This is a genomic window from Dietzia sp. NPDC055877, assembly GCF_053615975.1.
The window spans coordinates 1-56,226 of the sequence record NZ_JBSHCV010000015.1 but is presented as its reverse complement, the minus strand read 5'-3'; the positions used below and the strand labels follow the sequence as shown (position 1 = coordinate 56,226).

General features: G+C 70.5%; 55 protein-coding genes and 1 pseudogene (1 of these 56 only partly in view). 29 read left to right on the top strand and 27 right to left on the bottom strand.

Annotation, left to right across the window (positions count from 1 at the left end; translation table 11 throughout):
- On the bottom strand, nt 1-496 hold the 5' portion of the coding sequence (locus ACWGLC_RS14015) for an NYN domain-containing protein (protein ID WP_452100465.1). The gene continues 809 nt to the left of window position 1, outside the view; only the first 496 of its 1,305 coding nucleotides appear in the window; its start codon is at nt 494-496; the stop codon falls past the left edge of the window.
- Between the two features lie 102 nt (nt 497-598).
- Here ACWGLC_RS14015 and ACWGLC_RS14010 point away from each other — a divergent pair, with 102 nt between their 5' ends.
- Complete coding sequence (locus ACWGLC_RS14010; protein ID WP_452100464.1) at nt 599-1,459, top strand: mycofactocin-coupled SDR family oxidoreductase; 861 nt, start codon at nt 599-601, stop codon at nt 1,457-1,459.
- 105 nt (nt 1,460-1,564) lie between these two features.
- Here the strand turns inward: ACWGLC_RS14010 and ACWGLC_RS14005 are convergent, their stop codons facing one another.
- On the bottom strand, nt 1,565-1,690 hold the full coding sequence (locus tag ACWGLC_RS14005) for a hypothetical protein (protein ID WP_269075136.1): 126 nt from the start codon (nt 1,688-1,690) through the stop codon (nt 1,565-1,567).
- Between the two features lie 234 nt (nt 1,691-1,924).
- Between ACWGLC_RS14005 and ACWGLC_RS14000 the strand changes: the two genes are divergently transcribed.
- From ACWGLC_RS14000 to ACWGLC_RS13980, 5 genes are all read left to right on the top strand, one after another.
- Nucleotides 1,925-3,169 carry a fatty acid desaturase family protein gene (locus tag ACWGLC_RS14000; RefSeq protein WP_452100463.1) on the top strand — a complete coding sequence of 415 codons (1,245 nt, stop codon included), beginning with the start codon at nt 1,925-1,927 and terminating at the stop codon, nt 3,167-3,169.
- Between the two features lie 152 nt (nt 3,170-3,321).
- Nucleotides 3,322-3,921: a TetR/AcrR family transcriptional regulator gene (locus ACWGLC_RS13995; RefSeq protein ID WP_452100462.1), complete on the top strand. Its 600-nt coding sequence runs from the start codon at nt 3,322-3,324 to the stop codon at nt 3,919-3,921.
- Between the two features lie 135 nt (nt 3,922-4,056).
- Nucleotides 4,057-4,692 (top strand): GntR family transcriptional regulator, encoded by a 636-nt coding sequence (locus ACWGLC_RS13990; RefSeq protein ID WP_452100461.1) that lies wholly within the window; start codon nt 4,057-4,059, stop codon nt 4,690-4,692.
- A complete protein-coding gene (locus ACWGLC_RS13985; protein WP_452100460.1) occupies nt 4,689-6,008 on the top strand; it encodes an ankyrin repeat domain-containing protein in 1,320 nt (439 codons plus the stop codon). The genes ACWGLC_RS13990 and ACWGLC_RS13985 overlap by 4 nt, the downstream gene beginning before the upstream one ends.
- The gene (locus tag ACWGLC_RS13980) at nt 6,005-6,508 is read left to right on the top strand and encodes a nucleoside deaminase (RefSeq protein ID WP_452100459.1); all 504 of its coding nucleotides are present in this window, start codon (nt 6,005-6,007) and stop codon (nt 6,506-6,508) included. Before ACWGLC_RS13985 ends, ACWGLC_RS13980 begins: the two co-directional genes overlap by 4 nt.
- On the opposite strand, the gene ACWGLC_RS13975 is transcribed toward ACWGLC_RS13980, so the two are convergent.
- The 3 genes from ACWGLC_RS13975 to ACWGLC_RS13965 are packed head-to-tail and all read right to left on the bottom strand — an operon-like array spanning nt 6,498 to nt 10,896.
- The gene (locus ACWGLC_RS13975; protein ID WP_452100458.1) at nt 6,498-9,089 is read right to left on the bottom strand and encodes an ABC transporter permease; all 2,592 of its coding nucleotides are present in this window, start codon (nt 9,087-9,089) and stop codon (nt 6,498-6,500) included. The two genes, ACWGLC_RS13980 and ACWGLC_RS13975, sit on opposite strands and share 11 nt — an antisense overlap.
- The gene (locus tag ACWGLC_RS13970) at nt 9,089-9,859 is read right to left on the bottom strand and encodes an ABC transporter ATP-binding protein (protein ID WP_230930575.1); all 771 of its coding nucleotides are present in this window, start codon (nt 9,857-9,859) and stop codon (nt 9,089-9,091) included. Before ACWGLC_RS13970 ends, ACWGLC_RS13975 begins: the two co-directional genes overlap by 1 nt.
- Before the next feature lie 59 nt (nt 9,860-9,918).
- A complete protein-coding gene (locus ACWGLC_RS13965; RefSeq protein ID WP_452100456.1) occupies nt 9,919-10,896 on the bottom strand; it encodes a pseudouridine synthase in 978 nt (325 codons plus the stop codon).
- A 252-nt stretch (nt 10,897-11,148) separates the two neighbouring features.
- Between ACWGLC_RS13965 and ACWGLC_RS13960 the strand changes: the two genes are divergently transcribed.
- From ACWGLC_RS13960 to ACWGLC_RS13940, 5 genes are all read left to right on the top strand, one after another.
- Entirely contained in the window at nt 11,149-12,045 is an 897-nt protein-coding gene (locus ACWGLC_RS13960; protein ID WP_452100455.1) for a universal stress protein, read from the top strand.
- Nucleotides 12,042-12,359, top strand: a complete 318-nt coding sequence (locus tag ACWGLC_RS13955; protein WP_452100454.1) for a GNAT family N-acetyltransferase — start codon at nt 12,042-12,044, stop codon at nt 12,357-12,359. The genes ACWGLC_RS13960 and ACWGLC_RS13955 overlap by 4 nt, the downstream gene beginning before the upstream one ends.
- 157 nt (nt 12,360-12,516) lie before the next feature.
- Entirely contained in the window at nt 12,517-12,795 is a 279-nt protein-coding gene (locus ACWGLC_RS13950; RefSeq protein WP_230930571.1) for a GlsB/YeaQ/YmgE family stress response membrane protein, read from the top strand.
- Nucleotides 12,796-12,896: 101 nt separating this feature from the next.
- Complete coding sequence (locus tag ACWGLC_RS13945; RefSeq protein WP_452100453.1) at nt 12,897-13,163, top strand: antitoxin; 267 nt, start codon at nt 12,897-12,899, stop codon at nt 13,161-13,163.
- Between the two features lie 114 nt (nt 13,164-13,277).
- On the top strand, nt 13,278-13,880 hold the full coding sequence (locus ACWGLC_RS13940) for a TetR/AcrR family transcriptional regulator (RefSeq protein WP_452100452.1): 603 nt from the start codon (nt 13,278-13,280) through the stop codon (nt 13,878-13,880).
- Between the two features lie 10 nt (nt 13,881-13,890).
- Here ACWGLC_RS13940 and ACWGLC_RS13935 read toward each other — a convergent pair whose 3' ends face one another.
- Entirely contained in the window at nt 13,891-14,436 is a 546-nt protein-coding gene (locus ACWGLC_RS13935; RefSeq protein ID WP_452100451.1) for a DUF2020 domain-containing protein, read from the bottom strand.
- A gap of 78 nt (nt 14,437-14,514) precedes the next feature.
- Between ACWGLC_RS13935 and ACWGLC_RS13930 the strand changes: the two genes are divergently transcribed.
- Nucleotides 14,515-15,129, top strand: coding sequence for a TetR family transcriptional regulator (locus ACWGLC_RS13930; RefSeq protein ID WP_452100450.1), 615 nt, complete (start codon nt 14,515-14,517; stop codon nt 15,127-15,129).
- Here ACWGLC_RS13930 and ACWGLC_RS13925 read toward each other — a convergent pair.
- Nucleotides 15,109-15,687, bottom strand: coding sequence for a DUF1990 family protein (locus ACWGLC_RS13925; protein ID WP_452100449.1), 579 nt, complete (start codon nt 15,685-15,687; stop codon nt 15,109-15,111). The genes ACWGLC_RS13930 and ACWGLC_RS13925 overlap by 21 nt on opposite strands.
- 153 nt (nt 15,688-15,840) lie before the next feature.
- Here ACWGLC_RS13925 and ACWGLC_RS13920 point away from each other — a divergent pair, with 153 nt between their 5' ends.
- The 3 genes from ACWGLC_RS13920 (at nt 15,841) to ACWGLC_RS13910 (ending at nt 19,077) form a co-directional block, all read left to right on the top strand.
- Nucleotides 15,841-16,743, top strand: coding sequence for a hypothetical protein (locus tag ACWGLC_RS13920; RefSeq protein WP_452100448.1), 903 nt, complete (start codon nt 15,841-15,843; stop codon nt 16,741-16,743).
- A 52-nt stretch (nt 16,744-16,795) separates the two neighbouring features.
- Nucleotides 16,796-17,563 carry a TSUP family transporter gene (locus ACWGLC_RS13915; RefSeq protein ID WP_452100447.1) on the top strand — a complete coding sequence of 256 codons (768 nt, stop codon included), beginning with the start codon at nt 16,796-16,798 and terminating at the stop codon, nt 17,561-17,563.
- Nucleotides 17,564-18,156: 593 nt separating this feature from the next.
- A complete protein-coding gene (locus ACWGLC_RS13910; protein WP_452100446.1) occupies nt 18,157-19,077 on the top strand; it encodes a L,D-transpeptidase in 921 nt (306 codons plus the stop codon).
- 17 nt (nt 19,078-19,094) lie between these two features.
- Here the strand turns inward: ACWGLC_RS13910 and ACWGLC_RS13905 are convergent, their stop codons facing one another.
- The 5 genes from ACWGLC_RS13905 to ctaD are packed head-to-tail and all read right to left on the bottom strand — an operon-like array spanning nt 19,095 to nt 24,960.
- Nucleotides 19,095-20,060 (bottom strand): esterase/lipase family protein, encoded by a 966-nt coding sequence (locus ACWGLC_RS13905; protein WP_452100445.1) that lies wholly within the window; start codon nt 20,058-20,060, stop codon nt 19,095-19,097.
- Nucleotides 20,057-21,052 (bottom strand): esterase/lipase family protein, encoded by a 996-nt coding sequence (locus ACWGLC_RS13900; RefSeq protein ID WP_452100444.1) that lies wholly within the window; start codon nt 21,050-21,052, stop codon nt 20,057-20,059. The genes ACWGLC_RS13905 and ACWGLC_RS13900 overlap by 4 nt, the downstream gene beginning before the upstream one ends.
- A gap of 52 nt (nt 21,053-21,104) precedes the next feature.
- A complete protein-coding gene (locus tag ACWGLC_RS13895; protein ID WP_452100443.1) occupies nt 21,105-22,091 on the bottom strand; it encodes an esterase/lipase family protein in 987 nt (328 codons plus the stop codon).
- A complete protein-coding gene (locus ACWGLC_RS13890; RefSeq protein ID WP_452100442.1) occupies nt 22,088-23,164 on the bottom strand; it encodes an NAD(P)H-dependent amine dehydrogenase family protein in 1,077 nt (358 codons plus the stop codon). The genes ACWGLC_RS13895 and ACWGLC_RS13890 overlap by 4 nt, the downstream gene beginning before the upstream one ends.
- A 41-nt stretch (nt 23,165-23,205) precedes the next feature.
- Nucleotides 23,206-24,960: an aa3-type cytochrome oxidase subunit I gene (gene ctaD, locus ACWGLC_RS13885; protein WP_452100441.1), complete on the bottom strand. Its 1,755-nt coding sequence runs from the start codon at nt 24,958-24,960 to the stop codon at nt 23,206-23,208.
- A gap of 117 nt (nt 24,961-25,077) precedes the next feature.
- Between ctaD and ACWGLC_RS13880 the strand changes: the two genes are divergently transcribed.
- A complete protein-coding gene (locus tag ACWGLC_RS13880; protein WP_452100440.1) occupies nt 25,078-25,755 on the top strand; it encodes a Crp/Fnr family transcriptional regulator in 678 nt (225 codons plus the stop codon).
- 44 nt (nt 25,756-25,799) lie between these two features.
- On the opposite strand, the gene ACWGLC_RS13875 is transcribed toward ACWGLC_RS13880, so the two are convergent.
- From ACWGLC_RS13875 to ACWGLC_RS13860, 4 genes are all read right to left on the bottom strand, one after another.
- Nucleotides 25,800-27,806 (bottom strand): M13 family metallopeptidase, encoded by a 2,007-nt coding sequence (locus tag ACWGLC_RS13875; RefSeq protein WP_452100439.1) that lies wholly within the window; start codon nt 27,804-27,806, stop codon nt 25,800-25,802.
- Nucleotides 27,807-27,875: 69 nt separating this feature from the next.
- Nucleotides 27,876-28,484: a hypothetical protein gene (locus tag ACWGLC_RS13870; protein ID WP_452100438.1), complete on the bottom strand. Its 609-nt coding sequence runs from the start codon at nt 28,482-28,484 to the stop codon at nt 27,876-27,878.
- 88 nt (nt 28,485-28,572) lie between these two features.
- Nucleotides 28,573-28,926, bottom strand: a complete 354-nt coding sequence (locus tag ACWGLC_RS13865) for a hypothetical protein (protein ID WP_452100437.1) — start codon at nt 28,924-28,926, stop codon at nt 28,573-28,575.
- 25 nt (nt 28,927-28,951) lie between these two features.
- Complete coding sequence (locus ACWGLC_RS13860; protein ID WP_452100436.1) at nt 28,952-29,464, bottom strand: DUF4395 domain-containing protein; 513 nt, start codon at nt 29,462-29,464, stop codon at nt 28,952-28,954.
- Between the two features lie 169 nt (nt 29,465-29,633).
- Between ACWGLC_RS13860 and ACWGLC_RS13855 the strand changes: the two genes are divergently transcribed.
- Nucleotides 29,634-30,323 (top strand): pentapeptide repeat-containing protein, encoded by a 690-nt coding sequence (locus ACWGLC_RS13855; RefSeq protein WP_452100435.1) that lies wholly within the window; start codon nt 29,634-29,636, stop codon nt 30,321-30,323.
- Nucleotides 30,324-30,359: 36 nt separating this feature from the next.
- Here ACWGLC_RS13855 and ACWGLC_RS13850 read toward each other — a convergent pair whose 3' ends face one another.
- Nucleotides 30,360-30,632, bottom strand: a complete 273-nt coding sequence (locus tag ACWGLC_RS13850; protein WP_452100434.1) for a hypothetical protein — start codon at nt 30,630-30,632, stop codon at nt 30,360-30,362.
- Nucleotides 30,633-30,852: 220 nt separating this feature from the next.
- Between ACWGLC_RS13850 and ACWGLC_RS13845 the strand changes: the two genes are divergently transcribed.
- Entirely contained in the window at nt 30,853-31,833 is a 981-nt protein-coding gene (locus ACWGLC_RS13845) for a glycoside hydrolase family 25 protein (protein WP_452100433.1), read from the top strand.
- Between the two features lie 48 nt (nt 31,834-31,881).
- Here the strand turns inward: ACWGLC_RS13845 and ACWGLC_RS13840 are convergent, their stop codons facing one another.
- The 5 genes from ACWGLC_RS13840 to trmB all read right to left on the bottom strand — a co-directional run bounded on the left by ACWGLC_RS13840 (nt 31,882) and on the right by trmB (nt 37,706).
- Nucleotides 31,882-32,277, bottom strand: a complete 396-nt coding sequence (locus tag ACWGLC_RS13840) for a DUF3054 domain-containing protein (RefSeq protein ID WP_452100432.1) — start codon at nt 32,275-32,277, stop codon at nt 31,882-31,884.
- On the bottom strand, nt 32,274-33,611 hold the full coding sequence (locus ACWGLC_RS13835) for a lysylphosphatidylglycerol synthase transmembrane domain-containing protein (protein WP_452100431.1): 1,338 nt from the start codon (nt 33,609-33,611) through the stop codon (nt 32,274-32,276). Before ACWGLC_RS13835 ends, ACWGLC_RS13840 begins: the two co-directional genes overlap by 4 nt.
- A 64-nt stretch (nt 33,612-33,675) precedes the next feature.
- Nucleotides 33,676-36,201, bottom strand: a complete 2,526-nt coding sequence (locus ACWGLC_RS13830; RefSeq protein ID WP_452100430.1) for an MMPL family transporter — start codon at nt 36,199-36,201, stop codon at nt 33,676-33,678.
- 12 nt (nt 36,202-36,213) lie between these two features.
- Nucleotides 36,214-36,888: an NYN domain-containing protein gene (locus ACWGLC_RS13825; protein ID WP_452100429.1), complete on the bottom strand. Its 675-nt coding sequence runs from the start codon at nt 36,886-36,888 to the stop codon at nt 36,214-36,216.
- Between the two features lie 59 nt (nt 36,889-36,947).
- Nucleotides 36,948-37,706, bottom strand: a complete 759-nt coding sequence (trmB, locus tag ACWGLC_RS13820) for a tRNA (guanosine(46)-N7)-methyltransferase TrmB (RefSeq protein ID WP_295654052.1) — start codon at nt 37,704-37,706, stop codon at nt 36,948-36,950.
- A 146-nt stretch (nt 37,707-37,852) separates the two neighbouring features.
- Between trmB and ACWGLC_RS13815 the strand changes: the two genes are divergently transcribed.
- The 9 genes from ACWGLC_RS13815 (at nt 37,853) to ACWGLC_RS13775 (ending at nt 48,644) form a co-directional block, all read left to right on the top strand.
- Complete coding sequence (locus tag ACWGLC_RS13815) at nt 37,853-38,563, top strand: hypothetical protein (protein WP_452100427.1); 711 nt, start codon at nt 37,853-37,855, stop codon at nt 38,561-38,563.
- The gene (locus ACWGLC_RS13810) at nt 38,545-39,963 is read left to right on the top strand and encodes a hypothetical protein (RefSeq protein WP_452100426.1); all 1,419 of its coding nucleotides are present in this window, start codon (nt 38,545-38,547) and stop codon (nt 39,961-39,963) included. The genes ACWGLC_RS13815 and ACWGLC_RS13810 overlap by 19 nt, the downstream gene beginning before the upstream one ends.
- Nucleotides 39,960-40,373, top strand: coding sequence for a DUF6802 family protein (locus ACWGLC_RS13805; RefSeq protein ID WP_452100425.1), 414 nt, complete (start codon nt 39,960-39,962; stop codon nt 40,371-40,373). Before ACWGLC_RS13810 ends, ACWGLC_RS13805 begins: the two co-directional genes overlap by 4 nt.
- Before the next feature lie 112 nt (nt 40,374-40,485).
- Nucleotides 40,486-42,312: a phosphoenolpyruvate carboxykinase (GTP) gene (locus ACWGLC_RS13800; RefSeq protein ID WP_452100423.1), complete on the top strand. Its 1,827-nt coding sequence runs from the start codon at nt 40,486-40,488 to the stop codon at nt 42,310-42,312.
- Between the two features lie 268 nt (nt 42,313-42,580).
- Nucleotides 42,581-43,381, top strand: coding sequence for a hypothetical protein (locus tag ACWGLC_RS13795; protein ID WP_452100422.1), 801 nt, complete (start codon nt 42,581-42,583; stop codon nt 43,379-43,381).
- Entirely contained in the window at nt 43,378-44,943 is a 1,566-nt protein-coding gene (locus ACWGLC_RS13790; RefSeq protein ID WP_452100421.1) for a sensor histidine kinase, read from the top strand. The genes ACWGLC_RS13795 and ACWGLC_RS13790 overlap by 4 nt, the downstream gene beginning before the upstream one ends.
- Nucleotides 44,944-45,051: 108 nt before the next feature.
- Nucleotides 45,052-45,714, top strand: a complete 663-nt coding sequence (locus ACWGLC_RS13785) for a winged helix-turn-helix domain-containing protein (RefSeq protein WP_452100420.1) — start codon at nt 45,052-45,054, stop codon at nt 45,712-45,714.
- A 54-nt stretch (nt 45,715-45,768) separates the two neighbouring features.
- On the top strand, nt 45,769-46,830 hold the full coding sequence (locus tag ACWGLC_RS13780; RefSeq protein ID WP_452100419.1) for a glucose 1-dehydrogenase: 1,062 nt from the start codon (nt 45,769-45,771) through the stop codon (nt 46,828-46,830).
- The gene (locus tag ACWGLC_RS13775) at nt 46,827-48,644 is read left to right on the top strand and encodes a glycoside hydrolase family 15 protein (RefSeq protein WP_452100418.1); all 1,818 of its coding nucleotides are present in this window, start codon (nt 46,827-46,829) and stop codon (nt 48,642-48,644) included. The genes ACWGLC_RS13780 and ACWGLC_RS13775 overlap by 4 nt, the downstream gene beginning before the upstream one ends.
- A 54-nt stretch (nt 48,645-48,698) precedes the next feature.
- On the opposite strand, the gene ACWGLC_RS13770 is transcribed toward ACWGLC_RS13775, so the two are convergent.
- The 3 genes from ACWGLC_RS13770 to ACWGLC_RS13760 form a co-directional block, all read right to left on the bottom strand.
- A complete protein-coding gene (locus tag ACWGLC_RS13770) occupies nt 48,699-49,520 on the bottom strand; it encodes an MFS transporter (protein WP_452100417.1) in 822 nt (273 codons plus the stop codon).
- 61 nt (nt 49,521-49,581) lie between these two features.
- A complete protein-coding gene (locus ACWGLC_RS13765; RefSeq protein ID WP_452100416.1) occupies nt 49,582-51,054 on the bottom strand; it encodes an aldehyde dehydrogenase in 1,473 nt (490 codons plus the stop codon).
- A 143-nt stretch (nt 51,055-51,197) separates the two neighbouring features.
- On the bottom strand, nt 51,198-52,049 hold the full coding sequence (locus ACWGLC_RS13760; RefSeq protein ID WP_452100415.1) for a class I SAM-dependent methyltransferase: 852 nt from the start codon (nt 52,047-52,049) through the stop codon (nt 51,198-51,200).
- A gap of 201 nt (nt 52,050-52,250) precedes the next feature.
- On the opposite strand from ACWGLC_RS13760, the gene ACWGLC_RS13755 reads away from it, so the two are divergent.
- A complete protein-coding gene (locus ACWGLC_RS13755; RefSeq protein ID WP_452100414.1) occupies nt 52,251-53,483 on the top strand; it encodes a glycosyltransferase family 4 protein in 1,233 nt (410 codons plus the stop codon).
- A 16-nt stretch (nt 53,484-53,499) separates the two neighbouring features.
- On the opposite strand, the pseudogene ACWGLC_RS13750 reads toward ACWGLC_RS13755, so the two are convergent.
- Together ACWGLC_RS13750 and ACWGLC_RS13745 are read right to left on the bottom strand one after the other, a co-directional pair.
- A pseudogene (locus ACWGLC_RS13750) lies at nt 53,500-54,222 on the bottom strand (ISL3-like element ISPfr2 family transposase); the annotation flags it as partial.
- A 562-nt stretch (nt 54,223-54,784) separates the two neighbouring features.
- Nucleotides 54,785-55,096 (bottom strand): putative quinol monooxygenase, encoded by a 312-nt coding sequence (locus ACWGLC_RS13745; RefSeq protein ID WP_452100413.1) that lies wholly within the window; start codon nt 55,094-55,096, stop codon nt 54,785-54,787.
- A gap of 107 nt (nt 55,097-55,203) precedes the next feature.
- On the opposite strand from ACWGLC_RS13745, the gene ACWGLC_RS13740 reads away from it, so the two are divergent.
- Nucleotides 55,204-56,145 carry a GlxA family transcriptional regulator gene (locus ACWGLC_RS13740; protein WP_452100412.1) on the top strand — a complete coding sequence of 314 codons (942 nt, stop codon included), beginning with the start codon at nt 55,204-55,206 and terminating at the stop codon, nt 56,143-56,145.
- The last annotated feature ends 81 nt before the right edge of the window (nt 56,146-56,226 follow it).

Below are 56,226 nucleotides of genomic sequence, written 5' to 3'. Positions count from 1 at the left end.
GCACGGTCGTGGTGTCACAGGCGTGGCGCAGCGCGGACGAGATGGAATCCCAGCCGAATCCGACGAGGTGCATGCGCACGCCCGCGTCGACGGCCACCCGGACGCCCGGGATCATGTCGGCGTCGCCGGTGACCAGGACCATGTCGGAACAGTGCCCCTTGTACGCGGCCTGGATCATATCCGCGACCAGCAGGGTGTCGACGGCCTTCTGCGTCCGGCGCTCACCCCACTCGATCAGCTGACCGGCCCGCAACTGCACGCCCTCGATGACGCGCAGTGTCCGTTGATAGCGGTGTGGTCCTGAATCCGGGATGCCGTCGTACCAGTTCTGGCGCTGGACCGGCTGATCCACCAGACCGTGCGCGACCTGATCTAAACGGTGCACGACCGTGGCCAGAGAGATCTCCAGCTGACCGCGCGCCCCCTCCTCCCACGAGTTATAGAAACTTGCCAGTAGGTAAGACGTATCGACGAGGATCAGAGTTCGTTGAAGCATGATGATCACGACCTGTTCTGGTTGTCATTCGTTGACTTCCAGCATGCCGCAGGGCGCACGGACCCGCAGGGGTCGCTACCGAACAACGTCAGGAGTCTCTCGATGTCACAACCCTTCGCCACGCCGACCGACCTCAGTGGAAGGGTCGTGCTGGTCACCGGCGCCGCCCGCGGACAGGGCCGCGCCCACTGCGAGGCCTTCGCCGCTGCCGGCTGCGACGTGATCGCCCTCGACCTGTGCCGCGACATCGAGTCCGTGCCCTACCCGATGGCGAACCCGGCGGACCTGGAGGCCACCGCCGAGGCCGTGCGTGCGCTCGGACGGCGCTGCGTGACGGGCGAGGTCGACGTGCGGGACATGCCGGGGATGCGCGAGGCCGTCGACGCCGGTGTCGCCGAGTTGGGGGGCCTGGACTTCGTGGTCGCCAACGCCGGCGTCTCGCCTCAGCCCATCCCCTCGTGGGAGCGGACCGAGGAGGAGTGGGACTCCACCCTCGACATCAACCTCAAGGGCACCTGGGTCACCACCACCGTGGCGATTCCCCACATCCTGGCCACCGGCCGGGGCGGAGCGGTCATCCTCATCAGCTCGATGGTCGCGTTGCGCGGCGGCTCCTTCACCGCCAGCTACGCGACCTCGAAGTGGGGCGTCCGGGGCCTGGCCAAGGCCCTCGCCGGGGAACTGGGCTTCTCCAACGTGCGGTGCAACTCCATCCACCCCGGCAACGTACGCACGCCGATGATCGAGAACCCGTCGATGATCGCCATGATGTCCGGCGGACAGGGCACGACGCTCGAGGACACCGTCGAGACCTTCGCGGGCATGACCCAGATGCCGCAGCCGTGGGTCGAACCCGAGGCGATCGCCTCGATGGCCCTCTACCTGTGCAGTGATGCCGGCGCCGGCATCACCGGGGCCTCGATCCCCGTCGACCTGGGCGGAAGCGAGAAGTTCGGGCGCTGACTCACTGCGCTCGCCAGACACGAGAACGGCCCGGCCCCCGTCGAGGGAGCCGGGCCGCCTGCGCGGTGTTGTCTTGCGCTGTGTTGTCTTGCGCTGTGCGGGCTATCAGCCCTGCGGGGTCGTCGGCCGCGGGACGCTGATGGTCGATCCCGTGGCGCTCCACACCATGGTCCAGAAGATGTCCACCACGGGCTGGATGGCCTGCAGGAAAATGTCGTTCGCGTTGCTCATGTTGGTCCCCTCGTCAGTGTCTCTTCCCGGCGGCGTGCAACCGAGTACGTCCGGTATGTCGCCGCCAACCCGCCCGACGTTACACAACCGTGATATCCGTGGCGACTCCCACACTTTTCGCACTGGTCACGGCTGTGCCGCCCCGCCCTCACCCTGCGGTGGACTACCGCCCCGGAGTGTGACTCACCCGACAAAGCTAACCTACGGCACCGTAACTTACGGTACCGTAGCTTCATGGCAATCACCGACATCCCAGAGTTCGCACATCTCAGCGAGGATGACATCGAAGCGCTCGGCGCGGAGCTGGAGCAGATCCGTCAGGACATCATCGGCTCCCTGGGTGAGCGAGATGCCACCTACATCCGCAACACCATCCGCTTCCAGCGCGGCCTCGAGGTCGGCGCCCGGGCGCTGCTGATGGTGGGCTCACGCAACAAGACCGCGTGGGCGATCGGCGCGGGCGCGCTCGGCGTGGCCAAGATCGTCGAGAACATGGAACTCGGGCACAACATCATGCACGGGCAGTGGGATTGGATGAACGATCCCGAGATCCACTCCACCACCTGGGAGTGGGACAACGTGGGCACGTCCGAGCACTGGAAGCAGACCCACAACTACATGCACCACAAGTACACGAACATCATCGGCATGGACGACGATGTGGGGTACGGACTCCTCCGCGTGACCCGCGACCAGCGCTGGCACCCCTTCTACTACGGCAACCTGGCCTACAACACCGCCCTGGCGTTGCTGTTCCAGTGGGGCGTGGGGATCCAGTACCTGGAGCTGGGCAAGGTCGTGAAGGGCCGCGACGACCGCGAGGAGACCAAGCGCAACGTCGCCCTGTTCCTGCGCAAGGCCGGCCGCCAGCTCGCGAAGGACTACGTGTTCTACCCGGCACTGTCGGGCAAGGGCTGGAAGTCCACCATGACCGCCAACCTGGTGGCCAACGGCATCCGCAACGTGTGGACCAACGCCGTGATCTTCTGCGGCCACTTCCCCGACGGCGCCGAGAAGTTCACCAAGAAGGACCTCGCGAACGAGACGCGGGCCGAGTGGTACCTGCGCCAGATGCTCGGCTCCGCGAACCTCACCGGCGGCCCGGTCATCGACTTCATGTCCGGCAACCTGTCGTACCAGATCGAGCACCACCTCTACCCGGACATGTCGTCCAACCGCCTGGCGGAGGCGTCCGTACGGGTGCGCGAGGTGTGCGACAAGTACGACCTGCCGTATGTGGCCGGCTCGCTTCCGGTGCAGTACCTCAAGGCGTGGCGCACCATCGCCAAGATGTCACTGCCCAACCACATGCTCAAGGACACCGCCGACGACGCACCCGAGACCCACTCGGAGCGGATGTTCGAGGGGCTCCCCGAGCCGAAGCCGACCGCCGGGAACGGCAAGCGCGCCGGACTCAAGACGGCGCTACGCCAGCAGCGCGCCCGCCGTCGCGCGAAGAAGTACGTGCCGGTCTCCTGACCTGAATCGCACGCCGCCACGCCCTCGACACCTGATCAGGTGTCGAGGGCGTCCGTGATTTCGACGCCCCAGTTGTAGAACCGGCGATAGGCTGACCCCGGAAGTCGGCCGTACCAGTCCAGCACCAGTCACACACGACGACGGGAGTACCCATGGAGGACCGGCGAATGCTGATCGCCGACTCGGCGATCGAGGTCGTGGCGAGGGACGGCATCCGGGCGCTCACACACCGGGCCGTCGACTCCGAGGCGGGCCTCCCCTCCGGCTCGACCTCGTACTACTGCCGCACCCGGGCACAATTGGTCGGTCTCACCGTCGACCGGGTCACCTCGCTGCTGCGGGGATTCGTCGAGGTCTCGGGAATCCAGGAGCTGGCGTCCACGAACGCCGACGACGTGCTGGGGGTGCTCTCCCGCATGATCGAGGCCCTGCTCGCCGACTACCGCGGCGAGCTGGCCGCGCGGTCCGCGCTCATCATCGAGCTCTCCGGCAAGGAGGACACCACCGATCTCGTGTCCTCACTGCTGGACCCCAGCGACCTGACCAACGCGCTCGACGCCACCGGGATGCGTGAGCCGGCAGTCGCCGCGATGGACCTCCTCGCCGTCTTCGAGGGCCTGATCTGGGAGCGCACCGTCGGCCGCCTCGCCGGCCAGGCCGTCGACCGCGCGCACGACTCCGAGCTGCTCAGCGCCGCGCTCGCACGCCACGAGCACCGCGGCCCCCGCAACCTGTTCGGCCTGCGCCGCTAGCCAGGCGCCGCCAGCCCCACAGCACCATCCCGAGCCCCCGACGCCCTGCCCCCAGGCCGTCGGGGGCTCGCCTGTCTGCACGTGAGCCTCGTCGCGTAGCCCTGCACCGCCTCCGAGATTTTGTATACTAAACGAGTGCCACGGCCCTCACTCACCACCCCGACCGTTCGCGACGCGATCCGCGACCGCATCCTCTCCGGCGATTACGCGCCGGGATCCCGCCTGATAGAGCAGCGGATCGCCGCCCAACTCGAGGTGTCGCGGGTCCCCGTCCGGGACGCCCTGCGCGACCTCCTCGCCGAGGGACTCACCCGCGAGCGACCGGCCGGCGGGATGGAGGTACGGCACTACTCCGAGGCCGAGGTCGACGAGCTGATCGTCCTGAACGAAGTCCTCGAAACGGTGCTGGTCGTCCGCCTCGCGGAAGAGGCGGACGAACTCGTCGTCGTCGCCCTCCACACGGCCACCTCGGAGGCCGGCGCGGCGATCGAGGCCGGGGACACCACCCGCGCGATCGCCCTCAACGCCCGCTTCCACGACGTCCTGTTGGACCAGGCGAGCGGGAGCATCACCCACGAACTCCTCAACACCATCCGGCCACGCCTGGCCTGGGTGCACCGACAACACGGCGACGCCGCGGTGCTCCACGCCGAGCACGTGGCGATCGTCAACGCGATCGCCGCCGGCGATACCACCGCGGCGGCCGCGCTCATCCACTCCCACTCCGCCTCCAGCCGGCAGGCAGTCCACGACCTGAAGGACCCCACATGACCCGTCACCGCCCGCGAGGAGCTGGAACCACCGTCGGCGTGACCGCCCTGGCCCTGCTCCTCACCGCCTGCGCCACCGATACCTCGACCGATGCCGCCCCCACGCCCGAGGCGGCCCCCACCACGGTCGTCACCGAGACCGCGACGCCCGCCACCGCGCCCACCCTCAGCCCCGAGGAACAGCAGCGGCTCGACACCGAGCTCATCGCCGCCGCGTGGGCCGACGACGTGCCCGCCGCGCGTGAGCTCATCGCCCGCGGTGCCGATGTGAACGCGACCGACGACACTGTGCAGAGCGCCTACCTCATCGCCACCTCGGAGGGGTACACCGAACTGCTCGACCTGGCCCTCGCCAACGGTGCCGACATGACCTCGCTGGACTCCTACGACGGCACCGGCCTCATTCGCGCCGCCGAACGCGGGCACGCCGATATCATCGGACGTCTCATCCGCCACGGCGTGGACATCGACCACGTCAACAACCTCGGCTGGACCGGGCTGCACGAGGCGCTCATCTTTGCCGACCAGGCCGGAGGCCCCGCGCGCGGTGACAGCACCGACTTCGTGGACAGCGTGCGCGTGATCGTCGCCGCCGGGGGTGACCTCACGATCCCCGCGCAGCAGGACGGCACCACCCCGCTCGAACTGGCGCGCAGCCACGGGCTGACGTCGCAGGCGAGCCTGATCGAGCAGGCCGTGGCCGCCGACCGCGCCGACGCGCCAGGCCGCGACGCCGACACTGAACTGCTGCAGGCCGCAGCGAGCGGTGACCCTGACGCTGCGGCGCTCGCGCTGCGCCGGGGCGCGGACATCGAGACCCGCGACGCGCAGGGCCAGACCCCGCTGGTCGTGGCCACCAAGAGCACCCATCCGCGCGTCGCCGCGCTCCTGCTCTACCTGGGCGCCGACCCGGACGCGCAGGACGACATCCAGGACTCGGCGTTCCTGTACGCCGGCGCCGAGGGCCTGGACGAGATCCTCACCCTGACCCTGGCGCACGGCGCGGACGTGACCAGCACCAACCGCTTCGGCGGCACCGCGCTCATTCCCGCCGGCGAGGGCGGCTACGCGAGCACCGCACAGATCCTGGTGGATGCCGGGGTGCCCGTGAACCACGTCAACGACCTCGGCTGGACCGCCCTGCACGAGGCGATCATCTACGGTGACGGCACCGGCGGCCATCTCGAGACGATCCGCATCCTGCTGGCCGGCGGCGCGGATCCGACCCTGCCCGACGGCGACGGCACCTCGCCGCGCGACCTGGCCGCCGGGCGCGGCCAGGGGCAGGTCGTCGCCCTGCTCGAGGAGGGACCGTGACCGAACACGACAAGTATGACGACGACGACATCACCCACCTGCGCCGCTGTGTGGAGTTGGCGGCGGAGGCGGTCGACGCCGGGGACGAACCGTTCGGGTCGCTCCTGGTCGACGCCGCCGGGCGGATCCGGTTTTCCGACCGCAACCGCATCTCCGGCGGCGACGCCACCCGGCACCCCGAGTTCGCGATCGCGCGGTGGGCCGCCGAGAACCTCACCCCCGACGAGCGCGCGGCGGCGACCGTCTACACCTCGGGCGAGCACTGCCCGATGTGCAGCGCAGCGCACGCCCTCGTGGGGCTCGGTCGCATCGTGTTCGCCTCCAGCGGTGCGCAGTACGCGGCGTGGATGGCCGAGCTCGGCGTGAACCCGGGACCGGTGGCCGGTCTGCCGATCACGCAGGTCGCGCCGGACGTCCCCGTTGCCGGCCCTGTGCCTGAGCTGGCCGACGAGGTACGCCGGCTCCACGAGCGGGCTGCACGGAGTGCTGCTAGTCCGTGATCGCCTCGAGCGGCCCGGTCTTGGCCGCCCGGTGCGCCGGCCACAGTGAGGCCAGCACACCGACGAACGCCGAGCACACCAGCACGATGCCGATCATCCCCCACGGGATGGTGGTCATCTGCAGCCCGCTGGACGCCAGCACGGTCACGAACGCCCAGCCCAGGTAGACGCCCACCGCAGCACCGATCAGCGCGCCGAACACGGCGATCTGCGTGGACTCGAGATTGACCGTTCGCCGCACCTGCGACCGTTGCATGCCGACGGCGCGGAGCATCCCGATCTCGGTGCGCCGCTCGATCACCGACAGCGCCAGCGTGTTGACGATGCCCAGCACCGCGACCACCAGGGCCAGCCCCAGCAGGGCGTAGATGATCGTGAGCAACTGGTCGACCCCGCCGGTCTGCTGGTCGATATACTCCTGCTTGCTCTGCACCATCGCGATGGGGGTGTCGGCCAGTTCCGCGGTGACCGCCTCCCGGGCCTGGTCCGAGGTGAATCCCTCCGCCGGAGAGACCAGCACGTTGAACGTGGTCCGCAGGTTCTCCGGCACCAGGCGCTCATACACGTCCCTACCGGTGTAGAACTGGCCCAGCACCTGCGAGTCCTCGTAGACGCCGGTGACGCGCAGGGTGGATTCGCTGCCGTCGGGCCCGACGAGCGGCACGGTGCTGCCGTACGTCCAGCCCTTGTCGCGGGCCACGGAGCGGGAGACGACGAGCGAGTCCTCGGCCGGCTGGAGCGAGCCGTCCACGACGGTCGCGTCGATCATCTCCTCGACCGGGCCGCCCGCGGCGGAGATGAGTTGCTGCTCCCCGCCGAGTACGCCGAACCCGAACGCCAGGTACGCGACCTCGCCGACCTCGTCGACGGCGGAGATCCGCTCCTCGATGGCGCCGGGCAGCGGCACCGGCGGCCCCTGCGAGGCGACGCCCTGGACGACGACGTCCGCCTTGATGTCCTGGTCGATGATGCCGCTGATGCTCTCCTTGGTGGTGGCGCCGAGGGTGCCGAACGCCGCGACCAGGGTGAGCCCGAGGGTGAGCGCGAACGCGGTCGCCGCGGTGCGGCGGGTGTTGCGCCCGGCGTTGGTCGCGGCCAGCCGACCGACCGCACCGAAGGGCGCGCCGATGATTCGGCCGATACCGCCGGCGATGGGCCGCGCGAGGGCGGGCATCACCAGGAAGCTGCCGACAATCAGGGCCGCAGCGCCGACGCCGACGGTGATCGCGCCGGACTTGGTGGTGTCCTGCCACGTGCCGATGAGCGCGAGCGCGACACCCGCGACGACCGCGAGGACGCCGACGTACGTGCGCATGCCGCCGCCGGCCTCGGTGGCGACGGAGCCGACGCGCATACCCTGCACGGGGGCGACGCGTCCGGCCCGCCGGGCGGGGGCCCAGGCGGAGAACAGGGTGACGACGAAACCCAGCACCAGCGGCGTGACCACCGACGAGGTGGCGAGCGCCAGGTCGCCGGCCGGGATGCCCAGGTCCAGGGCGTCGAGCACCATGAAGATCGCCTGCGCCAGCCCGAACCCGGCCACCACACCGATCGCGGATCCGACGATCCCTGTGACGGCGGCCTCGGCCAGCACCGACCGGGTGATCTGACCCCGGGAGGCGCCGATCGCCCGCAGCAGTGCGAGCTCCCGCAGCCGCTGCGCGACCAGCATGGAGAAGGTGTTGTAGATGATGAACGTGCCCACGAGTAGCGCGATCAGGCCGAACGCCACAAAGAAGTAGTTGATGAAGTCCAGCATCGTGCCCAGCTGGTCCGAGAGCCGCTCCTTGACCTCCTCGCCCGTGCTGACGGAGAAGTCGGGGTACTCGGCCGCGATGGCGTCCCGCAGCTCGCCTTGGCCCACGCCCTCCTCGGCGCGGACGGAGACGCTGCTGGCGTTCTCGCCGTCGCTGAACAGCGCGCGGGCCTGCTCGGAGGTGAAGCCGACGCCGACGTAGCCGCCGACGTCGGTGTCGCTGGTGTAGGCGCCGACGACGGTGACGTCGATCATCCCGTTCGAGGTGGTGTACACCTGCGCGGTGTCGCCGATCGCCAGGCCGGCCCCCTCGAGCACGCCCTCGGGCAGAACGACCTCGCCGTCGGCGGCGGGCGTGCGCCCGTCGACCATCTCGTTGCTGCTGCCGACCGCCTGCTCGGGATCGATCCAGGCCAGGCCCTCGGAGGGGGCCCCGCCGGACTGGTACGGGGTGCCGTCGGCGTTGAACAGCACGACCGTCCCGGACACCTCGGGCATGGCCGCGGCGACGCCGGGCATCTCCCCGAGCCGGTCGGCCACCTCGAACGGCACCCCGGCACCGCGCGGATCATCGGGCTCGATCATCACCGACAGGTCGGCGGTGCCCTGCTCGAGCAGCCCGTCGAAGGTGCTCTTGAGCGTGGAGGTGAACACGAGCGAGCCCGTGACGAACGCGGTCCCCAGCACCACGGCCAACACCGACAGCAGCAGCCTCAGCTTGTGCGCGGCGATGTTGCGCAGGGAGACCCGCAGCATCGGCCGCGCATGCCGCGGTGCGTGCTCGTCGGGTCGGGAGTGGCGGGCCTGGTGTTTCGCGGGGGTCATCACCGCTCCTCGAGGTCGCCCATGGCGGCGAGGATCTCGTCCGCGGTGGGGCTCTCGAGTTCGCGCACGAGCCGCCCGTCGGCGAGCAGCAGGACGCGGTCGGCGTAGGTGGCGGCGCGCGGGTCGTGGGTGACGATCACGACGGTCTGCCCGAAGTCGTCGGCCGCGCTGCGCAGGATGGACAGCACCTCGGCGGAGGAGGTGGAGTCCAGGTTGCCGGTGGGCTCGTCGCCGAACAGGATGTCGGGCCGGCCCACGAGTGCGCGGGCGCAGGCGACGCGCTGCTGCTGCCCTCCCGACAGCTCGGACGGCCGGTGCGAGAGCCGGTCGCCGATGCCCAGGCGCCCCACGACCTCGTCGAACCACGCGCGGTCGATGCGGTGGCCGGCGATGTCCTGCGGCAGCGTGATGTTCTCCTCGGCCGTGAGGGTGGGCACGAGATTGAAGGACTGGAACACGAAGCCGATCCGGTCGCGCCGCAGTGCGGTGAGCTGCTTGTCCGGAAGGCCCACGATCTCGGTGTCGCCGATGCGTACGGACCCGGAGGTGGGCCGGTCGAGCCCGGCCATGCAGTGCATGAGGGTGGATTTGCCGGAGCCGGACGGCCCCATGATGGCGGTGAACCGGCCCTTGGCGAAGGTGGCGCTGACGTGGTCCAGGGCGCGCACCTCGGTCTCGCCCTCGCCGTAGGTCATGACGAGGTCGGTGGCGATGGCGGCCACGGGCTCCGCGGCGCCGGGCTGCTGGTGGGTCTCGGCCTGGGTGGTCATGTGCTCCCTCGCAAGGTGGTGGTCGACTAAAGCATGCAGCATCCGGGGACCGGGACGGATCAGGGATGGCCCTGGTTTCCACCCTGATCGGGCTCGGGCTCATCGGGCGCGGTCGGCCACTGCTCCAGTGTGCGACGGGTGGTGAACCTGCGCCGCTCGCCGGAGACGGGATCGGTGAACGCGATCGATTCCGCCAGCAGCTGCAGCGGGCGGGTGAAGTCGCCGGGGGTCACCTCGAGCACGTCGGGGTACAGGTCGTCGCCGAGGATCGGCGTACCCAGGGCGTTCATGTGCACGCGGAGCTGGTGGGTGCGGCCGGTGGTGGGCTCGAGGCGGTAGAGGCCCAGTCCGTCACGGGCGTCCAGCAGCGTGATGCGCGTGTGTGCGTCGGCCTCGCCGTCGACCTCGGCGGCCTGGAGGATGCCGCGCGTCTTGACGATCCGGCTGGACCGCTCGCGCACCTCGGGCGTGCCGTCCGGCGCCGGCGCCACGGCGAGGTAGGTCTTGTCGACGCGGCGGGCGGCGAAGAGTTCCTGGTAGGCGCCGCGGTGCGCGGGGTCGGCGGTGAACACCAGCACGCCGGCGGTGAGCCGGTCGAGGCGGTGCGCGGGCGCCAGGTCGCCGAGTCCGTGATGGTCGCGGCGGAGCCGCACCAGTGCGGTCTCGGTGACGTGCCCGGCGCGCGGCGTGGTGGCGAGGAAATGCGGTTTGTCGACGACGACGAGGCGGTCATCCCGGTGCAGCACCACGAGGTCGAAGGGCACCTCGGTCTCGGGCCCGGGGGTCCGGTACATCCACACGTCCATCCCCCGGTGGCGCCTGGTCTCGCCGGTGACGGGGCTGCCGTCGGCGGTGACGACCTCACCCGCGGCCAGTGCAGCCTCGAGCTCGGCGAGCCGGTCGGGGAAGCGGCGCCGCAGTTCCTCGGGGATGCTGCGGGGCCCCTGGCCGGGGTCGGCGAGCCGGATGCGGACCGGGTCGACGCCGTCGCGCAGGGGCAGCGGCCGGCGGCTGCGCCGGGAACCAGAACTGGACATACCCCCGAGCCTAATCCGTGCGTTACACTCACCTGCGCCTCATCTATCACTTCAGCACCAGGAGCAACCATGATCGACGCCGTCGTCGACTTCTTCCTGTTCGGCCCGGGCCGCGCGATCCTGCCCGCGTTCCAGGGCAGCTTCAACCTCGCCTACCCGTCGAACGCCCCGTTCCCCGAGGCGGCGTAACCCCGTTCGCCCACCCTTCGCCAAGCCGCTTCCGCAGGCCGATCCCGGCGGTACGCTGACGGCATGGCTTCCCTCGAGAACACCGTTGTAGTCGGTGTCGACGGCTCTGCTGCGTCCACCGGCGCAGTCGCCTACGCCGCCAACACCGCCGCCACCCGTGGCATCCCGCTGCTGCTCGTCACGAGTTACACCATGCCGGCGGCCATGTTCGCCGAGGGCATGGTGCCGCCCCAGCCCGTCTACGACGAGCTCGAGCGCGAGTGCCACCCGATCATCGAGAGCGCCAGGGCCACCGCACAGAAGATCGCTCCGGAGATCCAGATCGGCCACGCCGTGGTCGAGGGCAACCCCGCACAGGTGCTCATCGACTACTCGCGCAAGGCCAAGCTCATCGTCCTGGGCTCCCGCGGCCTGGGCGGCATCAAGGGCATGGTCCTGGGCTCGGTCTCCGCGGCCGTCGCCAGCCACGCGTTCTGCCCGGTGGTGGTGACCCGCACGGACACCGATCAGCCGGACAGCACCGGCCCCGTCGTGGTGGGTATCGACGGCTCCGAGATCAGTGCCCGGGCCACCGACTGGGCGTTCGCCGAGGCCTCGGCCCGCGGCGCCGAGTTGATCGCCGTCCACACCTGGATGGACCCGCAGGTCCAGGCCGCGGCCGCCGGGATCGCCCTCACGGACGACGACTGGAGCCAACTCGAGGAGCAGCAGCACCAGACGCTGGCCGAACGGCTGGCCGGCTTCGCCGACCGCTTCCCGGACGTGAACGTCACCCGCTACGTGACCCGGGACCGCGCGGTCCGCGCCCTGGTCGAGCAGTCCGAAGGGGCACAGCTCGTCGTCGTCGGATCCCACGGGCGTGGCGGCTTCGCCGGCATGGTCCTGGGCTCGACGTCCCGCGCGCTGCTCCAGGCCGCGCCGTGTCCCGTGATGGTCGTCCGTCCGGAGGCCCACGAATGAGCGGGGACCCCGGCAGCGCCGAGGACATCCGGGTCCGTGAGGACGAGGTCGCCGGCCGCTTCGAGATCCTGGTCGACGACGTGGTGGCCGGGTTCGCCGACTATCAGGACGCGCCCGGGACCGGCACGGCCTCCGGGGTGCGCACCTTCCCGCACACCGTCGTGGCCACCGAGTTCGGCGGTCGCGGTCTGGCCGGCCGGATGATCGGCGAGGCCCTACAGCAGACGAGGGGCAAGGGGCTCCGCGTGAATCCCGCCTGCTCGTTCGTCGCCCGGTACATCGAGAAACACCCGGACTCGGCCGACCTCGCCTGAGCAGCGCCGGGCCCACAGCCGGACACGGCGCGGTAACGGATGAGCGACGTTTAACCGCACAGTGGAGTGGACCGGAAGCGTCCGTGGCCGGATCGTGTTCTCCTGAGTGAGCGGCCCACCCCTGGGCCGAGAACGACTCTCGGAAAGGACAACCACCATGCTGTGGAGCATCATCTCCTGGATCATCGTCGGTGGAATCGCCGGCTGGATCGCGTCCATGATCATGGGCCGGAACGCCCAGATGGGATTCGTCGCCAACGTTGTCGCCGGAATCGTCGGCGCGTTCGTCGTAGGCCTTATCGTCTCGCTGATCACCGGGGGTGGCGGCATGCCGGAGGCCTTCTCGCTGTGGGGCTTCATCGCGGCGATCATCGGCGCGTGTCTGCTGATCTGGGTGGTCGCGGCCGTCAAGGGCCGCGGGCGCACCAAGGTCTGACCCCACCACAACCCTCACGAACCCGTACGATCCAGCGGCCCGGCCTCCCACGCGGAGCCGGGCCGCTGGCCCCCAGGCAGGAAGGCAGGAAGGACTCCGACATGGGATTTCTCGACAAGGGCCTGGCCAAGGCCAAGGAACTCGCAGGCAAGAACCCGGACAAGGTGGACTCGGTCATCGACAAGGCCGGCGACATGTTCGACAGGAAGACCGGCGGTAAGCACGCCCAGCACACGGACCGCGTGCAGGAGAAGGCCGGCGAGTTCCTCACCGGACGCACTGCCGACGCCCCCGAGGTGCCCGACGCGCCGGACGGCACCCCCACCCCCGATCCCGGCCCCGAGCAGGGGGGTCGCCCGCCGGCCTGACCGGCACGGCTCGACACCCTTCGAGCACCCGTTGCCAGATCTTCGGGGCCGGCGCCCGCTCCACGCGGCACCGGCCCTGCGGTGTCGGTGGTCACAGCCGATAGTCTGTAACCCGTGACGAGTACACGGTCGACCAAGCCCGGGCCGCGGGAGCGGCTCCTGGCCACGGCGACCCGTCTGTTCTCCACCGACGGGATCCGGGCCGTGGGCATCGACCGGATCCTGCGCGAGGCGGGCGTGGCCAAGGCCAGCCTCTACAACACGTACGGGTCCAAGGACGAGCTCGTGGTGGCCTACCTACGATCGGTGGCCGAGCGGGACCGGGTGCTGTGGCGACGCCGCGCCGACCGCTCGCCCGATGCCCGGGGCCGCGTCCTGGCCCTGTTCGACATCATCCGCGAGCGGGTCGAGCCCGCCACCCCCGGCTCCTGCCACATCGCGGCCGCGATCGAGTTCCCCAGCCCCGACACCGACGGCGAGCGCTCGATCCGTGCCGCGGTCGCCGACCAGCGCGCCTGGGTCGCCGAGACCCTGCGCGCCGAGCTGGCCGGGATGGGCCTGCAGGACCCGGACAACATCGCCGACCTCGCGGACCGGTTGGCGCTGCTCCACGACGGTGCCGTCACCGCCGCGATGCTGGGCGAGGTCCAGACCACGTCCATGACCGCCCGAAGCATGGCCGAGCTGATCCTGGGCATGATCACCGACCCCATCTGACCCGGGCCGGTCACTGCGCGAGGCGGGGGCCGACCAGCTCGGCCACCTGCTGCGCCGGGCCGGCCTCCTCGTTGACCGTCTGCACCGCCAGCAGCTGGTCGCCCCGGGACAGCACGACCAGCGCGCCGGCCGCGCCCCCGGTGCGGGCGCCGGCCCAGCCACCGTCGGCGGTGGCCTCCTCGGCCGTGTCCTCAGGCGCGGACTCGGCCACCAGCTCGCGCGCCCGCTCGGCGGAGTCGACCGTATAGACGGTGGTCGTGAGGACCACGGAGCCGTCCGTCCCGTAGAAGAAGCAGGCGGCCGGGTCGATACTCTCGTCGATCCGCACCTCGGTGACCGGGGCGGCGCCCGTCTCCGCCGCCTCGGCCACCGACAGGTACGGGCAGTCCGCGGCAGCAGCCGGCTGGACCGGCGGCAGTTCCCGCTCCGGGGCCGGCAGCGGTTCGGTCCTGATGGTGCCGGTCTCCTGATCGGAGCCCGTCCCACCGCATCCGGCGAGCACGGCGAGGAGCGCCACGGAGGCTGACGCGAGGGCGGCGGCGGTGCGAGTGGTCATGCCAGCCAGGATAGGGCGGAGGCCGCTCCGTAACATCGACGGCAGTCGATCACACGAGGTACGGACAGGAGGGCCGAGATGAGCAGCACCGAGTCCTCCGGCCCGCCGGGCATGAGCCGCCGCCGCGCGGTGCGGGTCCGCATCAGCGGCGTGGCGCTCGACCTGGTGCTCGAACGCGGGCTCGACGACGTCACCGTCGACGAGATCGCGCGCGCCGCGAACGTCTCCCGGCGTACGTTCTTCAACTACTTCCCGTCCAAGGTCGCCGCGTGCATCCCCTACGTGCCGCCCGCCGAACCCGAGGCGGTGCAGCTGTTTCTGTCGGACCGGTCGGTGCCCACCATGACGGCGCTGTCGCGGTTGATGTGGAACCAGGTGTCGACGGCCCGGCGCGAGTCCCCCGAGTTCGACCGCTTCCACGACCTCTGGCGGCACGAACCGGGCATCCAGACCGAGATGCACGCGCTGTTCGCGCGGCTGGAGGGCCGGCTCGCCCAGCTGGTGTGCCAGCGGGAGGGTCTGGCCCCCGACTCGGTCGAGGCGGCCACGGTGGCGGCGGCCTCCATCGCGATCCTGCGGGTCGCCGTGGAGCGGTGGCGCACCGACGAATCCGGGGCGCTGCTGGAGAACCTGATCGACGAGTCGTTCGACGCCGTCACCGATGCGGTGATCCTACGGCCCGACGACTCCTGATCCCGGCGCCCGGCAGGCCCCGAGCGCGCGCACGAGCCGCTGCCCCATCCGCCGGTACGCCCGCGCCTCGCGACGTCCGGCGCCGGGCAGGACGTAGGCCGAACCGGGGCGCCACGTGGTGCGGACCGTCGCCGTCACGGCGCCGGTGTCCGGATCCAGATCGACGTGGCAGCGGTGCTCGGCCACCGCGGGGTTGCCCTCGAGGGTGCCGACGACGAGCCCCTGCCGCAGCGACTCGTCGGTCCTGTCGACCACCCGGCAGGGGCCACGCATGGGCCCGTCCAGCAGGTCGACGTCCGACGGCAGGCCCCGGTCTGCCCCGACCAGCCGGAACCCGGCACGGCAGTGGGCGTCCAGGCCGAGGAGGTCGTCGGAGGTGACGTCGAACAGGGCCGTCCCCTCGCCGAGCCGGGACGTCAGGGAGATCTCCGCCCAGCCCTCGGGGGCGTGACATCGACCGGGACCGGCGAGGATCGAACGCTGATAGCCGAGCGCCCGGCCACCCAGCTGCGCCGGTCGGCGGTCTCGCCCGGTGACGGTGTCAGAAATCGGCTCCACGACATGCAGTCTCACCAGACCAGTTGAGCGGACGGCACACTCTCGGTGAACGTCGGACGTCAAGACGGTGACGCCGATCACAGAGTCGGCCCGTCCGGGTGGCGGGCAGGAGCGGAGGCGGGACCCGCGACCCCGCGCCGTAGGATCGGGGACATGCGTTCCTCGCTGCGTTCGACTTCGCCGTCCCCGTCCCGCGGCGTCACCGGAGCGCTGGCCGCCGTGGCCGCGCTGACGCTCGCCGGCTGCTCGGGTCTCGGCGACGAGGCGGAGTCCGGCCCGCCGCGACTCACCCCGAACCTGCAGATGGACGCCGCCGAGGCGATGATCGCGAGCAGCGGTTCCGCCAACGAGCGACTCAACGCCTGCGAGATGCTCGACCTGACGACCGCCGAGGTCATCACGCTCACCGATGCCGAGATGCCCGACGTGGAGCCGACCGGCTCCGGCGACCTGGGCCTGATCTGTACCTACGGTGGCCCGGGCTCGCCCGATCGAGCCGAGGCCGCGACGGGCACAGGTTCCGACGACAATCTCGACGACCCGGACGACTCCGACGGCCTTGATGGCACCGACGACCTGGACGGCACCGACGGTGCCGACGAGACCGACCCCTGGAACCTCGGCGCGACCACCACGACCGCCACCACGGAAGCCCCCGCCCCGCCAGCCTTCGAGCCGGGCATCGTGCCGGACACCTTCGCCGCCGGCGTCGTCGAGCCGCAGGGCGGAGCGGAGGCGGCGCTCGCCGGACAGCCGCTGATGCTCGGCGCGCGCTACGCGTGCTCGGAGGTCCGCGGCACACTGGCCGCCACCGTCGAGGGGGCGCCACCCGCCGCACCCGGCGCACCGGGCCCCGTCTCGCCACCGCTGGCGACCGCCTTCATCGATTGCCTCGCCGCGCCGACCGGCGGCGGCGTGGAGGTGCACACGATCCTCGTCACCGGCGACTACCTGTGGCACATCACGTTGGCCCAGCCGGAGACCGCTCGCAGCCCGGAGGCGGAGGCCGAGGCGCTGGCCGGCCTACACCGGGTCGCCCGTCAGATCCTGGCCTGAGCGGCGCGCACCGCCGGCAGCACGGACCAACGCACCTGGAATGCTGTATTCCATGCTCGGCGACATCGGTCCACCCCTTCTGATCGTCGCGGCGGTGTCCGTCGTCCTCGGCACGGTACTGCAGCGGGTCAGCGGGATGGGGGTCGGGCTCGTGGTGGCGCCGACCCTGTCGCTGATCCTCGGGCCCGTCGCCGGAGTCCTGCTGACCAACGTGACCACCACTTTTTCCGCTGCTTTCATCGCGATCATGCTGCGTCGCGACATCGACTGGCGTCGGTATCGCCGTCTCGCGCCCCTGATCGTCGTGGGGTCCGTGCCCGGCGCACTCCTGGTCGGCGCCGTCGATCGCAGCTGGCTCGAGATCATCATCGGGGCGGCGTTGCTGGGCACGCTTCTCATGACGTCGATCGCGCGCATCCCGCAGGTCAGCGGCCCTTTCCCTGCTGCGGTGGCCGGCACCGCCGGAGGGTTCCTCAACACCGCGGTGGGGGTGGCCGCTCCCGCGATGCTGGTCTACGCGCAGGCGACTGGTTGGAGACAGCGGTCCTTTGCCGCGACCCTTCAACCGATTTTCTGCACCATGGGCGCCACGTCCGTGATCACCAAGATCGGCGTCGGCGCCGCGCCCATTTCCGAGCTCCCACCGATGATCGTCATCGGCCTCATCGTGGCGATGGTGCCGCTCGGCGTCCTCCTGGGAGGAGTCCTGGCCCGGCGGGTCTCCGCAGAGGCGGGCCGCAGGGTTGCCGTCGTGGTGGTCACCGCCGGCGCTGTCCTGCTCCTCGGGCGGGGGCTCGGGCATGCTGCCGGGATCATCTAGCTTCGCGTCTCTCGAGAGTTAGAGGCGGGCTGGAGGCCAACTAGAGAAACGGCGTCGGAGCCCCTCAGCTTCCGACGCCGTTCCCGTATTCGGCGGATCGCGCATCGCGCGCTCACGCCGCCTCGCATGCCTGTCCGGCCGCGGGCCAGCACCCCCCCAGGTGCTCCGGTCCGTATGACCGGCCCCTCAGCGTGAAGTCGTGGTCCCTCAACCAGTCCTTCACCTCGCCACCTCCCTCGGTTGGTGACTGATTGGACTATATGTTGCGCCCACAGCGCGATCAAGCCGGTGAACTGCGATTATTCTACTGACTTTCGGTCAGTAACACCTCTCGCGGCATCTACCTGCACTTCCCTCCGCGTCGATGCCAACAAACGATGGCAGGGTTTCGCGCCGCGCCGGACCGGGCGCCACCGCGCCCGTATCGCCGCAGCGCCCGCGGGATGTACACGGCACCCGGATTCGCGGTAGTGTTACGCAAGTTATCTGAGTGACTGGTGTGATTAGTGTTTCTAAGTACTGAACGCCGGCCGTCTCGGATCGCCTTCCCCGAACACCGCCGCCCGCCCGCGGCACGCGCCCCGAGGAGATCGATGCACCGCCGCACCCGTTCGACCGCCGCCGTCCTTGCCGCCGCCGGTCTCGTCGTCGTCGGACTCTCCCCCGCCGCCTCCGCACAGTCACTCGCCGGCGGCTTCGGCTCCTCCGGCTCGGCCGGCGCGGTCGGCATGGAGACAGCGCCCCTACCCACCTTCCTCATGCCCGGACTGCCCGTCCTGACGGTCCCCGCCCTGGCCCCCCAGCGGCCGTCGATCGAGGCGCAGGTCGCCTCGGTCTACCCCACCCGCGACGAGACCGTCGGCGTGGCGCAACCGGTCATGATCACCTTCGACCGCCCCGTCGCGGACCGCGCGGCCGCCGAGGCGGCGGTGGGGATCCGCACCACGCCCGGCGTCGAGGGCAAGTTCTACTGGGTCGGCGACACGGAGCTGCGCTGGCGGCCGCACGAGTTCTGGCCGGCCGCCACCGCCGTCACCGTCTGGGCGGGCGGCGCGGAACACACCTTCCGTACCGGCGACGCCGTGGTGTCCACCTACGACGACAACACCCACGAGGTCACCGTCACCCGCAACGGCGTGGTCGAGCGCGTCATGAAGGCCTCCGCCGGCCGCGACGCCTACCCCACGCACAACGGCATCTACTACAACGGCTGGCGCGCCCGCGAGGTCCACATGGACTCCGCGACGTGGGGCCTGGCCCAGGATGCCGGCGGCTACGACACCGTGGTCAACGACGGGGTGCGACTGAGCTACGACGGTATCTTCATCCACTCCGCCCCGTGGTCCGTCGCGGACCAGGGCGCGCGCAACGTCTCGCACGGTTGCATCAACATCAGCCCCGAGGACGCGGCCTGGTACTACGAGAACACCGGCAACGGGGATCCGTTCATCGTCATCAATGGCCCGGGCAAGCAGTTCGGCGCCTTCGACGGGCAGGGCGACTGGAACTACTGACGAGCACCGGGCGACCGCTACCGCGGTGGCACCGGCGCCAGGACCCCCAGCACCTGGTCGGCGGCCACACATCGCGGTGGGTGCGCTTCGGCGGGCGCACCTTCCGCCGGGGCGAGCGCGTCGGCCACCAGGTCCGCGGCGCGCGGTGAGGCGAGCACGGTCAGGTGCCCCGAGCGGTCGGCCTCGCACCCGTCCTGCAGGCGCACGACCTGCAGGTCCACCCAGTCCGGGACGATCGGCGCCACGACGGGCCCGGTGAGCTCGTCGTAATCCGAGGACACCGCCACGTACCGCACCCCGCGCGCGAACGGCACGCCCTCATCGCCCAGCCACGCCAGGGTCGCCTCGGCGTCGCGTCGCGTGGTCTCCGCGGACAGCACCCCGAGCATCGCGGTGACGAACTCCGGCGGCCCCTCCCCCGATTTCGCCGGGTCCGCGCCGAGCGTGACCACGGTGTGCACCGCGTCCGCACGGACGGTCGCCGCGACGAACGACGCCACGATCGCCCCCTGCGAGTGCCCCACGAGGTCGACCCGGTCGGCGCCGGTGAGCCCCCGCACGCGGTCGATCTCGGAGGCCAGTTGCGGCGCCGACGCCCCCGTCAACGAGTCGAGTCCTCCCGTCGAGCCCATACCCTCGGGCGCCCCGACGGTGGGCGCCCACACGCAGAAACCCTCCGCGGCCAGCGCCGTGCCGATGGTCGCCCACGAGTTGCCGCCGTTGAGCCCGGTGCCGTGGACGAGGATCACCGGGTGCGGGCGCTCTGCGGTCGGGCGGCAGTCGTCGCGGTTCAGGGCGGGCGGGTCGGCCAGGCCGTGCGTGAGTTGATACGCCGCGCCGTCCCACCACCGCCACGGGACATGGTCGGCGGTGGGTGTCGGCGGTGAGGGTGTCGGGGATGTGGGGGCAGCCGCCGCGAGCCCGGGGGTGACGACGACGAGGGCTGCCGCCGCGAGCAGGTCAGCGATCGCAGAGCGGTTCACGAGCCCGGCAGCGATGGGATCGGTCCCACGTACGGAGCCACTGCCTCGCAACGGGGTTCACGCGGATTGGCCGGGTCGAGGGCGTTGAGAATGAAGTCGGCGGTGCGGCCGTCCGCCGCGATGCCCAGATGCTCGGCGTGGTTCTGCTCGCAACCCTCCTGGATGATCACGTTGGCGGCGTTCGACCCCTCCACGATCCCTGAGGTGAACGGCTGAACCACCTGCTCGTGGACGGTCACCAGGTTGAGGTAGTTCACGCCCGAGGCGTACGGACTGCCACCGGCCCACAGGGTCTCGAGCATGTCCGAACCCGCGGCCATCTGACCGAGCGACGGCGCGATCTCCTCCGCCCGTCCGCGATCCCCGCTGGCCAGCGCGGTGCCGATCGCCCCGGATCCGGTCCCGCGGGAGCCCTCCCACAACGGTGCGATCGACGCGACCGTGTTGATCTTGCCCGGCCGACCGACCTTGGCCACCAGACCCGAGACGAGAGTGCCCTGCGAATGACCGATCAGATCCACTTGCTCGGCTCCGGTCGATTCCAGGACTCGGTCGAGGAACTCACTGACCTGGGGCACCGAGACCTCGGTGATGTCCGCCAGCCCGCCGAGCAGGCTCACCGGCCACGGCTGACCGGGCAGGGCGCCGTAAGTCAGGGTGTAGACGCAATACCCCTCGTTGTGCAGCAGCGGACCGTAGGTGGCCCAGTTTGTCACCGCCCCGCCGGAGGTACCGTGCACCAGCACGACCGGCCTGGGTTTGTCCGGGGTGGGGCGGCACGACCAGTCGTTGGCCCCCGGCAGTTCGGACCCCGGGGCGGTGAGCGCCTGGGCGGCGCCGGTGAAGAACGAGTACGGAACGGGCAGCGGGGCCCGCATCGATGGGTCGGTGGCGGGCTGGGCTGCGGCAGGCTGGGCAGTGGCGGCGCCCGCCCCGGACACTGCGAGCGTCACGGCGGCGAGGAGAGTGCAAGCGGCGCGCAGGATTGTCATGCGCCTATTAAGCCACGGCCGTACGACATCTGACCTGGATAACCGGGACAGCTCACGAACCGCCCGGCGCCCGTTCCACTGTCGACTCACAGCGGGGTTCGCGGGGCGTCGCCGGATCGAGCGAAGCGAGGACCAGGTCTGCCGCACGACCGTCAGCGACGATCGCCGTGTGTTCGGACCGGTTCTCCTCGCAGCCGTCCTGCAGGACCACGTTCGTGGCCAGCGGCCCCTCGACGATCCCGGCGGTGTACGGGGTGACCAACTGGTCGTAGCGCGTCACCACGTTGAGGTAACGCACGCCGGGCGCGTACGGAGTGCCGCCCTCCCACAGCGCCTGGGACGCCGCCGAGTCCGGGCCCATCTGGCTCAACGCGGGCGGCAGGACCCGGTTGACCTGGTCCAGGAGCCCGGGCACGGACTCCAATCCCTCCAGTGCCTCCGATTCCGAGTTGTCCCAGAGGGGCGCGAGCGAGGCCACCGCGTGCACGCGCCCCGGGCGGCCGACCTTGGCCACCAGACCGGAGACGAGGGTGCCCTGCGAGTGGCCCACCAGGTCCACCTGCTCGGCCCCCGTGGCCTCGAGCACGCGATCCACGAACCCGCCGACCTGCGGAACCGACACCTCGAGGATGTCCGCCAGCCCACCGAGTTCGCTGATCGGCCACGGCTGCCCCGGCAGGGCCCCGTAGGTCAGCGCGAACACGCAGTAGCCCTCGTTGTGCAACAGCGGGCCGTAGGTCCCCCAGTTGGTCACGGCCCCACCCGCGGTGCCGTGCACCAGCACCACGGGACGAGGCTTGTCCGCCGAGGGCCGGCAGGACCAGTCGTTGGCGCCGGGCAGCTGACCGCCCGGCGAATTCAGCGCACCCGCGACACCCTCGGCGAACGAAGTCGGCACCGGGATCGGGGCCCGCGCCGCCGGATCCGTAGCCGGGGCAGCCGCGGGGGTCGGGGCCGGGGCCGCGGGGGCGGCTGCCGCGCCGGCGAGCACGAGGAGCGCGGCGGCCACTACCGCCCCTGCGCTGGAGAGGATCTTCATCTGGCCATTAAGCCACGGCCGGTGATCACCGGCAGGTCCTTTGCGTAGACCAGGCCAGGCTCCGCCGCGGCCACGGCCTCGATCGAGTTGACCAGTCGCATGGCGGTGATGAGCATGCCGGAGACGTTGTGGTCGCCGTGGGCATCGTGGTGGGTGAACTCCACCCGCATCTCCGGCTGGCCGGAGATCTCCACGCGGTAGCAACCGTCGCCGTGGTCGGGCCGCGGCCAGTCGGGCGCCTGATCGTGCGCGGTGCGGGTGACATGCTCGAGGATGATGCGGTCCTCGCCGTCGACCTGCCCCACCACCTCGAACCGCAGGGCCGCCTGCGACCCGGCGGGCACCTCACACGCCAGCAGCGACAGGTCACGATCGGCCGCGAGCCGCTCGTGCCGCTCGACCAGCGGCTCGTCCAGGGTCACCTCCAGCGCGGCTGCGAGCTGACGGACCACCGAACCCCAGCCCGCGGCGAGCATGCCCGGCCGCAGCAGCGGTGGCAGGGTCTCCATGGACTGTCCGAATCCGAACAGACGCCGCATGGTCTCGCCCTGGTGATACACGGAGTAGTCCGCGATCTCGCCCACGCGGATCAGGTCGATCCGCCGGGACAGACTCGTCATGACCAGGGGCAGCACATCGTTGGCAAAGCCCGGGTCGATGCCGTTGACGTGCAACGTCGCGCCGCCCTCGCGGCCCGCGTCCGCGAGCGCGGTGATCATCTCTTCGGGGATAGTCCCGTGCGGGTATTGCAACAGCACCGGCCCGGAAGCCACCACGTTGATCCCGGCGCGCAGGAACTCGGCGAAGTCCTCGATCCCGCCCATGAACCGGGTCTCGGTCTCGGCCGTGTAGAGCACCGCGTCCGGCTTCAGTGCGAGCAGCGCCGCGCGGTCATCGGTTGCGACGACCCCGAGGTCGCGGTCCAGCCCGGCCAGCCGTCCGGCGTCGACCCCGACCTTGGCCGGGTCGGAGACGAACACGCCCACCAACTCGAGTTCGGGCCGGGCGTGGATCGCCTCGACCGCCATCCGCCCCAGGTACCCGGTCGACCACTCCACAACGCGAATCGTCATGGGTGGACCCTAACCGCGCACCGCCGCCGGTAGAACCTGTTTCACCTGTTGGGCGACGGCCCGCGCTCGGCCATGTCCTTGGACGAGTGCGGATCGTGGGACTTCCGCCGGCCGCCGACGTGGGATTCGGCGCGCATCCGCTCCGACATCTCCGGGTAGTGCAACTCGAAGGCGGGGCGCTCCGAGCGGATGCGGGGCAGCGTCTCGAAGTTGTGACGCGGCGGCGGGCAGGAGGTGGCCCACTCGAGCGAGTTGCCCGCGCCCCACGGATCGTCGACGGTCACGATCTCGCCGTACCGCCAGCTCTTGATCATGTTCCAGATGAACGGCAGCATCGCGATACCCAGGATGAACGAGCCGACGGTCGAGATCTGGTTGAGGACGGTGAAGTTGTCGCTCGCCAGGTAGTCGGCGTAGCGCCGCGGCATGCCCTGGTTCCCCAGCCAGTGCTGGACCAGGAACGTGGTGTGGAAGCCGATGAACATCAGCCAGAAGTGCAGCTTGCCCAGCCGTTCGTCGTACATCCGCCCGGTGACCTTGGGGAACCAGAAGTAGACGCCGGAGAAGGTGGCGAACACGATCGTCCCGAACAGCGTGTAGTGGAAGTGCGCCACGATGAAGTACGAGTCGTGGATGTGGAAGTCGATCGGCGCGGAGGCCATCATGATGCCGGTCAGGCCGCCGAACAAGAACGTCACCAGGAAGCCCAGCGCGAACAGCATCGGCGTCTCGAAGGTGAGCTTGCCCTTCCACATGGTGCCGATCCAGTTGAAGAACTTCACGCCCGTCGGCACGGCGATGAGATACGACATGAACGAGAAGAACGGCAGCAGAACGGCCCCGGTGGCGAACATGTGGTGCGCCCACACCGCCATCGACAGCGCGGCGATCGCGAGGGTCGCGAACACCAGGCCGGCGTAGCCGAACAGCGGCTTACGCGAGAACACGGGGAAGACCTCGGAGACGATGCCGAAGAACGGCAACGCCACCACGTACACCTCGGGGTGGCCGAAGAACCAGAACAGGTGCTGCCACAGGATGGCCCCGCCGTTGCCTGCCGAGTAGATGCGCCCGCCGAATGTCCGGTCGTAGAAGACGCCCATCGCGGCGGCGGTGAGCAACGGGAAGATGAGCAGGATCAGCACCGAGGTGATGAGCAGGTTCCACGTGAAGATGGGCATCCGGAACATCGTCATGCCCGGGGCACGCAGGCAGACGATGGTGGTGATGAAGTTGACGGCGCCGAGGATGGTGCCGATCCCGCCGATCGCCACCCCGAGGATCCAGAGCTCCGCACCGACGTTCGGCGAGTGGATCTTGTCCGCCAGCGGCATGTACATGGTCCAGCCGAACGCGGCCGCGCCACCGGGCGTGAGGAACCCGGAGAGCGCGATGATCCCGCCGAACGTGAACAGCCAGAAACCGAAGGCGTTCAACCGTGGGAACGCCACGTCCGGGGCGCCGATCTGCAGCGGCATCACGTAGTTGCCGATGCCGATCACGATCGGGGTGGCATAGAACAGCAGCATCACCGTGCCGTGCATGGTGAACAGCTGGTTGTACTGCTCGTTCGCCAGGAACTGCATTCCCGGGAAGAAGAGCTCGGCGCGTAGGAGCAGCGCCATCAGACCGCCGATGAAGAAGAAGATGAAGCACACCACGACGTACATCACGCCGATCTGCTTGTGATCGGTGGTGGTGAGCATCTGCCAGGGCGTCTGCCCCTGGCGCGGAGCGGCAACAGGTGCACCACCCCCGCCGACTGCTCGACTCGACGGGGCAAGCGTTGATGACATGGCACTCCCTTGAGACGACCTGCTGCCGACGCTAGGCGCACGCCTGCGTCTCCGCATTGACCGACGTCAATTTCTCTACTACTGGCCAGACCTCATGCCGGCGGCGATACTCGACACATGCCCAGCTCCCGCCGCGACGGCCTCACCGGCCAGTTCGACCTCGTCGCGGCCCTCGACGCGGAGGGCCGCCAGCAACTGGCGGCCGTCGCGCACACCGTCGAGGTCGAGGCCGGGACGGTACTGCAGACAGTCGGCGGGCCGGCGACCCGACTGCTCCTCGTCACCGCCGGCTCCCTGCACGTGGTGCGCAGCGACAGGGCCGGCCGCCGCCGGATCGTGCGGATCATCGGGCCGGGTGATCACTACGGGTTGGTGGAGCTCGCCCTGGACAGCGCCGCGCGTTACCTCGTCGAAGCCGGCGAGGACTCGACGCTGACCGAGATCCGCTTCGATGACCTGCGGACGATCGCCGACCGCCACCCGGCCCTCCAGCGCGCCATCACCATGGCGCTGGCCCGGAAGACCGCCGAGAGCGAGCACCTGTTGGTCTCGCTCACGTCGGAGGACGTGGCGACCCGGGTGGTGTCCTACCTGCTGTCCCTGCCGCGGCGCCGGGGCGGGGACGGCCGCACCTCGGTGCAGCTGCCGCTGACGCAGATCGACCTCGCCTCGTACCTGGGCACCACCCCGGAGACGCTGAGCCGACGCCTGCGCGAACTCATGGACTCCGGGGCGATCAGCCGCGGGGCGCACCGGGAGTTCACGCTCGACGAGGAACTCCTCGCGCGCTACTGACCGGCCCGGCCACCGCGTGGCGCCCGCCTCACCAGATCACCGGATCACCAGATGCTGACGCGCTCCTCCGGGGCCATCCACATGCCGTCGCCCTCGACCACGCCGAAGGACTCGTGGAAGTCGTCGAGATTCTTGACGACCTGGTTGCAGCGGAACTCCGGCGGCGAGTGGGGGTCCACCGCCAGCCGGCGGGCGGCCTCCTCGGCTCGGGTCTTGGTGCGCCACACGATCGCCCACGAGGCGATGAGCCGCTGGATCCCGGTGAGGCCGTCGATCTCCGGGCCCACGTCGGTGCCCTGCACGGGCTCGCCGTCGACGCTCTGTGCCAGCCGGTAGGCCAGCAGGGCGATCGTCAGCCCGCCGAGGTCACCGATGTTCTCGCCCACCGTGAAGGCACCGTTGACGTGGTCCTTCTCCGGGTCCAGGCCGTCGGGGGTGAGGCCCTCGTACTGGGCGATCAGCTTGTCCACGCGGATGCTGAAGGCGGACCGGTCCGCGTCGGTCCACCAGTCGACGAGGTTCCCCTCGCCGTCGTACTTCGATCCCTGGTCGTCGAAGCCGTGGCCGATCTCGTGCCCGATCACCGCACCGATCGCCCCGTAGTTGGCGGCGTCGTCGGCGTCGGCGTCGAAGAACGGCGGCTGCAGGATCGCGGCGGGGAACACGATCTCGTTCATGACCGGGTTGTAGTAGGCGTTGACCGTCTGCGGCGTCATGTGCCACTCACCGCGGTCGACCGGGCCGCCGAGCTTGCCGAGCTCGTAGTCGTGCTCGAACCGCGCGGAGCGCCGGACGTTGCCGAGGAGGTCGTCGGCCTTCACCTCGAGCGCCGAGTAGTCACGCCACTCGTCGGGGTAGCCGATCTTGGGCACGAACGCCTCGAGCTTGGCCAGCGCCCGCTCCTGGGTTGCGGGGGTCATCCACGGCAGCCGGCTGATCGAGTAGCGGTAGGCGGCGGTGAGGTTGGCGACGAGCTCCTCCATCCGCGCCTTGTGCCCGGGCGGGAAGTGGCGGGACACGTACTCCCTGCCCACCTCCTCACCGAGGGCCGCCTCGACCGCGCCGACGCCGCGCTTCCAGCGCGCCTTGATCTCCTCGGTGCCCGACATCGCGGTGCCGTAGAAGCGGAAGTTCTCGTCCACCAGGTCCGAGGTCAGGTACGGGGCGCGCGAACTGACGACCCGCCAGCGCAGCCACTCGGTCCACGTCTCGAGCGGCTCGCCGGCCCAGAGTTCGGCCACCGCGGTGAGGAAGTCGGGCTGCATGGCCACCAGGCGGCCGAAGGTCTCCTCTGTGCCGCCGACCTCGCGCGCCCACTCGTGCCACGGGAAGCCGGGCGCCAGCGCGGGCAACTCGTCCCAGGTGACGGGGTTGTACGTCTTGTCGGCGTCGCGGCGGGCCACCACGTCCCAGTGCGCGGCGGCGATGCGGGTCTCCAGGGCGACGATCCGCTCGGCACGCGCGCGGGCGTCCCCGGCGCCGGCGAGGCTGGCCAGTTCGAGCATCCGCGCGATGTGCTCGGTGTACTGCTCGCGGATCGGCCCGTACTGCTCCTCCCGGTAGTAGGACTCGTCCGGCAGCCCGATTCCGTTCTGAACCAGGTAGAGGATGTACTCGCTGGAGTTCTTGGCGTCGTTGTTGACGTAGGCCCCAATCAGACCGCCGATGCCGGCCCGCTCGAGGCGTGCCATGGCCAACGCCAGCGAGGTGGCGTCGGTGGCGGCGTCGATCTCCGCCAGGTCGGGGGCGAGCGCCGCCACGCCCGCGGCCTCGACCGCGTCGGTGTCCATGAAGGAGGCGTAGAAGGCGCCGATCTGCGAGTCTACGGCGGCGTCGGTGATGATGTCGCGCACTCGCTCCTCGGACAGGTCACGCAGGGCGAGGAACGCGCCGTCGATGGGACGGTCGGCGGGGATCACGTGGTCGCGGATCCAGGTGCCGTTGACGTGCTGGTACAGGTCGTCCTGGGACCGCACGTCGGTGTTGATGTACCGGAGATCCAGGCCGGAGGGGCGCTGGGTGTCGGTGGTGGGGTTCTCGGTCGCAGTCATGCGACCAGGTTACGGAAACGCGCGGATCTGGCGGGCCGGACTCAGGGCTCAGGACTCAGGGCTCAGGGCTCAGGGCAGACCGTGACGCGCGTTGAAGTCCTTGGCGCCGTTGTAGGCGTCGACCATTCCCCAGACCCAGAAGCCGAACATGATCGGCAGTCCGATGAGGATCACCGACAACAGGGCGCCGATGCAGTAGCCGGCGAAGATGCCGATCCCCTTGCCGGTCGAGCCGTTGAGGAGCGTGCCGAGCCCCGGGATGATCAGCGATGCCACCAGCATGATCGCCGGGTCCTTGCGCGCCACCTGCGGGTACTGGCCGTAGGGCTGGACCGCGCCGTACGCGGGCGTCCCGTAGCCCGGCGTAGCGAATCCCGGGCCGGTCAGGGGCTGCCCGCCGTAGGGCTGGGCTCCGTACTGCTGATCGCCGAACTGCTGGTGCCCGAACGGCTGGTTCCCGAACGGCTGGGCCCCGTACTGCTGGGCTTCGTACTGCTGGGTCCCGAACTGCTGGTTCCCGAGAGGATCCGCGAGGTAGGGGTTCGCACCATAGGGCGCCCCGGCCTGGTCCGTTCCCGGCGACGGATCGTTCCGCCAGTCGCTCGACGGGCTCGAGGTGCCGTCGCCCGCGAACGCATCGAAATCCTCGGGGCGGCGATCGTCAGCGGGGTGGCTCATGGCACCACAGTAGCCCCGAGCTCTGACGCCCGCATGGTCGTCGCGACGGCGGGCCGGTGCTGGTGACGGCCCGCGGGCGGAGGAGTCGTCACACGTCCACGTGGAGGCGATTGTGCTCGGAGGCTGCCCGGTAGGCGTCGACGATTCCCCAGATCCACGTCCCGAACATCACGGCGAGAGCACCGAGGATCACGGCCAGGTTGACGGGCGAGAGATCCACACGCGTGGTGAACAGCGTGAAGAACAGGATTGCGAGAACGGCGAACGGGGTCCCGTAGTGGATGGCCATGATGGTCACTCCTCGCCGGACCTGCCCGTTGATGATCGTCCCCAGGCCGGGAACGAAGAAGGAGGCCACCGCGTATACGAGCGGGTCCCTGCGGGGCTCCGCGGGCCGGTACGGCGCCGCCTGTTCGCGCCAGTGATCGCCGGGGGTGTTCACGGCCAGCAGTCTAGAAGGGACCGCATCAGTGGCGAGCAGTCATCTCCGGGCGCGACCAGATGTCCGCGCAATCCACGCAGGCGTCCTCGGAGACGATCCCGGCACGCTGCAACCGCCCGTAGATCCAGCAACCGAGGCAGAACCCGAGCGCCGCCTCCGCGAGAGCCGCGAGCACCAGCACACCGAGCACCACGGCGCCCGCGGTGGCGAAGCCGGCGAGGAACAAGCCGAACGCGACTCCGGACATCACCAGACCGATGGTCTGCGCGAACCGCTTGGGCGCCCCGGCCACCATCCTCGGCTCGGCACTGACCCTGGGCGCCAGCACGTGCACCGACAGCCGGCCGAACGGCGAATACCGGGGGCCGCCGGCGACGCGGAGCGCGAAGCCCACGAAGAGCGCGCCGGCGAGCCAGGTCTGAACGGGCGCCGACACGATGATCGTGACCACCGCGAGCGTGACGACGAGCGCCGCGGTGCAGCGTGCCGCGTAGTCGTTGACGATCTCGGGGAAGGCGAACGCCTCGCGCAGACTCATCGTGCCGACCTCTCAGACTTTCCGGATAGACCGATCTGTCTATCGCTGGGAACGAGACTACTCCCGACCGTCGAGAAATCCCAGGCCGATGGCGACGGCGACCGCGCCACCACGTCCGGAGAGGTGCGCGGCCGGTCGGACGAAATTGTGCGGATCTAAGGTGGGGCCCGTGGCCCCTCCTCTGCGTCGTCGTTCCGAGAACCCCCGTCCCCCGACCGCCCCGAGCGTTCCGCGGCCCGAGCAGCTCGACGCCCCCGGCTCCGAACTCGAGACCGACGGACTCTGGGACGGGGTCCTGGCCGGCGCCGAGGACGGGCCGGACCTCATGGACGGGCCCGCCGACCTCGGCGGGATGGAGATCCGTGAATCGCTGGTGCAGGGGCTTCGCCTGAGCAGTGCCCGCGCCGACAGCCTGCGCCTCACGGACGTCGAACTCCGCGACTGCGACCTGTCCGGCCTCGTCGCCGACGGCGCCTCGCTGACCCGCGTGCGGTTCGTCGGATGCCGACTGACCGGACTGGTGCTGTCCGCCGCCCGACTCACCGATGTCTCGTTCGAGGACTGCCACGCCGACATGATCAACCTGCGCATGGCCCGGCTCCAGCGGATCCGCCTGTCCGGCACCCGCGGCCGCCAGGCCGACTTCCACGAGGCCCAGGTCTCGGACCTGTCCACCGAGGGCGCGGACCTGCGCGGGACGAACTTCGAGCGCGCGCAGCTCGCCGCCGCCGACCTGCGGGGCGCCGACCTGGAAGATCTTCGCGGGGCCTCGGCGCTGCGCGGCGCGCTCATCTCGCCGGAGCAGGTTCTGGGCGTGGGCCTGGCCCTCATCGGCGAGACCGGGATCCGGGTCGCCTGACCGCCGCGCGGCCGCCCGGGCAGGCGGCTCGACAGGTCAGGGCAGGTGCGAGCCGACCTCGCGCCACTGGTTGGCCGCCCGGTTGATCACGGCCTGCAGTCGCAGCACCTGCTCCCTGTCGGTGAGCACGATGTCCTGCCCGCCCGTACTCAGGCGCAGTTCCGGCGCTCCGCGGCCGGCACCGTCCGCGTCCAGTAGCACGGTTTCGGCGACGACCACCTCGAGGAACGGGTCGTCGTCCGGCCCGTCCACCTCGGTGACGAGGCGCTCACGGTATCGGAGGGTGGTGAGGTCGATGGCATCGGTCATGAGGGGCACTCCCGACTGGTATTGGTTACGTCCTCAAGGTTATGTGCGAATTCCGGCAGATCGCACGGGTGGGGCTGCGTGTTACCGGTTGTTGTGAATCCGTGACACTTGTTTCGGGGCCAAACCAATCCGCGGCCGGGACGGGCGGCCCCTACAACCAGCTGGGAAATAGTTGCGCGAGTTGCTTGTGTGGCGCGTGTTACTCCCGGATACTCGCCCCATGACTCCTGCCGGTCCGCCTGCCCGAGCCACCCTCATCCCTCGCCCATCCCTCACTCGGCTGCTCGTCGCCCTGATCTCGACCGTCCTTCTGACGCTGGGGCTTCTCGTCGTCGTCATCAACAATCCCCGCGCCGACGCGGCGGAACCCCTGGACCCCGTGTTCCACGGCCTCGCGGAGGGTCTCGACTCGTCCAGCTGGCAGCACCCGCACGGCGCCCCCGTGGGCTGGCACCAGGCCGCCGCGGCGGGGCAGACCTTCGCGTTCATCAAGGCCACCGAGGGCACCGGGCCCGCCAACCGCTACTACGAGTCCGACGTCCAGAACGCCCGCTCAGCAGGGATGTTGGTCGGTAGCTACCACATGGCCCGGCCCGGGATGGAGCCCGCGCAGCAGGCCCACGCGTTCGCCGACCGGCTGCAGTCGGTGGGCGGTCCGCAGCTGCCGCCCGTGCTGGATCTCGAAAACGCGGAGGACCTGGATCCCGCCGAGCTCGCCGAGTGGACCCGGGTCTTCCTCGATACGCTCCGCGAGCGGACCGGGCGCACCCCGATCCTCTACACGTACCGGTCCTTCTGGATCGACAAGATGGCCAACACGACGCGCTTCGCCGAGTACCCGCTGTGGCTCGCCGAGTACGAGGTGTCGCAGCCGACCCGGCCCATGATCGGCGGCTGGAGCGAGTGGCTGTTCTGGCAGCGCGCCGAAACGGGCCGCGTGTCCGGTTTCGTCGACCACGTGGACCTCAACGTCTTCGCCGGCACGCGCGCCGATCTGGACGCTTGGGTGGGGCCCGTGGCGCCGGTTCCGCCGCCCCCGACCGAGCCGGCGCCTGCGCCTGCTCCCGAGCCGGTGGCCGCTCCTGCCCCCGCCGCCGAGCCCGCACCAGCGCCGGTGGCCGCTTCCACACCCGCACCCGCGCCCGCGTCAGCTCCCGAACCCGCGCCCGTCCCGGAAGCGCCGAGTGCCCCGAGCGCATAAGCCGATCCACGGTGCGAGCCCACTCGTGCCACAGCGGCAGCCGACCGCCTACCTGTTCGGCACGCCCGCCGATGACCGCCGGCCCCGCCGCCTCACCGCCGCGCGGATCGCACGCCACCCGATGAGGAACACCGCGGTGACGGTGGCGGCCACGATGATGAAGCTCCAGTGCGGCACCCGACCGTCACCGATGCCTCGGATGACCATGCCCACCACGACCGTCGCCACCCACACGAGCACGCCGGAGCCGACCGAGCCGGGCGCGCGCCGCGTGACCAGCAGGATCAGCCAGCCCACCGCGAGCCCCACGAGGAACGGCCACGCGGTCCCCCACACCTGCGCCGCGCCGAGCCCCTCCGAGTGCGCTCCGCGGCCGAACGTGGAGAACACCACGACCAGCACCGCGTCCAGCGCGACCATCCCCAGCGGAACCACAACGCTCACCGATCCTTCTCGTCGTTGTTCGCGTACTCATCGCGCGGTCGCACATCCGTGTGCGCCTCTCCGCGGTCATCCGGGGCGCTCCTCGTGGGCCGCAGCCGGATCGGGCCGGAGTCGTGCGCTGACGAGGGTCGCCACAGCCGTCCCTTGTGTGGCCACATCGAGGCGGCCGCGGTCGTCGGCGCAGCGGCCTCGGTGCCTCGCGCGGCCCCCGGATCCGACGACGACGAAGCCACCTCCGACGCCGCATCCACCGATGTGGATCGCTCCGGCGACGGGCTGCCCTTGTCCTCGGACTCGATGTCCGGATCCACGTCGGTGACGCCGCGGTAGAAGAGGAAGAACACCACCCAGCCGGCCAGCGCGACCAGGACGAAGCTGACGATGCGGTAGACGAACACGGTCGCGAACGCCTCGTGCGCGCCGAGCCCACCGGCGGTCAGGGCCGTGATGAGCGCGAACTCCACGGTCCCGAGCCCGCCGGGTGTGATCGGCGCGGTGGCGACGATCTTGCCGGTCACGTACGCGATGCACAGGCCGCCGATGCTGTGCTGGGCGCCCACCGCATTCGCGGCCGCCCACAGGCAGCCGATGTCCGCGACCCAGTTCAGCAGCGAGAACGCGAAGGCCTTCGACAGTTGGGTCTTGCTCAGATCGACGGCCTCGGCCTGACTGACGACCCGGCGCACCCCGCCGGCCCCGTGGTCGGCGGGCTTGTTGCGCCGCTCGTTGATCCAGGCCAGGGCCGTCAGCAGGACGCCCTCGATCTTGTCCGGGTTACGGGCGGCCCACTGGACGCCCACGAAGATCGCCGCGAGTCCGAACGCCGAGAGCACCAGCAGGAACGGGTTGGACACCGAGCCGACCAGGAAGAAGCCGACCAGCGCCAGGAGCACGATGCCGACGGTCGACAGCACGCCCGAGATGACGAGCTGCCACGACGCGACCACCCGGGTGGCCCCCCACTGCCGGGTCTTGCGGTAGGTCAGGGTGGTGCCGAAGACCTGCCCGCCCGGGATGCAGGTCGAGAACGCGTTGGACGAGAAGACCAGGCCGACGCTGGCCCAGTAGCCCACCTTGACGCCCGCCGACTGCAACAGCAGTTTCTGCACCGAGCCGTAGCTCGACATCGACAGGTAGGAGAACACGAGAGCGACCGCGATCCAACCCCAGTGTGGGCTGGCCACGGCCTCGAATCCCCGGGCGAAGAACGGCATCTGGCCGCGCAGCCAGTAGAGGATCAACCCCAGGATGGTGAGCGTCGCGATGGTCTTGAACCACGGGTTGGACAGGACCGCCCGGACACGGCGCCACACCTCGCCTGCCGTACCCGTCATCCCGCCACCATAACCACAGTTTCGGACCCGGCTCCGGAGCCCACACCGGGCACCGAGCCGGGCGTCACCCGTCGTACCTCTGCTGGCGTTCCCGCATGAGTCGGGCGATCAGGTCCGCTGCGGGGATCTTCTCCCCGTCGCTGTCGACGGCGGCGACGGGCTCGTCGTCGTACTCCGCGTCGATGACCGGCTCGAACTCGGACTCGGGCTCGGCGACGGCCTCCGGCGCGGGTGCGGGGGCGGGGGCGTGCTCGTAGACGGCAGGCTCGTCGTGGTGACAGCGCTCCTGGGCTGCGGGCTCGTCGTCGTACTCCTCGTCGCGCTCGAGCAGGGCCACCGGCGCTCCCGCCGCCACGCCGGCGCGCGCCGTCGCTGCCCCGGCGGTCACAGGATCAGCCGTGACCGCGCCGGCCGGGGCGGGGCCGCCGGGGAGATACTCGGGCTCGTCCTCGAGTTCCGCCTCGCCCAGGCCGATCCGCTCCTGGATGCGCTTCATCCACTTCGGCGCCCACCAGCAGTCGGGGCCGAGCATCTGCATCACCGCCGGGACGAGCAGCATTCGGATGACGGTGGCGTCGAGGATCAGCGCGGCGATCATGCCGAACGCGATGTACTTCATCATCACGATCTCGGAGAACGCGAACGCCCCGGTCACCACGATGAGGATCAGTGCGGCCGAGGTGATGATGCGGCCGGTGTTGGCCACGCCGCTCCGGATGGCCTCGGCGGTCTTGGCGCCGCGGGCGCGGGCCTCGACCATCCGGGAGACCAGGAAGACCTCGTAGTCGGTGGACAGTCCGTAGATGATCGCCATCAACAGCACCACGACCGGCGAGGTGAGCGGCCCGGGTGTGAAGCCGAGCAGGCTCGCGCCGTGGCCGTCGACGAAGATCCAGGTGAGGATGCCGAGCGTCGCGCCCAGCCCCAGCATGTTCATGAGGGCGGCCTTGATCGGCAGCACCAGGGACCCGAACGCCAGGAACATGAGGATCGTCGTGGCGAGCAGCACGTAGAGCACGAACCACGGCAGTCCCTTGACCAGGGCGTCGACCGAGTCGGACTCCATGGCCGGGTTACCGCCCACGAACACCTCGGTGCCGGCGGGGATCGGGAACGTCTGTAGGAATTCGACCGTCTCGGCGGGGGCGTTCCTGTCGACCAGGCCGGTCTGGAGCACCACCACCTCGCGGCCCTGCGCGTCCTGCTCACCCGAGCGGGCGAACTGGAAGGGCCCGGTCAGGCCGGGTGCCTCGTTGGCGGCGGAGCGGATCTGCGACAGGGAGTTGCCGTCGGAGCCGATCACCACCAGCTTCACCGGGTCGGTGCGGGTGCCGGGGAAGTTCTGGTCGTAGCTCTCCTGCGCCACGCGGGTGGTGTTGTCCGGCGGCAGGTAGGTCTCGTTGATGCCGCCGAACTTGACCCCGGAGAACGGGATGATCAGCGCGACGAGCACCACCACGACCGGCACGGCCACGGCGACGGGGTGCTTCATCGAGAAGTCGGCGACGCGGCCGAACAGGCCGTTCTCGACCTGCTCGCGGGTGCGGTGACGCTGGAAACGCTTGATGCCCAGCGCGTCGACGTGGCGGCCCAGCAGCACCAGCACCGCCGGCAGCAGAGTCACCGAGAGCACGGCCGCCAGGATCACCGCGGCGATCGCGCCGTAGGCCACCGACTTGAGGAAGGCCTGCGGGAACACCAGCAGACCGGACAGGGTCACGCCCACCATGACGGCGGAGAACACGACTGTGCGCCCGGCTGTCGCCACCGACCGGCGCACCGCGACTTCGGGCGGATAGCCCTCGGCCATCTCCTCCCGGAACCGGCTCACCACGAACAGGCCGTAGTCGATCGCCAGGCCCAGGCCGATGAGCGTCACCACGTTCTGGGCGAACGAGTTGACCGGGGTGACCAGCGAGAGCAGGTGCAGGGACCCGAGGGAGCCGAGGATCGTCAGCACGCCCACGGCCACCGGCAGGAACGCGGCCACCACCCCGCCGAACACCACGATGAGCAGGATGAACACCAGCGGCAGCGCGATGAGTTCGGCGCGCACGAGGTCGGCGTCCATGCCGTCCTGGAGCGCCCCGGCCACCGGCTGCAGACCGGCGATGTCCGCTTCGATGCCCTCGACGGGGATCGAGTCCTCGATCACCCGGAAGTTCTCGAGGATCTCCTCTTCCTCACCGGCGATCTGGATGGACGCCACCGCGATCCCGGCGTCCCGGTTGACCAGCGCCGGGGACTGGTTGAACACGAAGCTGGTCACGCCGGTGACCTGGTCGGGGAACTCGGTGCGGATCGACTCCAGCGAGGACCGGATGGGGTCCTGGAACGCCGGATCGTCCACGGAGACGCCCTCGGGGGCGTGGTAGGTGACCACCACGTCGCCCAGCGCGTCGCGCCCGTACGCCTCCTGCTCGAGCTGCTCCGCCGTGGCCCAGCCGCTCTCGGGGTCTTCGAACCCGCCCTGACCGAACGGGTTGCCGAACGCGCTGCCGGCGATGCTGAGGAACGCCATGACCAGAACGGAGCAGACCAGGACCAGGATGCGTCGGCGGGCGACGAACCGCCCGAGTGAGTTGAACACGCGGCAGTACTCCTAACGCGAGGCGAGCAGGGCGGTGAGCGGCCGGAGCGGCTGCAGCCAAGCGCCTTCGTCGGGCAGGTTGTCGAGGCTGACCCGGGGCAGGGGCTCCCGGAACACGCCGGGGATGTCCTCCAGGTCGAGGAAGCTGATGGTCTCGTGCTGGACGGCCCAGGTCGCGTGTTCGCGGAACCCGATCACCGTGACCGGGATGTCGTGGGCGAGGTCCTCGAGCGGCTCGCGGAAGGCCTGCCCGTCGGCGGAGGCCACCACCACACCGGCGAGGCGCCCGGACTCGGCCCGCTTGTCGATGTGCTCGAGCATGTCCTCGTCGACATCCGAGTCTTCGCTCGTCTTGGGCTTGGCGAACACCGCGAAACCCACGTTGCGCAGCGCCTCAACCCACGGCCGGACGTTGTCGGAGGTGCCGGAGACGATGTTGGTGAAGACCGTCGCCTCGGCCTCGAGGGTGTCCTCGGAGCGCGCCGACAGGTCGGCGGTGTGGCCGAGCAGCCAGCGGCCCAGCGCGTCGAAACGCGGACGGAACACGGCGGTGGGCCGCCCGCCGAGGATCGAGCCGAGCCCCATGTCGACGTTCGGGGCGTCCCACACCAGAAGCACCACCCCCGACTCGTCGGGAGCGGTCGCGGCCGCCGTGTCGGGGTTCCGCGTCTCGTCTGATGGGGTCATGGGTCCGCCTCGGTTTTTCGTCGTCGGGGTCTCGGGTCGGGTCGCCGGCCGCAGCCGGGTCAGCCTCTGCGGCGCCAGAGGAACTCGTTGATCACTCGCTCCTCCTGCAGTCCCTTGCCCTCGAACTTCGTCACGGGTCTGTCCAGACTGAACGGTACGTGGCCGACGTCCGTCGCGGTGTCAAGCCGCTCAAGCGCCGGCTCCGCGTCTCCGGTCGGGCCGATCCATTCGGCGTAGTCGACGTGGTCGGTGGCCACGTGCAGCACGCCGCCGGGCCGCAGCCGCGAGGCGATGAGCCCGAACGTGCCGGACTGCAGCAGCCGCCGCTTGTGGTGGCGGGCCTTGGGCCACGGATCCGGGAAGAAGACGCGCACGCCGGTCAGGCTGTCGGGCGCGATCATGTTGGTGAGCACGTCCACGCCGTCGCCGCGGATCATGCGGACGTTCTGCAGGTCCTCGCGCAGGATCATGCCGAGCAGCTGGGCCAGGCCGGGCTGGTAGACCTCGACCGCGATCACGTCGACGTCCGGCTCGACCGCCGCCATCGCCGCCGTCGAGGTGCCGGTTCCGGAGCCGATCTCCACCACGAGCGGCGCCGTGCGACCGAACAGTTCCTGCGGGTCGACGAGCGTGTCGGAGACGTTCTGACCGTAGGTCGGCCAGTGCTCGTCCCAGTTGCGCTGCTGCCCCGGGCGCATGGTGCCGCGCCGGAATCGGTAGGCCGTCACGCGGGGGAACAACCGGGAGCTGTCGTCCGCCGTCGTCTCCCCGTCCGGGGTCTCGTCGGACTCCGGCACGGGGTTCTCGCTCTGGTTCACCCGGCCATCATCCCGTAATGCGCGGTCGGGTTACGAATCCCCCACGGCGAACGCGCGGCCCGGCCCGTCCGGATCCGGGGTCGCGGAGCCGATCCTGCCTGGGGGAAGGTCTTGTCGGGTGGGGCCCGCCGGGCCACCATGTGGGCGTGCCGACCGTGACCCAGGACACCGCCGTCGACGGCGCGGATCGCCCCGCCGCCCCGGATCCGGCCGCGCGTATCCGCCGCCTGCTCACCGCCTCGCCGGACGTCGCGACCCCGGCCGCCGTCCCCGCCACAGCCGCCACCACCGCCCCGCCGGACCCCACCGGCCTGCTCGCCGCGGCGCTCGCGCGGTTCGACGCCCCGGTCGACCTCCGGGTCCGCGGCGGCCTCGGTTCGGGCAGGCGCACCCTGGCCGCCGCCCTGCGCGCCCGCGGGGGTTGGCGCGTGTCGGTCGACGACCTCGACGTGCTCGCCGCGCCCACCGCGCGGCCCGCCGCAGCTCCGGACATCGAGATCCTGTGCCTCCGCACCGCCCCCTGCCGCCACGAGGAGGCGTGGGTACGGCGCCCCCGCCGCCATCCGCTGTTGGTGGTGGCGACGGGTCTATATGAGGACGACGACGACAACGCCGCCCACTCAGTCGACACCCACCACAGCGCAGCCCCACCCCGGTGGGCCCGCGGACTGCCCACCGTGGACGCCCGTGAGCCCGAGCACCGGTCGGTCGACGCCGTCATCGCGTTCGTCGAGCGGGCCATGGACTCCCTGGCCGCCTCCCGCGTGGCCCGGCTCGAGGCCGAACTGGAACGACTCGCGGTCCACGCCGAGGTCGGCGAACTCGCGGAGGCCGCCCTGTGCGCACTCGAGATCTGACGATCGCGGTTCTCGGAGCCCGCGACTCCGCGGCCCCCGCAGTCGCCGCCGCGCTTCGGACCGCGGCACTGCAGGCCACCACGAGCGGCGCGGGCGCCGCGGGCACCTCAGGCACCGCGGGAACCGCAGACTCCGCAGGAGCCGCACACACGGCAGGAGCCGCGGTCCCGCCCGGTGACGGGGCCCCGGGTGGACGCGCGATCCGCGTACTCGTGGACGCCTCCCCGTCCGACAGGCCGGACGCCGCCGTCGTCGTCGTCGACGCCGTCTGCCCGGTCCGCCCCGACGACGTCGAGGTCGCCCGCGGCGTGGCCTCGCGCCTGCCCCTGGCGGTGGCGCTCGCCGGCCGCGCCGACACGTGCACGGCCGAGGCGCTGTCCGAGACCGTCGATGTGACCACGCGCCGGCTCGCCGACGCCGGGGTCCACGCCCCGGTGCACGTTGTCGACGACGGCCCGACCGCGGCGCCGGCCGCCCTCCTCGCCGCACTGCTGGAGGCGGTGCGATCCCGCGAGGCCGGGCCCGGAGCCGGAACCGCGTCCCCCACTGCCACGTCCCCCGTCACCGCGTCTTCCACCACCACGTCTCCCACCGCCACCGTCGACTGGCTGCTCGCCCGGCGCACCGAGACCATCACCACCCGGTCCCAGGCCCTGCGGCAGGACGTCCAGGCGCTGCGGATGGAGATCCTCCAGGACCTGCAGCGCTCGCTCCGCGATCTGGGCGGGCGGGCCCGGGAGGACCTGGCGGCCGCCCCGCGCTCACGCGTCGACACGCTGGTCGCGGGGCTGGCCGCCGACGCCGACGCCGCGGTGGCCGGGGCCGTCGACCGCGCCGACCGGCGGTGCGACACCCTGGTCGTGCGGCACCTCGGCGTGAACGCGCCGACCGCACCGCGGATCCCCGCGCCCACCAGCGGTGTCGAGCCGAGCCGGCCGCCGCGCAGCACCGGCGAGGAGCTGCTCGTGATGCTGATGGGCGCCGCCGGCGGGACCGGCGTGGGGCGGATGCTGCTGTCGCCGTTGGCCGAGGTGCCCGGGATGTCGGCGATGATCGTGCCGCTAGCGCTGCTGTGCGGGCTCGCTCTCGGCTGGACCACGGTGACCGTTCGCCGCACCCAGGCGTTGCGCACCCACACCGTTGCCGCCGTCGGCGACCGGCTCGCGGCGCTACGCGGCGAGGCCGAGCAGGCCCTGGGATCGCGGATCCTCGCGGCCGAGGCGATCATCACCGACGGCTTCGCCCACGACCCCGGGCCACGGGTCGCCGACCTCGAGCGGCGGATCCGGCGACTCCGCTCAGGAGGGAGCACCCCGGCGACGGCGGTCGCTAGTACAGTTGCGGAACCCATCGGCGCGGCCCCCGCGCCGCCCGTCCCTGCAGGGAGCCCCTCCGCATGACCGACCCACTGTTCGGATCGGACGCCTTCGACCAGCGTCCCGCCCCCGACGTCTGCGGACTCGAGGGTGCCCCGCTGGCCGAGGCGTCGTCGCTGGGGTTGCACGTACCGGTGGGCGACAGCGTCCTCGACCTCGGCGCGCCGGAGGCGGACCTCGACGGGGACGGCTTCATGGAGGCGGTCACCCTCGGCGATGATCGGGGCCTGACCGTATATACGGACGCGGACGGCGACGGCACCGTGGACCACGTCTCGACCGTGCGGTTCGACGGCAGTTACGACTCGTGGCGGCTGGCCAACCCCACCGAGGGCGTGCCGTTCGGCGGGTTCACCAACGAGTACCACGACGGCGCCCTCGGGGCGTCTCCCGTGCCCGCCAGGTGGGAACGGATCGACCACGGTCACATCTGACCACCTGAGGGATCCCTCACATTCGGGTGTGGGGAGGGACTCGCGCGACGCGGATCGAGCAGGTTGACGATACTGTGTGAGGAAGACCATGCACCACGCGCGAGGAGCAGTGATGACCAGCACCACCATTCCCGGCCTCGAGGGTCAGGCACCAACAGATCACGCGGAGATGCTCGCGTGGATCACGGAGGTCGCCGAGCTCACCCAGCCGGACCGGGTCGTCTTCGCAGACGGCTCCGACGAAGAGTGGGATCGTCTCACTTCCGTGCTCGTGGACGGGGGCACCTTCGTCAAGCTGAACGAGTCGAAGAAGCCGAACTCGTTCCTCGCGCAGTCCGACCCGAAGGACGTCGCCCGCGTCGAGTCGCGGACGTTCATCTGCTCGGAGAAGGAAGAGGACGCCGGCCCGACCAACAACTGGCGCGACCCGTCCGAGATGCGCGCCCACATGACCGACCTGTTCCGCGGCAGCATGCGCGGACGCACCATGTACGTCGTGCCCTACTGCATGGGCCCGCTGGACGCCGAGGACCCCAAGCTCGGCATCGAGCTCACCGACTCGGCCTACGTCGTGGTCTCCATGAAGATCATGACGCGGATGGGCCAGGCCGCGATGGACAAGATCGGCTCGGACGGCGCGTACGTCAAGGGCCTGCACACCGTGGGTGCGCCGCTCGCCGAGGGCGAGGAGGACGTCGCCTGGCCGTGCAACGAGGAGAAGTACATCACCCACTTCCCGGAGAGCCGGGAGATCTGGTCGTTCGGCTCCGGCTACGGCGGCAACGCCCTGCTCGGCAAGAAGTGCTTCGCCCTGCGCATCGCCTCCGCCATGGCCCGCGACGAGGGCTGGATGGCCGAGCACATGCTCATCCTCAAGCTCACCTCGCCCGAGAACCAGGCGTACTACATCGCCGGAGCGTTCCCCTCGGCGTGCGGCAAGACCAACCTGGCGATGATCCAGCCCACCATCGAGGGCTGGCGCGCCGAGGTCGTGGGTGACGACATCGCGTGGATGCGCTTCGGCGCCGACGGCCGCCTGTACGCAGTCAACCCCGAGTTCGGCTTCTTCGGCGTGGCCCCCGGCACCAACTACTCGTCCAACCCCAACGCCATGAAGACGCTGGAGCCGGGCAACGCGATCTACACCAACGTCGCCCTGACCGACGAGGGTGACGTGTGGTGGGAGGGCCTCGAGGGCACCCCGGACCACCTCATCGACTGGCTCGGCAACGAGTGGACCCCGGAGGGCGACGGCAAGGCCGGCAACGCCGCGCACCCCAACTCGCGCTACTGCGTGCCGATCGACCAGTGCCCCGTCGCCGCACCCGAGTTCAACTCGCCCGAGGGCGTGCCGATCTCGGCGATCCTCTTCGGCGGCCGCCGCGCCGACACCGTCCCGCTGGTGAGCGAGGCCTACTCGTGGAACCACGGCGTCTACATCGGTGCGACCCTGTCTTCCGGGCAGACCGCCGCCGCCGAGGGCCAGGTCGGCGCCGTGCGCCGCGACCCGATGGCCATGCTGCCGTTCCTCGGCTACAACGTCGGTGACTACTTCCAGCACTGGGTCGACATGGGCGCCCGTGGCGGCGACAAGATGCCCAAGATCTTCCTGGTCAACTGGTTCCGTAAGGGCGACGACGGCCGCTTCGTGTGGCCCGGCTTCGGCGAGAACAGCCGCGTGCTCAAGTGGATCGTCGACCGCATCGAGGGTCGCGTCGAGGGCGACGAGACCGCCGCCGGCATCACCGCGCGTGCCGCCGACATCGACATGACCGGCCTGGACACGCCGATCGAGGACGTCGAGGCTGCGCTGGCCGTCAACCCGGAGGAGTGGCGTCGCGAGCTGCCGCTCATCACCGAATGGCTCGAGTTCTGTGGACCCAAGGTCCCGGCCGAGGTCCACGAGGAGTTCGCCGCGCTCAAGGAGCGCCTGGGCTGAGAGCATCGGCTGCGTCGATGACGCGGCCGGCGCTGACGAGGGCGGGCCACACCGATCCGGTGTGGCCCGCCTTCGTATGTGCCGAGCCCTACTCCGCTTGCTCTCCCTGCCGGTTCTCTCCTGCGCCGCGCTTAGCGGACGCGGGGGCAGGTGACAACCGGACCGGAGCTCCTGCGATGAGAATGTGTTCACCCGTCACCAAAATGGGCGCGGCAGGTGCCACAGTTGGGGATTGACGAATCACCAATCGTTCACCGGGAGGGGGGACATGCGAGCCGTCACCTTAGCTCTCGCCGCGATCCCGGTGGTCTTCGGAGGCCTGGGCCTCGCCGCCGTCGTCGGCGTTTTCGACCCCTTCATCGCACCGACCCCCGCCTCCGAGGAGACCCAGATCAGCCTGGACACAGAAGCCGGAACGACGGCCGCGTCCCAGGCCACCGGGACGGTGATCGACGGGCGGCGCCCCCACCTGAGCGTGATCGACGGCCGCGTGAATCTCTTCCTCCCCGCGCCCATGCCCGCCATCCTCTCGCTGCTGCCGATCCCCGCCGTCGACCTGGCGCCGCTCCCCGGGTCCGTAGCTGACGACACACCGGCCGACCCCGGCGAGGCGGGCCCGGCCTCGCAGACCTCTCCCGGCGCCGGCGCACAGTCCGGGTCGGGCACCGCGCCCGACCCGAGCGCCGGCGCCACCCCCGTCTCTCCCGCGGCCGTACAGCCGCCCGCCGCCCACACGCCCCCGGCCGCCCCGCGTGCCCGGCCGCCGGAGCCGCCACAGACCCCCGGGAACGACGATCCCGGCCAGATCGGCGGACCGCGCTTCGACCTCGACACGCTGGCCAGCCGGGCCGGCGGGAGTCCGAACAACGCCGTTCCCCCGCACGCCGGGAAGCCCGGGCGCCCGCCGCATGCCGACACCTCCGGCCGACCGCCGCATGCGAACACCTCCGGCCCGCCGCCCCACGCCTCCGACAACAATCGGCCCGCCCACGCCGCCACCAACGGACGCCCGGATCACGCTGCGGGCGGCGGCCCGGAGTCCGATAACGGGCGCTCAGGTCCGAGGTGAACGCACGCTCCACGTCGCCGACCCCGATCCGCTGGTGGAACTCGGCGCGCCTGCGGATCACCGCGGGCATCACCTTCATCACCGCCGCGGTGTTCGCGGCCATGGTCGTCTTCACGGGTCAGCTGCTCATCCTCAGTGCCGAGCGGGTCACCGACACCCGGCTGAATCGCGAGACCGCGGACTTCACCACCTTCATGACGGCGGGGATTCTCCCGTCGTTCGAGTCCGAGGAGCCCACGGTCGAGCAACTACTGCGTGCCTACCTGGCCCAGCAGTACCCCTCGGCCGAGCTACTGCTCGTCGGCACCGCCGACCAGTCGGGCACCCAGTTCACGCTCTCCCGGTACGGACCCAGCGAAGATCAGCTCTTCCCCCCGGCGGTGCGGTCGCGTATCCAGCGGGTCGGACTGATCGCCGGCGACGACTCCGGCGAGATCGACGGCTCGGTCAGCTGGCGCAAGACGACAGTGGAGAGCCCGGCCGGGCCGGCCAGCCTGGTGGTGGCGGTCAACGACCGCGGATCCTCGTCGGAGACCTGGCGGGTCACCGAGTCCCTGCTCTGGGCGAGCGCCGGAGGCATGATCCTCAGTGCGTTCCTCGCCTGGTGGATCGCCGGCCGGATGATCGTCCCGGTCCGGCGGATCCGCGAGGCCGCCGAGACCATCTCCGCCGCCGACCTCTCCCGGCGGGTTCCGGTCGAGGGGCCGGATGAGATCGTCTCCCTCGCCGATACGGTCAACGAGATGCTGGAGCGGGTCGAGGATGCCTACCGCACCCAGCGGGAGTTCCTCGACGACGCGGGCCACGAGCTGCGCACGCCACTAACCGTGGTGCAGGGCAATCTCGACCTCATGCCCGAGGACCCGGAAGGCCGGGCCGAGGCGGCCCGCGTGATGCAGGACGAACTCTCCCGGATGACCCGGATCGTGGAGGACTTGCTGACACTCGCCCGCGCCGACCGTCCCGACTTCCTGCTCACCTCCCCGACGGAGGTCTCCGAACTCATCCTGGACATCGAGGCGAAGGTCGACGTCCTCGCGGACCGCGATTGGAGCGTGCACCCGTACGCCGAGGGGGTCGCCCGGCTGGACCCGCACCGGATCACGCAGGCGCTGATGCAGTTCTGCTCCAACGCGGTCCGGTTCACCCGCGACGGCGATCGCATCGAGATCGGCTGCCGCATTATCGAGCCCGGCGAGCCCACCCTCCGCGAGTCGATCGTGGAGGGCACGCCGCCGACGGAGAGCGCGGGCGAGCGCGACCGTCGTCGGCTGCTGTGGTGGGTACGCGACCGCGGTGCCGGCATTCCGCCCGGTGAGGAGGAGAGCATCTTCGAGCGGTTCCACACCGCACGCGGCCAACTCCGCGACGGCCGCGGCGGCACCGGGCTGGGCCTGGCGATCGTGTCGACGATCGCCCGCGCCCACGGGGGTCGTGCCTTTGCCTTCAACGCCAGCGGGGGCGGTGCCGCGTTCTGTCTCGTCATCCCCTTCGTCCGCGCTGAGAGCGAGAGGGGAAGTGCCCGAGGATCGGTCGACTTCGACGACCCGGACGACGACTAGGTTTCCCGGATTCGCCACCTTTCCCACTGACCTGGGGACACGATTGCAGGGGAATGACCTACCGGGCCGCACACATGCGATACTCCGTAGTCGAAGAAGGAGGGTTGCATGACGAATATTCTCGTCGTCGAGGATGATGACCTCATCCGTTCGGTCTTGGTCAAGGCGCTCGGCGGTGCGGAGTACACGGCGCTCGAGGCTGTCGATGGGGAGAGCGCTCGCGCCATTTTGTCGACGATTTCCGATATCGACCTCATGCTGCTGGACATCGGTCTCCCGGACACCGACGGTCTGACCCTGCTCCGTGAAGCCCGGTCGCGCGGCTTCAGCGCCCCGGTGATCATCCTGACGGCTCGCGACAGCGTGTCGAACACAGTCGAGGGCCTGGACTCCGGCGCGAACGACTACATGGTCAAGCCGTTCCGCGTCCCCGAACTGCTGGCCCGCATCCGCCTCCGTCTGCGCGAGCACGAGGCGTCCGATGACCCGGGGATCCTCGAGCACGGTGGCATGCGGCTGGACATCCGTACCCGTCGCGTCGAGGTCGACGGCCGCATCCAGGAGCTCACCAACCGCGAGTACTCCTTGCTGGAGATGCTGCTGCGCAACAAGGGTGAAACCATCAGCCGCGAGCAGCTCCTCGAGAGCGTCTGGGGCATGGATTTCGACCCCGGCTCGAACATCGTCAACGTCTACATCCGGTCGCTGCGCCGCAAGATCGGCGAGAACAAGGTGCAGACGGTCCGAGGAGTCGGCTACAGGGTCGAGTGAACGCCCGCCGAGTGACCGGGTGCGTGGGGGTGCACGCAGGAGTACCACAGAGGCATGCGTGCGTTGACCCTCATCCCCGGACAGGCTGACTCGGTAACACTGACCTACGAACCGGACCCGGAGCCCGGTGACGGCGAGCTTCTCGTCCACGGCCTGGCACTCGGTGCCTGCGGGACCGACAAGGAGATCGTCGCCGGACGATACGGGTGGCCGCCCGAGGGACGGGAGCGGCTGGTCCTCGGCCACGAGTCGCTGGGGCGTGTCGAGCGTGCGCCCGAGGGGTCCGGCTTCACGGAGGGTGACCTGGTTGCCGGCGTGGTCCGACGACCGGATCCGGTACCGTGCGGCGCCTGCGCCCGTGGCGAGTTCGATATGTGTCGCAACGGCGAGTACACCGAACGCGGGATCAAACAGCGTGACGGCTTCGGGAGCGAGCGCTGGACCGTCGAGCCGGAGTACGCGATCCGTCTCGACCCTGCCCTCGAGCGCGTCGGCGTCCTGGTCGAGCCGACGAGCGTCGTGGCCAAGGCCTGGGAGCAGGTGGAGGTGATCGGCCGGCGCAGCTGGTTCGAGCCGCAGACCGCCCTGGTCACCGGTGCTGGTCCGATCGGGCTACTGGCCGCGATGATCGGTACGCAGAAGGGGCTCGACGTCCACGTTCTCGATCGTGTCGACAGTGGGCCCAAACCCGAGCTCGTGGCCCGGCTGGGCGCCACCTATCACCACGCCGACGCCGCCGAGGTCATGCGCCGGCTCGAGCCCGACGTCGTCATCGAGGCCACGGGCGCCGGCCGGGTGGTCCTCGACGTCATGTCCGGGACCAGCGGGTACGGCATCGTCTGCCTCACCGGGGTGTCGTCGCCCGGTCGGAGCCTGGAGGTCGACGTCGGCGCGCTCAACCGGGAGATCGTCCTGGAGAACGACGTGGTGGTGGGCTCGGTGAACGCCAACCAGCGCCACTACCGCGCCGCCGCCGACGCGTTGGCCGCCGCCGACACCGAGTGGCTGGACGGACTCATCACCCGGCGTGTCCCGCTGGCGGATTTCGGGCGGGCGTTCACCGCGGAGGACCACGACGTGAAGGTGGTCATCGCGCTCGACGACAGTCAGGGATGACGGGGTCCACCATGATCGAGGACTACGCACTCCTGGGCGACCTGCACTCCGCCGCGCTCGTCCACCGGGCCGGGAGCATCGACTGGCTGTGCCTGCCCCGCTTCGACTCCCCGGCCTGCTTCGCGGCGTTGCTCTCGGACGAGTCGGCCGGTCACTGGACCGTCGCCCCGGTCAGTGGTGGCGAGGCGACCAGTCGGCGGTACCGCGGGGACACGCTCGTCCTGGAGTCGGAGTGGCGGACGCCCGACGGGACTGTCCGCGTATCGGACTGCATGCCGCCACGCGGGGACGCGGCGGACGTGGTCCGCGTGGTCGAGGGGCTCAGCGGGCGGGTGCGGATGCGCTCGACGTTGCGCTTGCGCATGGACTACGGGCACATCGTCCCCTGGGTGCGTCGCACCAACGGCGGGATAGAGGCCGTCGCCGGGCCCGACGCCGCATGGCTGGACACCCCCGTGGAGCTGCACGGCCGCGATATGACGACCGTCGCCGACTTCGATGTCGCGGCCGGCGAACAGGTGCCGTTCGTGCTCACCTACCAGCTCTCGCACCTGCCCCGCCCAGACCGGATCGACGCGGCGGAGGCCGTGCGCCGGACCGAGGACTTCTGGACGGGGTGGATCGGTGACTGTCGCTACTACGGCCGGTGGTCGGAGGCGGTCCGGCGATCGCTCATCACCCTCAAGGCGCTGACGTACGCCCCCACGGGCGGGATCCTCGCCGCGGCCACCACTTCACTCCCGGAGAAACTCGGCGGCTCCCGCAACTGGGACTACCGCTTCTGTTGGCTGCGCGACGCGACGTTCACCCTGCAGGCGCTGCTGGGGACGGGATACGTGCAGGAGGCGCGCGCCTGGCGCGAGTGGCTGGTCCGCGCGATCGCCGGCGACCCCGACAAGCTGCAGATCATGTACGGGCTCGACGGTCGGCGGCGCATCCCCGAGACCGAGATACCGTGGCTGCCCGGGTATCGGGACAGCAGCCCCGTCCGGGTCGGGAACGCCGCCGCCGACCAGCTGCAGCTCGACGTGTGGGGCGAGGTGCTCGACGGTCTGCACCTGGCCCGGGAAGCGGGCATGGAGTCCAGCGACACGGCCTGGGACGTGCAGCGGGCCCTGCTGGACTTCCTCGAGGGGAACTGGGCCGAACCGGACAACGGGCTGTGGGAGATGCGCGGGCCGCGCAGACACTTCGTGCACTCCAAGGTGATGGCCTGGGCCGGTGTGGACCGGGCCGTGCACACCGTCGAGGAACACGGCCTCGACGGCCCTGTCGATCAGTGGCGGCGACTGCGCGACCGCATGCACACGGAGATCTGCCGCAACGGGTTCGATGCGGAGCGCGGCACGTTCACCCAGTTCTACGGGTCGCAGGGGCTGGACGCGTCCCTGTTGCTGCTCCCGCGCGTGGGGTTCCTCCCGTGGTCCGACGAGCGCATCCGGGGGACGGTCGCCGCCGTCGAGCGGGCACTGCTCGACGGCGGCTTCATCATGCGCTACGACCCGGAGGCCGACGGCGGGGTCGACGGCCTCCCCGGCTCGGAGGGGGCGTTCCTGGCGTGCAGCTTCTGGTACGCCGACGCGCTCGCGGGGACGGGGCAGACCGAGCGCGCGCAGGCGATGTTCGAGCGGCTGCTCGCCCTGCGCAACGACGTCGGGCTGCTGTCCGAGGAGTACGACACCCGACTCGGCTGCCAGCTCGGCAACACGCCGCAGGCCTTCAGCATGGTGGGGCTGATCAACACGGCCCGGCAGCTGACCGGCAGTCACACCGCCACCTCGGCCAGCCGCCGGCAACAGCGGCTGCACGGCTGACGGCTCGACGGCTGGGCGGGCGGCTGACGGCTCGACGGCTGGGCGGACGGCTGATCAGGGGCGCTTCGGGGCGGCCTTGATGAACAGCGCGAAGACGATTCCGAGGGACGCGAGGATCCCGCCGATGAGGAACGCCACGTGCGCGCCGTCGAACAGCCCGTCGACGAGCGCCGACCCGGCCTCGATCTCGCCGGCCGCGATCGCGCTCATGACGGTGACGAAGATCGTGGTGCCGATCGCGCCGCCGAGCTGCTGGCCGGTGTTGAAGATGGCCGAGCCGTGGCTGTAGAGCTTGAGCGGGACCTCGCTCAGGGCCGCGGAGAGCAGTCCGGTCATCAGCATGGCCAGGCCGACGGAGAAGATCGTGTGGAACGCGATGATCAGGCCGAGCGCGGTGTCCGGGTCGATGGTGGTGAACAGCCACTGCCCCGCCGCCAGCAGGAGCGCGCCGGGGATCAGCACCGGGCGCGGGCCGTGGCGGTCGAAGACGCGGCCGAAGATCGGGCCGATCACGACCTGGATCAGACCGCCGGGCAGCAGCATCATCCCGATGGTCAGGGTGCTCAGGCCGCTGCCGTTCTGCAGGAAGATCGGCAGGATGACCACGGTGCCGATCAGGGTGCCCATGGCGATCATGATCATCGCGACGCTGAGCGAGAAGGTGCGGTTGGTGAACGGCCGCAGGTTCAGCAGCTCTTTCCCGGTCCGCGCTAGCCGGATCTGACGGTCGACGAACAGGGCCAGGGCGGCCAGGCCGATCGCGGCGCTGACGAGCGGGAGCGCGGGGCTGGGGCTGGACCCCGACCCGCTGGCGCTGTTCGACCAGACGGTCCGCGAGCTGGGCGGCTTGCTGACCGGAGCGTGATCCCCGGGCAACGGCCCGCGGACGGGTCCGGCGCCGCCATCCAGCCGGGGAACGACCCAGCCGGGGCTCGACTCAGCCCTCGGAGGGCTCCCAGCCGAACGGCATGAGCACGCTCTGCAGCTCGCAGTACGCGTCCAGACCCTCGGGCCCGTTCTCGCGGCCGATACCGGAGTTCTTGAACCCGCCGAATGGGGCGGTCGGGTCGAAGGCGTACCAGTTGATGCCCATGGTTCCGGTGCGCACCCGCTGGGCCACGGCGAGCGCGGCGTCCGGGTCCTGCGAGTAGACGGCGCCGGCGAGGCCGAACTCGGAGTCGTTGGCGATCTGCACGGCCTCGTCGACCGAGTCGTAGGGGATCACCTGGATGACCGGCCCGAAGATCTCCTCCTGGGCGATGGTCATGGAGTTGTCGACGTCGCGGAAGACGGTCGGCTGCACGAACGCGCCGTCGGCCACCTCGGCGGGCAGACCCTCGACCTTGCCGCCGCCGTACGCGACGGTCGCACCCTCCTCGACGCCCTTGCGGATGTAGCCCTCGACGCTGGCCTGCTGCTTGTGGTTGGCGAGCGGGCCGAACACGGTGCCCTCGTCGGCCGGGTCGCCGACGGGCATGAGCGAGACGTTCTCGACCAGCGCGTTCACCACCTCGTCGTAGCGCGAGCGCGGCGCGAGGATGCGGTTCTGGGACACGCAGGCCTGGCCCGAGTTCATCAGGGCCGAGAACACCATGGTGCCGCCGGCGGAGGCCAGGTCGGCGTCCTCGAGCACGATCGCGGCGCTCTTGCCGCCCAGCTCGAGCGAGCAGCGGGTGAGGTTCTCGGCGGCGATCTTCGCGATGTGCTTGCCGACGCCGGTCGAGCCGGTGAACGAGATCTTGTCGATCTCCGGGCTGGACACGAGGTGGTCGCCCACCGAGCTGGGGCCGGTCACGACGGACAGCACGCCCTCGGGCAGGCCGGCCTCGCGGAACAGGTCGGCCAGCCACAGCGCGGACAGCGGGGTGGCGGACGACGGCTTGAGCACCACCGAGCTGCCGGACAGCAGCGCGGGGCCGAGCTTGGCGGCGTTGAGGTACAGCGGCACGTTCCAGGCGGTGATGGCGGCGACGACACCGACCGGCTGCCGGGTGACCACGGACGCGCCGAAGTCGCCGTTGCGGACCTCGCTCCACGGGAAGTCGGCGGCCAGCTTCGAGTAGTAGCGCAGCACGCCGAGAGTGGGCGTCACCTGGATCATCGCGGCGGTCGAGGCGGGCGTGCCCATCTCGTCGGACAGGATCCGGCAGACCTCGGCCTGGCGCTCCTCGATCATGTCGGCCACGCGGCCGATGAGGGCGCCGCGCTCGGCGGGCGGGGTCTTGCGCCAGATGCCGGACTCGAACGAGTCGCGCGCCTGGTTGATCATCTCGTCGAGGTCTTCGACCGTGGTCTCGGCGACCCGTCCGACCACGGCGCCCGTGGCCGGGGAGTGGACCTCCAGGACTCCGGTGGTGATGGGATCTGCCCAGCGTGTGCCGGAGAAAAGCTTTTCATGGACGACGACCACGAGGACCTCCGTAGATGGAAAACAGGAACGTGTTCCACACACTGTAGACGAGTGTCCGGCAGTGGGAGGGTGTCTCCATCACGGCCTCGGCACCGATCACCACAGCCTCACCGCCACGTCGCCACCGCGCCGCCTCACCTCGGCTACCGCGCGCGGAGCACCAGCACCAGGTTCGAGACCAGCACCTCGCGCAGGCCCGGCACGCGCACGAGCCACCACGCCCACCGCGGGTGGTAGCGCGGGAACGCGGCCAGGAGGTCGGCCGAGCGGGTGTCGCGCGCCCACGCCAAACCCTCGGCGCAGCCCACCTCGAACAGCGATTCGCCGTAGTAGTTCTTGGGCGGATGGCCGTGCCGTCGTTCGTACATGCGCCGCGCGCGCTCGCCGCCGAGGTAGTGGGTCAGGCCCATCTCGTGGCCGCCGAAAGGGCCGTACCAGAGGGTGTAGGAGACGACGACGAGGCCGCCCTGTCGCGTCACCCGGCACATCTCCTCGGCCATCGTCCAGGGCTCGGGGACGTGCTCGGCCACATTGGAGGAGATGCAGATGTCGACGCTGTCCGATCTGATCGGCAACGCCATGCCGCTCCCCCGGACCGAGCCCGTCTGAGTGATGCCGGCGGCGGCCATCTCTCCGACGTCGGGTTCCACCGAGACGTACCGGGCGCCCTCGGCGGCGTAGGCCTCGGAGAAGTAGCCGGGCCCGCCGCCCACGTCGAGGACGGTCAGCCCGGGAAGCCGCCCGGCCGCATCCGCCGCAGCGGTGCCCGGCGCAGCAGCGGTCACCGCGGCGTCCGCACCGGCAGCCCCGTCGCTGGCCTGCTCCCACAGATCGGCCACCAGCTCGACCGTGTCGCGGGCCAGGCCGGAGTAGAAGACGTCGGGGGCGGACTGCTCCTGCGGGAACGACCGCAGCAGCCCGAGCGACCGGCCGACGGTTGCGCGGCGGGCCACCGAGCGCAGGGCGTCCGAGCTGTGGACGGCGTCTGTGATCACGGCGGTGACGATACCGCTGGCGCCCTCCCCTCCACCCCCCACTCGCCAAGAGCCTTTCGCCCACAAAGCCCGAGAACCACCTGCGCCGAACCCGCTTCTCGATGTGGGGATGTGGGGAGGTGGGGGCGGCTGCGGATTGGGCGGGCGGGGCGGGTGCGGGCGGGCGGGGAGCACGGACGGGCCGCTGCGTACAGTGTCCGCGTGTCCCGAATCCTGCTCCTGTGCTGGCGAGACAGCACGCACCCGCAGGGCGGCGGAAGCGAGCGGTATCTCGAACACGTCGCCGACGGCCTGGCCGCCGCCGGCCACACCGTGGTCTTCCGCACCTCCCGGTCCCGGGCCGCGGCCCGCTCCGAGACCAGCACCACCGGGGTTCGGTTCAGCAGGGCCGGCGGCCGCTTCTCCGTCTATCCACGGGCCCTGGCGGCGATGCTCCTGGGTCGTGCCGGTCTGGGACCGCTCGGGGTGCTGCGACGGCCCGACGTCGTCGTCGACACCCAGAACGGCGTCCCCTTCTTCTCCCGCCTGGTCACCCGCTCCCCCGTCGTCCTGCTCGTCCACCACATCCACCGCGAGCAGTGGCCGGTCGCGGGGCGGCTCGTGGCGCCGGTCGGCTGGTGGATCGAGTCGTGGCTCGCGCCGCGGGTGCACGCGCGCAGTCAGTACGTGACTGTCTCGCTGCCGTCGGCCGAGGAACTGGCCGCGCTGGGCGTGGATCCCGCGCGGATCGCGGTGGTGCGCAATGGCCTCGACCCGCTGCCGGTGGGGTTCGCGGGGGCGGACTCGCCGGCTGACGCGACTGCGGAACGACCCGGCCCCGCGCCCGCCGCGCCGCGCCTGGTGGTGCTGTCGCGTCTGGTGCCGCACAAGCATGTCGAGGACGCGCTCGACGTGGTCGCGGCGCTGCGACCGCGCTATCCCGGGCTGGTGCTGGACGTGATCGGCAGCGGCTGGTGGGCCGAGAAGCTGCACGACTACGCCACCGAACGCGGCCTCGGAGCCGACGGACCCGCCGCAACCGCGGGCGCGGTCGTGTTCCACGGCCATGTCGACGAGCCCACCAAGCACCGGCTCCTCGCCGGCGCGGCCGTGCACCTCATGCCGTCGCGCAAGGAGGGGTGGGGGCTCGCCGTCTCCGAGGCCGCGCAGCACGGGGTGCCGACCGTGGGGTATCACCACGCCGCGGGGCTACGGGACTCGATCGACGACGACGAGACCGGCCTCCTCGTCGACGATGTCACCGCCATGACAGTCGCCGCGGACCGTCTCCTGGCCGATCCCGGGGTTCGTGATCGGATGGGTGAGGCGGCTCGCCGGAAGGCCGCGGGGATGTCGTGGCCCGCCACGGCGTCGGCGATGGAGCTGGTCCTCCGGGCGGTCGGCGAGGGTCGGCGCGTCAGTGGTGTGATCAGTGGCGAGGCCAGAGGCGAATAGCGCCGGGTAACGCGGCTCATCCCAATCGGGGGTGTAGGAGTTGGGGTCTGAAGCCGCCGGTCTCGAGCAGGCTTCGGGCGATGTAGTTGGTCAGGTTGCGGAACCCGAGTGCGGAGCCGCGCAGGTGTTCGAGCCGTCCGTTGAGCGCCTCGGTCGGCCCGTTGCTGGTGCCGGGTCGTTCGAAGTAGGCGAGCACGTCAGCGGCTCGCTTCTTCAGGGTCCGGCCCAGGGTGGTGAGCTCTGTGAGCACCTTGGGGACGCCGGCGCTGAGGTCGGTGATCAGCTTCTCCATGAGCTCGCGGCCACGTTGCCGGTCCTCGTGGCGATAGGCGGCGATCATGCGCTGGTAGACACCCCAGGCCGCCTCGAACTCGACGTGAGCGTCATCAACGAACAGCGCTCGTAGCCTGTCGCTCTGCTTGTCGGTGAGCAGGTCCGCGCCGGTGTGCAGCGTGCGCCGCGACTTGTAGAGCGGGTCGTCCCTGAACCCACGGTGCCCGTGGATCGCGAGCTGGACCCGGCGCCGGCACCTGTCGAGGGCGTCACCGGCCAGGCGCACGACGTGGAAGTGATCCATCACCGTGACCGCGTCCGGGATCTCCTCTGCAACGGCGGTCTTGAACCCGGTGAAGCCGTCCATCGCGACCACCTCGACCGCGTCACGGAAGGCGTCGTCGCGGTCGGCGAGCCAGGTCTTGAACGCCGCCTTCGACCGGCCCTCGACCATGTCCAGCGGACCGACGCGCCCGGCCGACCTACACCGTCATCTGAGAAGACCCCTGAAACGTCTTCGACGACGACGGGACCGGCGAGGAGGAGGGCGCGGTGAGCTAAAGGAATGGAGCTTACTCGGCTTCGACGCCGCCGCAAGCTCCGGTGAAACGGTCGGTACTGGTCGGTCGTCGTCGGTCACCACCGGATGGCGGCGTCCCCCACGCTCGGCGTTTGCGCAGGTCAGCGGCCCGTTCGCCCAGTGGGCGCATCAAGCGATAGACGCAAAGCCGACGTGATTAGGTCGTCGGTTCGATTCCGACAGGCGGCTCCGGCGAACAGCCCCTGACCTGCGGAAACGCAGGGCAGGGGCGGTTCGGTTCTGGTGGTCGCGCGATGCGCTGGCCTCACGGCTCTGCCCGACACCGACGTCGCTCTCCTCTGCGACGGACCCCTCGCCGGCTGAGCGCTCGCGGCCGGCATCCTGTCCGTGTGCCGATAGGCCTCGCACCGCTCGGCAACGCAGCATGGCGTTGCGTCGCGACCTGGCGACGGCTCGGCGGGGCGCGATCGTCTCGTGCGTTGGCGGACTACGGGAGCTTCGACGCGAGGACGTCTGCCGCCAGGATCTCGGGTGCTGCGGCGAGGAGGTGCTGGTTGGCCATCAGGGCTGCGACGATGGCGCCGTTGGCGTGGGCGTCGCGAGCGGCCTCGTCGGGGAATGCATCGAAGATCCAGAAGGTGTCGGCGTGGGTCCTGACCGCGAACCAGACAATCGTTCCTTCTTCTTCGTTGGCGAGTGCGACAGCGCCGGCGAGCAGATCGGCGAGCGCGTCGTGCTGTCCATCGGCCGCGACGATCTTGGCGACGAAGGCATACGGAAGTGATGCGGGTGTGGCCATGAGGGACTCTCCTTGAAATCGGGGTTCTTCGTGGGACGAGTTCAGCGTATGACGAGCGAGGGCCGGTGGGAAGTGGCGTATACGGCAGTATTGCTATTGTTTACGTCATGCGTATCGGACTGATCGCGATCGACGGCTGCTTCGGTTCGGCTATCGCGTCGATCATCGACATCGTGCGGGTGGCCGACGGAGCCCGCCGCGATGTCGACCCGCGGATCGACCCGATCAATCTCGCCATCCTCGGACCGAAACGGCGAGTGACCACGACGGCATCGATGACCCTGTCGGTGGACCACCCACTGTCGGAGTCCGCAGAGTTCGACGTGGTCGTCGTCCCTGCGCTTGGAACCTTTACGGCCGCCGCTACCAACGACGCCCTCCAGAGCCGAGATGCTCGTTCGGTCATCGCCTCGCTCGGGCGCCTCGACGAGGCGACCACCCGGATCGCCGCGGCGTGCACCGGCGTGTTCGCTGTCGCCGAGACCGGACGGATGCATCATCGGCGGGCGACGACCAGCTGGTTCCTGGGGCCGGAGTTCCTGAAGCGCTATCCGACCGTCGCCCTCGATCTCGACACCATGGTCGTGGTCGACGGGAACCTCGTCACCGCCGGCGCCGCGTTCGCCCACATCGACCTCGCGCTCTCACTCGTGCGATCGATCAGCCCCGACCTGGCCCAACATGTCGCCAAGCTCCTCATCATCGACGAGCGCCCGTCGCAGGCGGCCTTCGTCGCCTACGAACATCTCCGGCACGAGGACCCGATCGTCGTCGAGTTCGAACGCTTCGTGCGCGCCCGCCTGGACGAACCGTTCAACGTCGCCTTCGTCGCGCAGTCGCTCGGCACCAGCCGGCGCACCCTCGAACGACGAGTCCGTGCGGCGCTCAACCTCACTCCGCTCGGCTTCGTCCAACGGCTTCGCATCGAACGAGCTCGGCACCTCTCAGCAACCACGGACCTCACCTCCGCCGAGATCGCGCTACGGGTCGGCTACGCGAACGCCGAGACTCTGCGCTCCCTCCTGCGTAGGGAGCGACGCCGTTCCTGACCTATCGCCATGCCTGTAGCCGGTGTGCTAGTTGTACTGACCACTGTGGTTGTGTACGCGGTCTGCGGGTGAGGCGCCTCG

Bases quoted from the DNA above. Each gene is read 5' to 3' on its own strand.
- ctaD (WP_452100441.1), bottom strand. From the start codon at position 24,960: ATGTCATCAACGCTTGCCCCGTCGAGTCGAGCAGTCGGCGGGGGTGGT.
- ACWGLC_RS13845 (WP_452100433.1), top strand. From the start codon at position 30,853: ATGACTCCTGCCGGTCCGCCTGCCCGAGCCACCCTCATCCCTCGCCCA.
- ACWGLC_RS13875 (WP_452100439.1), bottom strand. From the start codon at position 27,806: ATGACTGCGACCGAGAACCCCACCACCGACACCCAGCGCCCCTCCGGC.
- ACWGLC_RS13975 (WP_452100458.1), bottom strand. From the start codon at position 9,089: ATGACCCCCGCGAAACACCAGGCCCGCCACTCCCGACCCGACGAGCAC.
- ACWGLC_RS13955 (WP_452100454.1), top strand. From the start codon at position 12,042: ATGAGCGGGGACCCCGGCAGCGCCGAGGACATCCGGGTCCGTGAGGAC.
- ACWGLC_RS13850 (WP_452100434.1), bottom strand. From the start codon at position 30,632: ATGACCGATGCCATCGACCTCACCACCCTCCGATACCGTGAGCGCCTC.
- ACWGLC_RS13825 (WP_452100429.1), bottom strand. From the start codon at position 36,888: ATGACCCCATCAGACGAGACGCGGAACCCCGACACGGCGGCCGCGACC.
- ACWGLC_RS13870 (WP_452100438.1), bottom strand. From the start codon at position 28,484: ATGAGCCACCCCGCTGACGATCGCCGCCCCGAGGATTTCGATGCGTTC.
- ACWGLC_RS13985 (WP_452100460.1), top strand. From the start codon at position 4,689: ATGACCCGTCACCGCCCGCGAGGAGCTGGAACCACCGTCGGCGTGACC.
- ACWGLC_RS13920 (WP_452100448.1), top strand. From the start codon at position 15,841: ATGCGTTCCTCGCTGCGTTCGACTTCGCCGTCCCCGTCCCGCGGCGTC.
- ACWGLC_RS13895 (WP_452100443.1), bottom strand. From the start codon at position 22,091: ATGAAGATCCTCTCCAGCGCAGGGGCGGTAGTGGCCGCCGCGCTCCTC.
- ACWGLC_RS14005 (WP_269075136.1), bottom strand. From the start codon at position 1,690: ATGAGCAACGCGAACGACATTTTCCTGCAGGCCATCCAGCCCGTGGTG.
- ACWGLC_RS13800 (WP_452100423.1), top strand. From the start codon at position 40,486: ATGACCAGCACCACCATTCCCGGCCTCGAGGGTCAGGCACCAACAGAT.
- ACWGLC_RS13965 (WP_452100456.1), bottom strand. From the start codon at position 10,896: ATGTCCAGTTCTGGTTCCCGGCGCAGCCGCCGGCCGCTGCCCCTGCGC.
- ACWGLC_RS13835 (WP_452100431.1), bottom strand. From the start codon at position 33,611: ATGACGGGTACGGCAGGCGAGGTGTGGCGCCGTGTCCGGGCGGTCCTG.
- ACWGLC_RS13970 (WP_230930575.1), bottom strand. From the start codon at position 9,859: ATGACCACCCAGGCCGAGACCCACCAGCAGCCCGGCGCCGCGGAGCCC.
- ACWGLC_RS13900 (WP_452100444.1), bottom strand. From the start codon at position 21,052: ATGACAATCCTGCGCGCCGCTTGCACTCTCCTCGCCGCCGTGACGCTC.
- ACWGLC_RS13880 (WP_452100440.1), top strand. From the start codon at position 25,078: ATGCCCAGCTCCCGCCGCGACGGCCTCACCGGCCAGTTCGACCTCGTC.
- ACWGLC_RS13910 (WP_452100446.1), top strand. From the start codon at position 18,157: ATGCACCGCCGCACCCGTTCGACCGCCGCCGTCCTTGCCGCCGCCGGT.
- ACWGLC_RS13890 (WP_452100442.1), bottom strand. From the start codon at position 23,164: ATGACGATTCGCGTTGTGGAGTGGTCGACCGGGTACCTGGGGCGGATG.
- ACWGLC_RS13795 (WP_452100422.1), top strand. From the start codon at position 42,581: ATGCGAGCCGTCACCTTAGCTCTCGCCGCGATCCCGGTGGTCTTCGGA.
- ACWGLC_RS13935 (WP_452100451.1), bottom strand. From the start codon at position 14,436: ATGACCACTCGCACCGCCGCCGCCCTCGCGTCAGCCTCCGTGGCGCTC.
- ACWGLC_RS13745 (WP_452100413.1), bottom strand. From the start codon at position 55,096: ATGGCCACACCCGCATCACTTCCGTATGCCTTCGTCGCCAAGATCGTC.
- ACWGLC_RS13860 (WP_452100436.1), bottom strand. From the start codon at position 29,464: ATGAGTCTGCGCGAGGCGTTCGCCTTCCCCGAGATCGTCAACGACTAC.
- ACWGLC_RS13960 (WP_452100455.1), top strand. From the start codon at position 11,149: ATGGCTTCCCTCGAGAACACCGTTGTAGTCGGTGTCGACGGCTCTGCT.
- ACWGLC_RS14000 (WP_452100463.1), top strand. From the start codon at position 1,925: ATGGCAATCACCGACATCCCAGAGTTCGCACATCTCAGCGAGGATGAC.
- ACWGLC_RS13995 (WP_452100462.1), top strand. From the start codon at position 3,322: ATGGAGGACCGGCGAATGCTGATCGCCGACTCGGCGATCGAGGTCGTG.
- ACWGLC_RS13775 (WP_452100418.1), top strand. From the start codon at position 46,827: ATGACGGGGTCCACCATGATCGAGGACTACGCACTCCTGGGCGACCTG.
- ACWGLC_RS13950 (WP_230930571.1), top strand. From the start codon at position 12,517: ATGCTGTGGAGCATCATCTCCTGGATCATCGTCGGTGGAATCGCCGGC.
- ACWGLC_RS13740 (WP_452100412.1), top strand. From the start codon at position 55,204: ATGCGTATCGGACTGATCGCGATCGACGGCTGCTTCGGTTCGGCTATC.
- ACWGLC_RS13915 (WP_452100447.1), top strand. From the start codon at position 16,796: ATGCTCGGCGACATCGGTCCACCCCTTCTGATCGTCGCGGCGGTGTCC.
- ACWGLC_RS14010 (WP_452100464.1), top strand. From the start codon at position 599: ATGTCACAACCCTTCGCCACGCCGACCGACCTCAGTGGAAGGGTCGTG.
- ACWGLC_RS13805 (WP_452100425.1), top strand. From the start codon at position 39,960: ATGACCGACCCACTGTTCGGATCGGACGCCTTCGACCAGCGTCCCGCC.
- ACWGLC_RS13780 (WP_452100419.1), top strand. From the start codon at position 45,769: ATGCGTGCGTTGACCCTCATCCCCGGACAGGCTGACTCGGTAACACTG.
- ACWGLC_RS13945 (WP_452100453.1), top strand. From the start codon at position 12,897: ATGGGATTTCTCGACAAGGGCCTGGCCAAGGCCAAGGAACTCGCAGGC.
- ACWGLC_RS13785 (WP_452100420.1), top strand. From the start codon at position 45,052: ATGACGAATATTCTCGTCGTCGAGGATGATGACCTCATCCGTTCGGTC.
- ACWGLC_RS13930 (WP_452100450.1), top strand. From the start codon at position 14,515: ATGAGCAGCACCGAGTCCTCCGGCCCGCCGGGCATGAGCCGCCGCCGC.